This window comes from Paenibacillus sp. P5_B5 (assembly GCF_056400365.1).
In genome coordinates, this window is record NZ_JBFULK010000005.1 from 1 (window position 1) to 57,671 (window position 57,671).

General features: G+C 41.1%; 48 protein-coding genes and 2 riboswitches (1 of these 50 running past the window's edge). Of the genes, 38 read left to right on the plus strand and 10 right to left on the minus strand.

Translation table 11 applies throughout. The features are described 5' to 3' along the window. The first annotated feature begins 5 nt into the window (after positions 1-5). The 5 genes from AC1DOK_RS07855 (at position 6) to AC1DOK_RS07875 (ending at position 3,151) form a co-directional block, all read left to right on the plus strand. Positions 6-113: an IS3 family transposase gene (locus AC1DOK_RS07855; protein WP_477554110.1), complete on the plus strand. Its 108-nt coding sequence runs from the start codon at positions 6-8 to the stop codon at positions 111-113. Positions 114-320: 207 nt separating this feature from the next. After that, the gene (locus AC1DOK_RS07860) at positions 321-1,145 is read left to right on the plus strand and encodes a COG4315 family predicted lipoprotein (RefSeq protein WP_477553707.1); all 825 of its coding nucleotides are present in this window, start codon (positions 321-323) and stop codon (positions 1,143-1,145) included. Then, positions 1,142-1,654, plus strand: a complete 513-nt coding sequence (locus tag AC1DOK_RS07865) for a COG4315 family predicted lipoprotein (RefSeq protein ID WP_477553708.1) — start codon at positions 1,142-1,144, stop codon at positions 1,652-1,654. The genes AC1DOK_RS07860 and AC1DOK_RS07865 overlap by 4 nt, the downstream gene beginning before the upstream one ends. Before the next feature lie 169 nt (positions 1,655-1,823). Further along, entirely contained in the window at positions 1,824-2,390 is a 567-nt protein-coding gene (locus AC1DOK_RS07870; protein ID WP_477553709.1) for an RNA polymerase sigma factor, read from the plus strand. A gap of 2 nt (positions 2,391-2,392) precedes the next feature. Further along, the gene (locus AC1DOK_RS07875; protein ID WP_477553710.1) at positions 2,393-3,151 is read left to right on the plus strand and encodes an anti-sigma factor domain-containing protein; all 759 of its coding nucleotides are present in this window, start codon (positions 2,393-2,395) and stop codon (positions 3,149-3,151) included. A 154-nt stretch (positions 3,152-3,305) separates the two neighbouring features. Here AC1DOK_RS07875 and AC1DOK_RS07880 read toward each other — a convergent pair whose 3' ends face one another. Next, positions 3,306-3,776 (minus strand): DinB family protein, encoded by a 471-nt coding sequence (locus AC1DOK_RS07880; RefSeq protein ID WP_477553711.1) that lies wholly within the window; start codon positions 3,774-3,776, stop codon positions 3,306-3,308. Between the two features lie 459 nt (positions 3,777-4,235). On the opposite strand from AC1DOK_RS07880, the gene AC1DOK_RS07885 reads away from it, so the two are divergent. From AC1DOK_RS07885 to AC1DOK_RS07905, 5 genes are all read left to right on the plus strand, one after another. Beyond that, the gene (locus AC1DOK_RS07885; protein ID WP_477553712.1) at positions 4,236-5,972 is read left to right on the plus strand and encodes a sensor histidine kinase; all 1,737 of its coding nucleotides are present in this window, start codon (positions 4,236-4,238) and stop codon (positions 5,970-5,972) included. 16 nt (positions 5,973-5,988) lie between these two features. After that, complete coding sequence (locus tag AC1DOK_RS07890; RefSeq protein WP_477553713.1) at positions 5,989-7,599, plus strand: response regulator; 1,611 nt, start codon at positions 5,989-5,991, stop codon at positions 7,597-7,599. 194 nt (positions 7,600-7,793) lie between these two features. Continuing rightward, positions 7,794-8,699: an ABC transporter permease gene (locus AC1DOK_RS07895; RefSeq protein ID WP_477554111.1), complete on the plus strand. Its 906-nt coding sequence runs from the start codon at positions 7,794-7,796 to the stop codon at positions 8,697-8,699. A gap of 18 nt (positions 8,700-8,717) precedes the next feature. Continuing rightward, on the plus strand, positions 8,718-9,602 hold the full coding sequence (locus AC1DOK_RS07900) for a carbohydrate ABC transporter permease (protein WP_477553714.1): 885 nt from the start codon (positions 8,718-8,720) through the stop codon (positions 9,600-9,602). 60 nt (positions 9,603-9,662) lie between these two features. Next, the gene (locus AC1DOK_RS07905; RefSeq protein WP_477553715.1) at positions 9,663-11,162 is read left to right on the plus strand and encodes an ABC transporter substrate-binding protein; all 1,500 of its coding nucleotides are present in this window, start codon (positions 9,663-9,665) and stop codon (positions 11,160-11,162) included. A gap of 107 nt (positions 11,163-11,269) precedes the next feature. Here the strand turns inward: AC1DOK_RS07905 and AC1DOK_RS07910 are convergent, their stop codons facing one another. After that, complete coding sequence (locus AC1DOK_RS07910; protein WP_477553716.1) at positions 11,270-11,632, minus strand: HsmA family protein; 363 nt, start codon at positions 11,630-11,632, stop codon at positions 11,270-11,272. A gap of 425 nt (positions 11,633-12,057) precedes the next feature. Here AC1DOK_RS07910 and AC1DOK_RS07915 point away from each other — a divergent pair, with 425 nt between their 5' ends. From AC1DOK_RS07915 to AC1DOK_RS07995, 17 genes are all read left to right on the plus strand, one after another. Beyond that, complete coding sequence (locus tag AC1DOK_RS07915; RefSeq protein ID WP_477553717.1) at positions 12,058-13,317, plus strand: ABC transporter substrate-binding protein; 1,260 nt, start codon at positions 12,058-12,060, stop codon at positions 13,315-13,317. A 110-nt stretch (positions 13,318-13,427) separates the two neighbouring features. Beyond that, entirely contained in the window at positions 13,428-14,369 is a 942-nt protein-coding gene (locus AC1DOK_RS07920; protein WP_477553718.1) for a carbohydrate ABC transporter permease, read from the plus strand. Next, a complete protein-coding gene (locus tag AC1DOK_RS07925; RefSeq protein ID WP_477553719.1) occupies positions 14,366-15,187 on the plus strand; it encodes a carbohydrate ABC transporter permease in 822 nt (273 codons plus the stop codon). Before AC1DOK_RS07920 ends, AC1DOK_RS07925 begins: the two co-directional genes overlap by 4 nt. Before the next feature lie 27 nt (positions 15,188-15,214). Further along, positions 15,215-18,295 carry a glycoside hydrolase family 2 TIM barrel-domain containing protein gene (locus tag AC1DOK_RS07930; RefSeq protein ID WP_477553720.1) on the plus strand — a complete coding sequence of 1,027 codons (3,081 nt, stop codon included), beginning with the start codon at positions 15,215-15,217 and terminating at the stop codon, positions 18,293-18,295. Positions 18,296-18,306: 11 nt separating this feature from the next. After that, on the plus strand, positions 18,307-20,001 hold the full coding sequence (locus tag AC1DOK_RS07935; RefSeq protein WP_477553721.1) for an amylo-alpha-1,6-glucosidase: 1,695 nt from the start codon (positions 18,307-18,309) through the stop codon (positions 19,999-20,001). A 5-nt stretch (positions 20,002-20,006) separates the two neighbouring features. Next, entirely contained in the window at positions 20,007-20,903 is an 897-nt protein-coding gene (locus AC1DOK_RS07940; protein ID WP_477553722.1) for a DMT family transporter, read from the plus strand. Further along, a complete protein-coding gene (locus tag AC1DOK_RS07945; RefSeq protein ID WP_477553723.1) occupies positions 20,890-21,882 on the plus strand; it encodes a LacI family DNA-binding transcriptional regulator in 993 nt (330 codons plus the stop codon). The genes AC1DOK_RS07940 and AC1DOK_RS07945 overlap by 14 nt, the downstream gene beginning before the upstream one ends. A 190-nt stretch (positions 21,883-22,072) precedes the next feature. Next, positions 22,073-24,625 (plus strand): GH39 family glycosyl hydrolase, encoded by a 2,553-nt coding sequence (locus tag AC1DOK_RS07950; protein ID WP_477553724.1) that lies wholly within the window; start codon positions 22,073-22,075, stop codon positions 24,623-24,625. Between the two features lie 230 nt (positions 24,626-24,855). Next, a complete protein-coding gene (locus AC1DOK_RS07955) occupies positions 24,856-26,199 on the plus strand; it encodes a glycoside-pentoside-hexuronide (GPH):cation symporter (RefSeq protein ID WP_477553725.1) in 1,344 nt (447 codons plus the stop codon). A gap of 37 nt (positions 26,200-26,236) precedes the next feature. Then, positions 26,237-27,937: a glycoside hydrolase family 3 protein gene (locus AC1DOK_RS07960; protein WP_477553726.1), complete on the plus strand. Its 1,701-nt coding sequence runs from the start codon at positions 26,237-26,239 to the stop codon at positions 27,935-27,937. Positions 27,938-27,963: 26 nt separating this feature from the next. Continuing rightward, entirely contained in the window at positions 27,964-28,824 is an 861-nt protein-coding gene (locus AC1DOK_RS07965) for a phosphatase PAP2 family protein (RefSeq protein WP_477553727.1), read from the plus strand. Further along, positions 28,821-29,927: an alpha/beta hydrolase gene (locus tag AC1DOK_RS07970; protein ID WP_477553728.1), complete on the plus strand. Its 1,107-nt coding sequence runs from the start codon at positions 28,821-28,823 to the stop codon at positions 29,925-29,927. The genes AC1DOK_RS07965 and AC1DOK_RS07970 overlap by 4 nt, the downstream gene beginning before the upstream one ends. Before the next feature lie 235 nt (positions 29,928-30,162). Further along, positions 30,163-31,308, plus strand: a complete 1,146-nt coding sequence (locus AC1DOK_RS07975; protein ID WP_477553729.1) for a response regulator — start codon at positions 30,163-30,165, stop codon at positions 31,306-31,308. Between the two features lie 31 nt (positions 31,309-31,339). Further along, positions 31,340-32,020, plus strand: coding sequence for a class D sortase (locus AC1DOK_RS07980; RefSeq protein ID WP_477553730.1), 681 nt, complete (start codon positions 31,340-31,342; stop codon positions 32,018-32,020). A 92-nt stretch (positions 32,021-32,112) separates the two neighbouring features. Next, positions 32,113-32,198: riboswitch (cyclic di-GMP riboswitch) on the plus strand. 12 nt (positions 32,199-32,210) lie between these two features. Then, entirely contained in the window at positions 32,211-33,011 is an 801-nt protein-coding gene (locus AC1DOK_RS07985) for a transglutaminase-like domain-containing protein (protein ID WP_477553731.1), read from the plus strand. 318 nt (positions 33,012-33,329) lie between these two features. After that, the gene (locus tag AC1DOK_RS07990; protein ID WP_477553732.1) at positions 33,330-37,820 is read left to right on the plus strand and encodes a collagen binding domain-containing protein; all 4,491 of its coding nucleotides are present in this window, start codon (positions 33,330-33,332) and stop codon (positions 37,818-37,820) included. Between the two features lie 135 nt (positions 37,821-37,955). Then, positions 37,956-38,861: an aldo/keto reductase gene (locus tag AC1DOK_RS07995; protein ID WP_477553733.1), complete on the plus strand. Its 906-nt coding sequence runs from the start codon at positions 37,956-37,958 to the stop codon at positions 38,859-38,861. Between the two features lie 77 nt (positions 38,862-38,938). Here the strand turns inward: AC1DOK_RS07995 and AC1DOK_RS08000 are convergent, their stop codons facing one another. From AC1DOK_RS08000 to AC1DOK_RS08020, 5 genes are all read right to left on the minus strand, one after another. Next, on the minus strand, positions 38,939-39,337 hold the full coding sequence (locus AC1DOK_RS08000; RefSeq protein ID WP_477553734.1) for a DUF2871 domain-containing protein: 399 nt from the start codon (positions 39,335-39,337) through the stop codon (positions 38,939-38,941). Beyond that, complete coding sequence (locus tag AC1DOK_RS08005) at positions 39,334-41,547, minus strand: MMPL family transporter (RefSeq protein ID WP_477553735.1); 2,214 nt, start codon at positions 41,545-41,547, stop codon at positions 39,334-39,336. The genes AC1DOK_RS08000 and AC1DOK_RS08005 overlap by 4 nt, the downstream gene beginning before the upstream one ends. A 77-nt stretch (positions 41,548-41,624) precedes the next feature. Continuing rightward, a complete protein-coding gene (locus AC1DOK_RS08010; protein WP_477553736.1) occupies positions 41,625-42,998 on the minus strand; it encodes a sensor histidine kinase in 1,374 nt (457 codons plus the stop codon). Continuing rightward, a complete protein-coding gene (locus AC1DOK_RS08015) occupies positions 42,995-43,675 on the minus strand; it encodes a response regulator (RefSeq protein WP_477553737.1) in 681 nt (226 codons plus the stop codon). The genes AC1DOK_RS08010 and AC1DOK_RS08015 overlap by 4 nt, the downstream gene beginning before the upstream one ends. 142 nt (positions 43,676-43,817) lie before the next feature. Beyond that, positions 43,818-45,575 (minus strand): methyl-accepting chemotaxis protein, encoded by a 1,758-nt coding sequence (locus AC1DOK_RS08020; RefSeq protein ID WP_477553738.1) that lies wholly within the window; start codon positions 45,573-45,575, stop codon positions 43,818-43,820. Positions 45,576-45,828: 253 nt separating this feature from the next. After that, positions 45,829-45,962, plus strand: a riboswitch (cyclic di-AMP (ydaO/yuaA leader). Between the two features lie 3 nt (positions 45,963-45,965). On the opposite strand from AC1DOK_RS08020, the gene AC1DOK_RS08025 reads away from it, so the two are divergent. The 3 genes from AC1DOK_RS08025 to rfbC all read left to right on the plus strand — a co-directional run bounded on the left by AC1DOK_RS08025 (position 45,966) and on the right by rfbC (position 47,979). Then, positions 45,966-46,715, plus strand: a complete 750-nt coding sequence (locus tag AC1DOK_RS08025) for a CAP domain-containing protein (protein ID WP_477553739.1) — start codon at positions 45,966-45,968, stop codon at positions 46,713-46,715. Between the two features lie 177 nt (positions 46,716-46,892). Then, entirely contained in the window at positions 46,893-47,321 is a 429-nt protein-coding gene (locus AC1DOK_RS08030) for a GNAT family N-acetyltransferase (protein WP_477553740.1), read from the plus strand. Positions 47,322-47,427: 106 nt separating this feature from the next. After that, the gene (gene rfbC / locus AC1DOK_RS08035; RefSeq protein ID WP_477553741.1) at positions 47,428-47,979 is read left to right on the plus strand and encodes a dTDP-4-dehydrorhamnose 3,5-epimerase; all 552 of its coding nucleotides are present in this window, start codon (positions 47,428-47,430) and stop codon (positions 47,977-47,979) included. Here rfbC and AC1DOK_RS08040 read toward each other — a convergent pair. Continuing rightward, complete coding sequence (locus tag AC1DOK_RS08040; protein ID WP_477553742.1) at positions 47,966-48,520, minus strand: nitroreductase family protein; 555 nt, start codon at positions 48,518-48,520, stop codon at positions 47,966-47,968. The genes rfbC and AC1DOK_RS08040 overlap by 14 nt on opposite strands. 214 nt (positions 48,521-48,734) lie before the next feature. Between AC1DOK_RS08040 and AC1DOK_RS08045 the strand changes: the two genes are divergently transcribed. The 6 genes from AC1DOK_RS08045 (at position 48,735) to AC1DOK_RS08070 (ending at position 53,521) form a co-directional block, all read left to right on the plus strand. Then, positions 48,735-49,064, plus strand: a complete 330-nt coding sequence (locus tag AC1DOK_RS08045) for a PadR family transcriptional regulator (RefSeq protein WP_477553743.1) — start codon at positions 48,735-48,737, stop codon at positions 49,062-49,064. Next, complete coding sequence (locus tag AC1DOK_RS08050; protein ID WP_477553744.1) at positions 49,057-49,647, plus strand: DUF1700 domain-containing protein; 591 nt, start codon at positions 49,057-49,059, stop codon at positions 49,645-49,647. Before AC1DOK_RS08045 ends, AC1DOK_RS08050 begins: the two co-directional genes overlap by 8 nt. Then, on the plus strand, positions 49,644-50,552 hold the full coding sequence (locus tag AC1DOK_RS08055; protein WP_477553745.1) for a DUF4097 family beta strand repeat-containing protein: 909 nt from the start codon (positions 49,644-49,646) through the stop codon (positions 50,550-50,552). Before AC1DOK_RS08050 ends, AC1DOK_RS08055 begins: the two co-directional genes overlap by 4 nt. Before the next feature lie 176 nt (positions 50,553-50,728). Then, a complete protein-coding gene (locus tag AC1DOK_RS08060) occupies positions 50,729-51,676 on the plus strand; it encodes an L-lactate dehydrogenase (protein ID WP_477553746.1) in 948 nt (315 codons plus the stop codon). 59 nt (positions 51,677-51,735) lie between these two features. Continuing rightward, positions 51,736-52,689 carry a helix-turn-helix transcriptional regulator gene (locus AC1DOK_RS08065; RefSeq protein ID WP_477553747.1) on the plus strand — a complete coding sequence of 318 codons (954 nt, stop codon included), beginning with the start codon at positions 51,736-51,738 and terminating at the stop codon, positions 52,687-52,689. Between the two features lie 67 nt (positions 52,690-52,756). Further along, the gene (locus AC1DOK_RS08070) at positions 52,757-53,521 is read left to right on the plus strand and encodes an effector binding domain-containing protein (RefSeq protein WP_477553748.1); all 765 of its coding nucleotides are present in this window, start codon (positions 52,757-52,759) and stop codon (positions 53,519-53,521) included. A gap of 108 nt (positions 53,522-53,629) precedes the next feature. Here AC1DOK_RS08070 and AC1DOK_RS08075 read toward each other — a convergent pair whose 3' ends face one another. Together AC1DOK_RS08075 and AC1DOK_RS08080 are read right to left on the minus strand one after the other, a co-directional pair. After that, positions 53,630-54,415, minus strand: coding sequence for an alpha/beta hydrolase (locus tag AC1DOK_RS08075; protein ID WP_477553749.1), 786 nt, complete (start codon positions 54,413-54,415; stop codon positions 53,630-53,632). Positions 54,416-54,484: 69 nt separating this feature from the next. Continuing rightward, positions 54,485-55,270 (minus strand): alpha/beta hydrolase, encoded by a 786-nt coding sequence (locus tag AC1DOK_RS08080; protein WP_477553750.1) that lies wholly within the window; start codon positions 55,268-55,270, stop codon positions 54,485-54,487. A 432-nt stretch (positions 55,271-55,702) separates the two neighbouring features. Between AC1DOK_RS08080 and AC1DOK_RS08085 the strand changes: the two genes are divergently transcribed. After that, on the plus strand, positions 55,703-56,845 hold the full coding sequence (locus AC1DOK_RS08085) for an ROK family transcriptional regulator (protein ID WP_477553751.1): 1,143 nt from the start codon (positions 55,703-55,705) through the stop codon (positions 56,843-56,845). A 50-nt stretch (positions 56,846-56,895) separates the two neighbouring features. Further along, positions 56,896-57,671, plus strand: the 5' portion of a protein-coding gene (locus AC1DOK_RS08090; RefSeq protein WP_477553752.1) for a sugar phosphate isomerase/epimerase family protein. The gene runs 88 nt beyond the window's last position; the window shows 776 of its 864 coding nt (coding positions 1-776); it begins with the start codon at positions 56,896-56,898; the stop codon falls past the right edge of the window.

Here is a 57,671-nt window from a genome sequence, read left to right on the forward strand (position 1 = left end):
TTGAGATTCATCAAGCGGTAGAAGATTATATTTATTATTACAATTACCAGCGGTTCCAATCTAAACTGAAACAGCGCGCGCCGATCGAATACCGGTGCGCGCTGGCAGCATAGCTTTTTTCATCTGTCTACTTGACAGGGGTATGACCAGATTCGAACTCGTGAGAAGCTTTTTTTGTAAAGGGAAATAACGGATGATGTCGAACTTTGTTCTTAGTCTAATTTACTGAAAGGAATATTTTTTAAAAAATCTTCAAACCTCTTGATTCATTCCAACGTTATCTTGTAATAACATCATATTTTTATTGGAGGTTTTTGAGGATGAAAAAAATTAGAAAGTTGATTCTTACGCTTTCGATAGGTGCAATGCTGCTGGTGTCGGGGCTGGCTTTGGCTGCAGAAACCACGGAAAGTACGGGGGCTGTAAAAACGGACGCACAGACTTCGGCTGAGCTCGGTTTACTTGTGGGTGATGGTAATGGGGTTAATGCCGAATATTTAGCCAAGAGCACTACTCGTATTCAAGCGGCCATTATCTCGCTACGGCTGCAGGGTAAGCTTGACGAGGCAAGTGTACATACTGGTAAGGACAACTTCGTCGATGCGAATCAGGTAGGAGCAAGCGAACAAACTATTCTTGCTTATCTACATAGCAACCCCCAATACGGTTGGAGTGGCGAAGGGGCAAATCGTTTTAATCCACTTGCACCTGTCAGCTCACAGCAGTTATATAAGGTGCTACTTGAGAGCCAAGGCTATAAATCGGGTAAGGATTTCGTCTACAAAGATACGGAATCATTTGCTGCAGGCAAAGGGATGGACCAAATCTCCGGCGTTTCCACATTGACAAACGCTCATGTCTCCACAGCACTCGTTGAGTCCCTGTCCGGATCGACGTCAGAGGGACAGAAACTTTTTGATAAATTGCAGAAGGACGGAATCATTCCTGCTTCTGCTAAGTTGCCTGCTGGTGAGAGAATTGGCCTGCGTACGGACGCTAAGCTTGGAACTTTCCTGGTAGACGGTAAAGGTCGTACACTCTATTTATTCTCAAAAGATGCTCAGAATTTGGATGCATGTCAGGGGCAGTGTCTCGCGAATTGGTCTTTCCTAAGTGCGGATCAATTACAGATTCCGCTACAATGAATCCTGAGGATTTTAGTATTGTGACTCATGCAGGAGGGGCGAAACAGTGGATGTACAAAGGATGGCCTCTCTATACGTTCGTAAAAGATAAAAAAGCTGGCGACACTCTGGGTGAAGGCGTTATGGGCGTATGGTTTGTGGCCAAGTCGGATTATCGTGTTATGCTTGGTTCCAATTCAGAATTAGGTCAATATCTGACTGACGATCGTGGCCGTACATTATACTATTTCACTAAGGATAAGCCGCAAATGAGCTCTTGCGAAGGCGAGTGTCTCGCCATTTGGCCGGTATATGGGACAATAGACGGCAGTGTGCCATCAACTATGAAAGAGGCAGACTTCGGTACTATTACGCGTTCTGATGGCAGCAAGCAAGCGACCTACAAAGACTTTCCGCTTTATTACTTTGTAAATGATGCTAAGCATGGTGACACATTGGGCCAGAACGTGAAGGGTGTATGGTTCGTGGTTGATCCAGATAAATTCAGCGGTGTACCAGTGACTCAATAGACTGGCATGTAAGAGAAACAGTATTAACAGAAATGTAACTTCCCGCATCAGCAGGGGGACCGTAGAATCGGTTTCCTTGCTGATGTCTTCTTGTTTCTATTATAAAAAATACTATGCTATAAAACCAGGTTGAACTTTGAACCGGTGCGAATAAGGAGGCCTCGTCCGTATGCACCATCTATCTGACTACGAATTAATGCTGCTCGTGAAACAGAAGGAACAGGAAGCCCTGTCCATTTTGTACGATCGTTATGCGACCCTTATTTATTCCTTCGCCAGCAAGGCGCTTCGAGACGAACAAGGTGCAAGGGACATTGTCCAAGCTGTTTATGTCCGGCTGTGGACGACTGGTTCGGACTTTAATCCTGACAAGGGCAAGTTTACAAGTTGGCTTATTACAATCACTCGAAATCTGACGATGGACTTGTTGCGCCAGCAGCGCAGGCGTAGCAATGGGCTTATTGCTTATCTCCCCGAAGAACTGGAAAGGATCCCTGATCAAACAGCCTCACCTGAAGCACATTTGGAGAGAGACTCACTCAAGGAGCAAATTCGCAACGCCTATCGCTTTTTGTCCAAGCAACAGATCGAGCTTTTAGAAGATTTTTATTGGCAAGGATATAGCTTGAGAGAATTGGCCGAGCATTACAGGGAGCCTTTGGGTACTGTGAAGAACAGGCTGCATCAGACCTTAAAAATATTGCGCAGACATCTGATCACGGAAGGAGAGGGATGACAATGAACGAGAGAACACAATCTGTTTGCGATTTGTATCTGGATGTGTTATCCGGCTTAAGCACCGAGGAAGAGCGCATTGTCTTTGAGCGTCATCTGTCAGGCTGCGAGGCTTGCCAAGCGGAGATAGTTGAACTGCAACTCGTATGGGAGGGAATTTCTGCAGATATGGAACAAATCGAACCGCCAATAGATTTGAAACAGCAAGTCATGAAGGCGGCTTTTGCTGCTGAGGCCACGAAAACAGTTCAGCCCACTGCTGAGACGAACAGGCGCAGTGCAAAACTACGCTGGTTGCGAAAGGCTCCAGCCGTCGCGCTTATCGCAATGTTCGTCTTTGGCTCGGCATTGAACATCTGGTTGTACCGTGAACGCATAAGTATCTCAGCGTCCTCCGAAACACAACATATAGTGCCGTCGCAGATTAAGTTGGTCGTTCCACTGCAATCTCAATCCCATGATACCTCTAAGGCCTACGGCACCGCCTGCATCATCGACAACGGGAAGAGCAAGCAATTTGTGGTATATGTCTACGGAGCCACTCCAACGAGCGGTGATCAAGCATATCAGGTCTGGTTAATTAAGAATGGTATACGCTCCAGCGCGGGAACATTTCGGGTTACATCTGAAGGTGCCGGCGTTGGCATGCTGACTATGCCGATGGAATCAGATACTCTGATTTTCGACCAGATCGGGATTACGCTTGAACCAGACGATAAGGGAAATCAGCCTCGTGGACAAAAAATGTTTGGGTCGGTTTAAAAAAATACAAATAAGTGTTCATAGAAAATAAAGTATTAGACTGACCCCAGTAATAGAAACAACGGCAGCTATGGACGAGAAAATAAAGTCCTAGACTGCCGCTGTATCATTGAACTATCGTACCCGTTAGTTTAATCACAACTAGCATATAGTGTTATACCCTATCCTCCCGATATGCCTGCCTTACCCGCTCGATCTGGGCGAGGTGGTCACGGACATGCTGGACGCGCAATTCCAGCAGCTCTTTGAACGTGTACCGCGCTCCATCGGGGTATACCCCGACCCGCTCAAGCTGCTCGGGAGTCAGATTTTCCAGAAGCGGCAGTATGCTGGCCCGAAGCATTTGGAACAGGAGCAGATGCTGCTCGCGGTCCAACCGTTCATATCCCAGGTTATCCGCCCAAGCTTCCTGATCAAATGATAGCAGAAGCGGTTCTTCCTCCGCCAAGACTTTTCTCATCCGATGTGTCGACAGGATTTCGCTATCCGTCACATGGATCACAATCTGATGGATGCTCCATTTGTCCGGTGCAGGTTGGAAACGCAGCTCTTCCTCAGACAATCCTTCAACGACTTCTCGCAGCAGCGCATAGTCTTGGCCGTACTCCTCGATCAACTTATCCATCCAATCCTCTCCTTCATCATTATTCGTGTGACAGGGAGCATTCGATAATATTATTCTTCGTTATAGAACAAATACCTTCTTGGTTTTAACCATTAATAAGTCACCCTAAAGTGATTTCTTCGGAAAGTCCCTAAATGTTTATTCCACTATTGGGACTTTAGAGATTAAGCAAAACCGCCCGTTAGCGGTAAATCAAAACCAACTGCATACTGCTGAAACAGGATTCTTGTATGTGTTACGCTTCGCCCGGCAGCAACTGAAGATGAATTTCACAGGATGTTTGTAAAAAGAGATTTCTATCCGTTATGGTGAACGAATTAGGGGTCTTTTTTTCCTGCATCGTGTATGTATTTTCCATGTAGTTATTTTAGTATAATATGCGCAAAGTTATTTACCAATATTTAGGGAACATCGCTCGGTTGTATATTCAATGCTTGGTTACAAAGGGGACCCGTTAAAATGCGGCCAGTTAAACCATTTCTGAATTCATTGCGTTTTAAGATCTTTGGTGGCATTTCAATAATTATTATCCCGTTGATCGCTTTATTGATGATCTCAAGTTATTATTCCATAGACGTCGTACGAAATCAGGTGGCCCTTTCGAATAAGAATATGTTAAGTCTGTACATGGGACAAATTGACCGCAATTTGGCGGAAGTGGACAATTATTTGTTTGATTTGTCCGAGCGGAACACAGATCTGATGGATCTGGAGTATTCCGAGAAAGAGAATTACAACCTGTACACGAAAGCAAAGCTTCGTTTATATGATACGATTTCAAAAGATATTGGTCATTATAAAACGATGGACTTGTTTTTTATTTATTCTGTTGCAAACGAGGAACTGATCGTAACGCCTTCACAGGAGAGCAGCTTCGAAGAACGTATGGCGGTCCAAAACATCATCCGCGGGATCGTTCGCGAAAACAGCGGGAGATACGATAACACGACTTGGTATGTTAGCCGCGGAGAGAAGAAGTATTATGTTTTCCATATTGTCAAAGTCGGCAATGTTTACGTAGGAGCCTGGGTCAATGCCGACAAACTAATGATTCCGCTCAATCTTATCGATTTTGGCGAGTCGGGAGCGGCTCTGCTTGCTACGGATCGTCTTGCACCGATGAACCATGAAGACTTAGTTAGAAAGGAAAATATCCAATTGCAGTATGGACCGGAACCCTATTATCTTGCTGGAACTGAAACGAAATATTTAGTCATGGGCGAGCGTTCAACGAAGGGCAATTTTACCCTCAACACAATTATTCCGGACAGCTCGATTTTGGAAAAGCTCCCGTATATGAAGTGGATTGTTTCTATTATTTCCATTGGTGCTTGCTTGCTTCTGACGCTTTTCTTGATATTTATGAGAAAGGTGTTTCTGCAGCCAATAAATCGAATCGTATCTGCGATGAGAAAACTGAAGGGCGGGAACTGGGATGTACGTCTGCATCAAACGCCGTCCTCGACCGAGTTTGACATGATGAATGAGACATTCAACCGGATGATTGCAGAAATTCACGATTTAAAAATCAATGTTTATGAAGAAAAGCTGAACCATCAGCGAGCAGAGCTAAAGCATTTGCAGATGCAAATCAATCCACACTTTTTTCTGAATTCGCTCAATATCATCTACAATCTGGCTACGGTCAAAGATTATGCTGTCATTCAGGAAATGGCCAAATGTCTAGTCAACTATTTCCGATTTATGTACTGCAGCAGTTCAGATTTCGTCACTCTACAGGAAGAACTAACGCATACAAGGAACTACTTGCGGATTCAACAACTCCGATTTCCAAGAAATTTATCTTATCGAGTTGAGGCGCCGAACGCTCTGATGCAGTCGCCCATACCGCCTTTGATCATTCAAACTTTGGTGGAAAATTCGATCAAGCATGCGGTCAATTTAGATGAACTGACCGAAATTGATGTTTATGTCGAACTGGATTCGGACTCCACTCTTCAAGAACAAAAATTGCACATTATCGTTCAGGATACCGGTATGGGCTTTCCGAAAGAAGTGTTGGAGCAGTTGAGACAAGACGTTGATCTGGTGAGCCACGATGGCGAACATATCGGAATCTGGAATGTGAAACGAAGACTCAGACTACTATACAAGCAACAAGCAAGCATACAGTTTTCGAATGAGCCTGGAAAAGGCGCGACGGTTCAAATCCGTCTGCCCTTGAATCCTCAATAGGATAGGATGGTGTTGCATGTATTACGCGCTTATCGTTGATGATGAAAGCCATGCGGTGCGGGGAATTCAGGCGGGTGTAAGATGGGAAAAGCTAAATATTGCAACCGTTCATGTCGCCTACAATATCAGGCAGGCTAAAGAAATATTCGAATCGCATCCGGTGCATGTAATAGTTTGCGACATAGAAATGCCTCAAGGCACTGGCCTGGATCTTCTGGCATGGGTGAGGGAGCGTTATCCAAGAACGGAGACGATATTTCTGACATGCCATGCTGATTTTTCCTATGCCAAACAGGCTCTTCAGTTGGGCAGCTTCGATTATATGCTGAAGCCAGTCGACTATGAGGAATTAGAGAACGTCATGGGAAAAGCATTGGACAAAATCAGGAAAGATCAGGAATTATTGGCGTTTGAAGAGGTCTTCAGGCACTATAACAAGCTGTGGGAAGCGCATCAACCTATGGTGATAGAGCGGTTCTGGCAAGATTTGATTCACCAGGTCATCCCTTCGACGCCAGATCAAGTGAAAGCCTATTTGAAAAAACAAAATATTACGTTCCATGCATCAATGCGTTTCTTGCCCGTGCTGATCCAGGTGCAGTGTTGGCACAAGGAGCTTTCCTCACGCGAGGAGCGAATTATGGAATATGCTTTGCGAAATGCCGCGGAGGAGCAAATTGCCCATAACGTCCGCCAGGCGATGGTCGTATCGATTGGAACCCGCAAATTGTTGGCGGTCATTCCCGTAGAACTGCCTGATATGCCTCCCGCTATAGAAGAGCATTGCAAAGAGTATATTGTCGCTTGCAACCGTTTTTTTTACTGTGATCTTTGCTGTTATATCGGCGAAGTCGCTTTTCCGCATGAAATGTTAGGAATGGTTCACGAATTGCAGAAATTTGATGCGAACAATGTGACACTGATCAATGAGATGTTTGTCCTGAACAAGATGAAAATAGGCGGAGGGCCGATTCTGCTGCCGCAGATGAAGGAGTGGGCGGAGATGATGAAGCAAGGAACGAAGCATAAATTGCTCGCGGAAGTGATGCAGTATCTCGATTCCTTGCGGCATGTTAAAGGCGGGGTCAACGCCGAATGGCTCCATGTCTTTTATCAGGATTTCATGCAAATGATTTTTTTCGTTTTGCATGTGAAAGGATTGCAGGCACATCAGGTGTTCTCGAGAAGCCTGTTGACGGAAAAGCCGGAAGCCGCGCTTCGCTCGTTGAAGGCGCTTCAGGAATGGGTCGGATTTATCATTGAAGTAGCGATGAATCATATGCATTCTGCTTTGGAGAACAAGTCGATCGTCGAGAAAGTAAAGCAATATATCGCCGAAAACATTGGACTGCAGGCGTTAAGCCGGAAAGATATCGCTAATAATGTTTATCTGAATCCGGACTATTTGACAAGGCTGTTTAAAAAACAGACGGGGATGTCGATTTCCGATTATATGCAGCAGCAGCGGATTGAATACGCAAAGGAACAGCTGAGAACTACAGTGAAGTCTATCAGTGACATAGCTTTGACATCCGGCTACTCCAATCTATCGTATTTCTCCACCATCTTTAAGAGGGCAACATGTTTGAATCCGATCGAATTCCGAAAACAATCACAAAAACGATAATCAGCCTAGAGAAATCTCTTTCGCTCTGCGGGAACGGTTTCTTTTTTTTATAAACCGTGATCAGGAGAAAGTCGGATAAACAAAAGCAAAGAGTCGTATTTTTGGTTAGTACTGCTTTCATCTCTCCAGTATAATAAGTCCATTCTAACAGGAAAAGAGGTAACGGCGTGAAACAGACTGCCATTCAGAGCGCTATGAAGAAGCTAAAACGTTATCGAGCTTTATTTCTTATGCTCGTGCCTGCATTCGTTTATCTTATTATTAATAATTACTTGCCTATGTTCGGAGTATTTATCGCGTTCAAAAATATTAACTACACCAAAGGAATCTGGGGGAGCGATTGGATCGGGTTTAAAAACTTCGAATATTTGTTTACAACGTCAGATGCATTTGTTATTACCCGAAACACCTTGCTATATAACGGAGCTTTTATAATCATTAATATGGTTTTAGCGGTTGCGCTCGCTATTTTGCTAAATGAAGTAAAAAACCGCTTCATGGCACGATTTTATCAAAGTGTAGTGCTGTTGCCTTATCTCATTTCCATGGTTATTGTTGGATATTTGGTGCTTTCTTTTTTAAATACCGAAAATGGGTTTCTCAACCGTCAGGTGTTGCCGCTATTTGGAATCGAACCGATTACGTGGTATTCACAGCCGAAATATTGGCCTTTCATTCTGACATTTGTAAATATGTGGGTGAATGTCGGGTACTTTTGTGTTATCTACCTAGCAGCCATTATTGGAATTGATCATGAGTATTACGAAGCGGCAACGATTGACGGAGCAAGCAAATGGCAGCAAATTCGAAGGATTACGATACCATTGATCATGCCTGTCATTACGATCCTGATGCTTCTGGGTATCGGACGTATATTTTACGCTGACTTCGGTCTTTTCTATCAGGTGCCGCTCAATTCTGGACCGCTGCAGCCGACAACGGACGTTATCGATACTTACGTGTATCGTGGACTAATGACGCTGGGAGACATCGGCATGTCGTCCGCAGCAGGGTTATATCAGTCGCTTGTCGGATTTATATTGGTCATGATCTCTAACTTAATCGTTCGCAAAAGAAACCCTGATCAGGCTTTATTCTAGTAGAAAGGAGCAAGAGTCATGAAATCGAATCAAATGAATCCATTGATCGTCAACGGCATTTTGCTGATGATTACTTGTGTATGCGTTTTCCCTTTCCTTCTGTTGTTCATGGCATCAATTACAGATGAGAAGGTGATCGTACTTGAGGGCTATTCGCTTCTGCCAAGCAAACTAAGTTGGGAAGCCTACTCCTATTTGTTAGCGGACGCCACTTCATTGCTCCGGTCTTACAGTGTCACGGTGCTAGTTACGCTCGTCGGTACTGCAGTGGGATTGCTGATTTCCTGCCTGATCGCATATCCGTTGTCTAGAAGAGATTTGCCGCTTCGGAACGTATTATCTTTTATCGTATTTTTCACTCTGCTATTTAACGGCGGTCTTGTCTCCACTTATCTGATTTATACGGAAATTTTTCATATCAAAAACTCGATAGCGGCTCTTATCGTACCGGGGCTGTTAACCAATGGTTTTTATATATTGCTTATCCGTTCTTTCTTCAGCACCTCTATCCCGCCTCAGGTCATTGAATCTGCGTTTATTGACGGGGCTTCCGAATTTAAAACATTTTATCGGATCGTATTGCCGCTCTCATTACCGATTATGGCAACGATTGGTCTTATGCTCACCATATCCTACTGGAACGACTGGTTTAACGGATTAATTTATATAACGGATTCCAAGTTGTTCAGTATTCAAAATTTGTTGAACCGAATTTTAAGCGACATCCAATTTTTGCAGAGCACGAGCCTGGGGTCCAAACAATCCGCTGCTACGTCAAAAATCCCGCTCGAAACCGTTCGTATGGCGATGGCGGTTATCGGCATATTGCCGATCATTTGCGCTTACCCGTTCTTTCAGAAATATTTTGTCAAAGGTCTGACGCTTGGTGCAGTAAAAGGATAAGGCTACCTCCGAATCCTTCGATTCGGTTAAGCATATTCAAACAATCAAGGGGGAAATTCAATGTTTAAGAAATGGAAAATTGGTGTTGGCCTGCTAGCCTTTGTACTGGCTTTGTCCGCGATGCTAACCGCTTGCTCGAACGGGGAACAGCCAGCAGCCACAAATGCGGATAAGGAGAATTCCGAGCCGTATGAGTTGGCGATGTCGTTTATCACCTTTGGAAATTTACCTGACTTACCTCTTGTTCAAGATGAAATCAATAAGATTACAAAGGAAAAGATCAATGCAACGGTCAAATTGACTGCGGTAAACATATCCGCATGGAACCAGCAAATCAATCTGATACTGGCCGGCAGCGAGAAGCTGGACCTCGTCGTTTCATCCTCATTTTTTAACTACAATACCCAGGTTGCCAAGGGGCAACTGCTTCCTCTGGACGAACTGATCGACAAGTATGGTCAAGGAATCAAGCAAGCCGTATCGCAGGAATATCTGGATGGCACCAAAATCAGCGGTAAAATGTATGGAGTTCCGAGCATGAGAGATTTAGCGGCAGATTATGGTGTTGTTATGCGCAAAGATCTGGTTGATAAATATCATATTGACCTCAATCAAATCAAGACGTTTAGTGATTTGGAATCGGTGTTCAAGACGATTAAAGAAAACGAACCGGGAATCGTTCCTCTTGTCCAGCAGACTCAAGACCAAACCGTTGCAGAAGTTGTTTTGGGAGCCGATTACGATACTTTGGGAGACAGGTTTGGCGTACTGCCTGGTATGGACAATGACTTGAAAGTAACGAATATGTACGAAACCAAGGAATATATCGATACATTGGAAATGGTGAGAAAATGGTATCAGGCAGGTTATATTTTTAAGGATATTACGACTTCACAGGAGACCGGACAAACCTTGGTCAAATCTGACAAAGCATTCGGATATGTGGCCAATATGAAACCTGGCTTTGAAGTGCAAGAATCAAGAGCGACTGGAAAAGAACTGGTTGCGGTTAGATTGACCAAACCAATTACAGCGACAGGCGCGATCACTTCGTTTATGATGTCGATTTCCAAAAATAGCGGGAATCCGGATAAAGCGATGCAGTTCATGAATCTGATGTATTCTGATCCGTCGATCGTCAATCTGATCTCCAACGGTATCGAGGGCAAACATTATGTGAAGAAGGGCAATATGATTGCTATGCCTGACGGAGCAAAGGAAACGGGATACATGTTAAACCAGTGGGAGCTCGGCAACAACTTCCTAAATAATGTATGGGAAGGCGAAGATCCGAAAATTTGGGAGAAGATGCAGGAGTTCAATAAGTCTGCGATCCGATCGAAGGCTTTGGGCTTTACGTTTGATGCTAACCCTGTGAAAACAGAAATTGCCGCCGTCACAAATGTAAGTAACCAGTTCAGGGTAGGACTCGAGACAGGTACATTAGATCCAGCTGAGAACTTGCCGGAATTTAATAGCAAGTTGAAAGCAGCGGGCTTGGATAAGATTATTGCGGAGAAACAGAAACAACTGGATGCTTGGGCGAAAGCAAGCAAATGATAACGGCATGTACGCAAAAATAGCTGATAAAGCAGCCAGATAAAATAAGAAAAGGCTTCTCCTTGTGGGAAGCCTTTTCTACGTGTGTATATCGTTTAATACAGGCTCTACAGCATACTCATGGCTACACCAATAAAATAAGGAATAAGCCATAGAATCCATACGATTAAGCTGAATCGATGGAAGTTATGCTGTGCTTTCGCACTTCCTTTCCATTTGACAAAGAATGCCCAGACCGCGTGGATGAGCATAAGAAGGAGTGCAACACCGCCTGTTATTGCATGCATGATATTCCCGCCATCCGTAGCAAGAGAACTCATGATTGTTGTTCCTGTTGTATCACAAATCAATCCGAACAGGAAAAATATAAGATGCTTATTCTGAAGGGTACCAGAACGTTTCTCCCCCCATACACCAATCGTATAGAATACAAGCGCTAAATTGATAAAAATAATCGCAGCTGCTAGCATGTTGGTTCACCTCGTGTTGTTTTTGTTAGTAGTTTTCCTCTGCTGATGTATTCTATCAACTCAATATGAATGGAATATGAACAGAACATTACGTTTGTAACAATGGTAAGGACTGAATTGTGTTAATCGTTTGAAATTGGATCCATCTGCAATTATTACTTTAGTAAAATTATTATATTTTACTAACTAAAATAACGGTTACAATTTGACGTATTATTAATCTGATCCAAAAAAACAAGCTTATTATAGTTAAAGTAAGTATTTTTACGTAGAAAACAGGTAAAAGGTTTGGTAAAATTTATTGACTTTTTAGTATAGTAAAAATATAATAAAATTGTAAATTGGATTATATTCACATCTGAGTCAGGCATGAATGTTGTACAGTTTCTATGATTGGCAATCAAATAAGAACTAGGGGTGCTTTCATGCAAAAGACGAAAGGAAAGTCAGGAATCATTCTCGTTATTCTCGCAATTTTATTCTTGTCAGCATGCGGAGGAGGAGAGAAGGAAGGTTCAGCATCGCAAGAAGGTAAAGAAACAAGTAAAGTAACAGATAAAGCGACGATCCGATTGGCTACCTGGGATTCAGATGATAATCTAACGCTTCAACAAAAACTAATTGATAAGTTTAATGAAAATCATCCAAATATTACCGTTAGCTTAGAAGCGTATGGAACTGATTATGACACGAAGATTGCTGCTGGGATGGGTGCCAAGGACGCACCTGATGTGATGTATATGTGGAATTATCCAACTTACAAGAATGCTCTGGAACAGCTCGATAGTTACATTGAGAAAGAAGGAGCCGGATTCAAAGACAACTTCTATGAAACACTTTGGAATTATAATTCATCCGAAGGTAAAGTGCTTGGATTGCCAGTTGGCTATACAACACATGTGATTTATTATAACAAGGACTTGTTCGACAAGGCTGGGGTGCCTTATCCGAAGAGCGGTTGGACATGGGATGATCTGCAGGATGCAGCCAAGAAACTGAATAATCCGAGTGAGAGCGTTAGCGGATTTGCTTTCTCAGGAAAGCCCGATGCTTATGATTTTGAAATGTTTTTATGGGGAAATGAAACCGCATACATCGATGAAAAAGGCAACTTGCAGGGTAATGTAAACAGCGAGAAATCTATTGAAGTATTAACGATGTTCCAGAACATGTTGAAAGAAGGCTACGCGATTACGACCGAAGGTTCAGGCTCTACGGAGATGAAATCGGGCAAAGTGGCTATGTTCATCAACGGAGCTTGGTCAATCGGTGGTTTGAAGGAAGCGGGGATTAACTTCGGTGTTGTTGAACTGCCTGCTTTCCGTGGTGGAAAATCGGTCAGCATTGTGTCTTCATCTGGTATCTCGATGTCCAAGGATTCCAAAAATAAAGATGCTGCATGGGAGTTTATCAAATTCTGGACGAGTGAAGAAGCGAACAAGGCACGTATCAATTATGAGCTACCAGTGCTAAAAAGTGTGGTAGAGAGCGAGAAGCTTCAGCAGGATGAACTAAAGCGCGTATTCTATCACATGCTGGAACTAAGTGAGGGTTACACACCTGCTTCGTACAAGGTAGAGAACTGGAGTGAAATTACTGACAAGCTAGGGTTAGTATTCGAGCAAATTTTCAATCCTAGTACATTAACGGATCCGAAATCAACTTTGGATGAAGCTGTGAAATAAATTTTGTTGACACAAAGGGGTGTATACACCCCTTTTCTTTTTAGAGGTATTTCTTCTTGGTTGTATGAAAAGTCCACATTAGATTACGGGAAGTATTGGGAGGTTTCACCATGGAGTATGCTGTCAAGCGGCATAAAAAAAATCGTAGATGGGATAAATGGACACCGTTTTTATTCATTTCGCCGTGGATCGTCGGTATATTATTATTTACGATTGGACCGTTATTTTTTTCATTGATCATGAGTTTTTTTAATTGGCCAGTTACTTCTTCACCTAAGTTTGTTGGACTGGATAATTATATTAATATGTTCACGAAGGATCCTCAATTTTACAAGTCGTTGGCTATTACATTGAAATTTGCGGCCTTCTATGTACCCTTGAGTTTGATCACATCATTAATTCTGGCTATGTTAATTTCCCAGCCTATCAGAGGGGTCAAAATATTCCGAACCATATTTTATTTGCCTGCTGTCTTGTCCGGCGTTGCCGTATCGATTATTTGGGGCTGGATCTTCAACAGTAAATACGGCATCTTAAACTATGCCCTGTCCTTGCTCGGGTTTGAAGGACCGAAGTGGCTTATTGATCCAAACAGTGCCATCCTCACAATAGTTATTGCTAGCGCTTGGGGAGTTGGTACGATGATGCTTATATTCTATACGAATATCAAGAGCATTCCACCAGATCTGTATGAATCAGCAGCGATGGACGGGGCGGGTCCTATAAGGCAATTTACAAGCATCACACTGCCGCTTATTACTTCAACCTTATTTTTCAATTTAATTACATCAACGATATCTGCGCTGCAGCAATTAACACTAGTCTTGTTGCTAACGAGTGGCGGACCGCTGAAGTCTACGTATTTCTATGGATTATTCGTATACAACAATGCGTTCAAGCATCATAAGCTGGGATACGCAAGTGCGAACGCTTGGTTCATGTTCATCATCATACTGCTATTGACTGCGCTTATCTTCAAATCTTCTTCTGCGTGGGTGTTTTACGAGAATGAAGTACAGAGTGAGCGGAAACGTGGAGGTAAGAAGAGATGAAATCATTTCAATGGCACAAAATAATTATCTACCTCTTACTATTTGCATTTTCGATCTATTTCCTTTTCCCATTTATCTGGATCGTTCTTACTGCTTTGAAGACCGAAGCGGAGGTCCATCAATTTCCGCCGAACTTCTTCCCCGATAAGATGCAGTTTGTGAATTTCATAAATGCATGGAAAGCTCAGCCTTTTGGTCTGTATCTTAAGAATTCTGTCATGATTACCGTAATGACGACGTTTGGGCAAATAATATCTTGTTCGATGATCGCTTACGGTTTCGCTAGATACAACTTTAGGTTTAAGAATGGGCTGTTTATCTTGCTGCTAGCTACGATGATGATTCCTTGGGACGTGACAATGATCCCGTTATATATGCAGTTTAACTTGTTTGGATGGATAAATACGTTAAAGCCGCTCATTGTGCCATCCTTTTTTGGATCCGCCTACTTTATATTCTTGCTGCGGCAGTTTCTGATGAATGTACCGAAGGAATTGGAGCATGCAGCTAAGATTGACGGTGCTAATGATTTTCAAACCTACTGGAAAATATTTGTGCCAATTATGAAAGCTCCGTTGACGCTTATTGCCGTGCTGAACATGTTATCGGTATGGAACGATTATTTGGGACCTTTAATCTTTCTACAGGATCGGACCAAGTATACGTTGGCGCTTGGCCTTGCATCGTTTAAAGGTGTTCACGAGTTGCAGATCCTTCCGATTATGGCGATTACCATTCTCATGGTGATTCCACCAGTAATTGTGTTTTTGTATGCTCAAAAATATATAGTTGAAGGAATTAGTGGAGCAATAAAATAACTTCTTAGATAGTGGAGGATACGTACTATGGAACGAACACGTAAAAGATGGGAAGATATCCAGTTGTCCCATATCAATCGTAAAGCTGCAGTTGCTAGCTTTAGTCGGTACAAGTCGAAAGAGCAGGCTATGCTCATGGATGAACGCCACAGTATAGGTTATCAGAGCCTTGATGGATTGTGGAGATTTCATTATGTTGAAGCACCGGAACTGTCGCCGGACGGTTTTTGGCATACAGGCTTTGATGTAAGCGGATGGGATGAGATTTCCGTTCCGTCTTGCTGGCAGATGAAGGGTTACGGAAAAATGAGCTATACCGATCTGTACTATCAATTCCCTATTAACCCGCCTTACGTTCCGACAGACAATCCGACAGGGATATATCGAAGAACATTCCAACTCGATGAAGTGATTTCAGGCAACCGTATGATATTAAAATTTAACGGAGTCGATAGTGCTTTTGATGTGTGGGTTAATGGAAAGCATGTCGGTTACAGCAAGGTAAGTCGTCTTCCTTCCGAATTCGACATTACCAATTATGTGCTATCAGGTGAGAATCAGCTTACAGTTCGCGTCTATCAATGGTCCGATGGCACGTATCTGGAAGATCAGGATATGTGGTGGCTTAGCGGTATATTTCGCAGTGTAGAAATGTACCAAATCCCGCAAAGCGCAATCGAAGATTGTTATGTTGTGACGGATTTCGATCAGATGTATCAAGACAGTGAACTGCAGGTGAGGTTAAAGCTAGCCAATTATACGGAGGCGGATCAAGATGTAGTTGTGACCTGTGAATTGCTGGACGATCAGGGCATGACAACGAATCATTTTCGTCAGACGGTCACGATTGCAGCACAATCGCAATTCGGTGTGGAGCTAACAGAGATGATCCGCTCGCCAAAGCAATGGACAGCGGAAACTCCTAATCTCTATCAACTACTCATTACTTTGTATGATGGAGAACAAGTTGTTGAAGTTATCCCTGTTCGTATTGGATTCCGCAAGATCGAAATCATAAATGGAAACATAACCGTTAACGGAAGAGTGATTATGCTTAATGGTGTCAATCGTCATGATCATGATCCTGTGGAAGGGCGTACCGTTACTGAAGAAAATATGCTGAAAGACATTCTGCTGATGAAGCAGCACAATATAAATGCCGTTCGCACTGCACATTATCCGAACAACGAAGTGTTCTATGATTTGTGCGATCAATATGGCTTATACGTTATTGGCGAGGCTGATCTGGAATGCCATGGATTTGAGTTGACCGGAAACTATGACTGGATTACCAATAATCAGTTGTGGGAGCAATCGTTCGTCGATCGGGCAGAACGTATGGTGCTGCGCGATCGGAACCATGCTTCTATTATCATGTGGTCACTCGGCAACGAGTCAAGCTTCGGCTGTAACTTTGCGGCGATGTATCGTGCATGCAAGCGGCTTGATGATACGCGACTCGTTCATTACGAAGGGGACAGACAAGCCGTTGTTAGTGACGTCTATTCCACCATGTACACGAGACTTGAGGCATTGAAGGTGGTCGGACAGAATGACGAGGGTAAAAAGCCTCATATCCTCTGCGAATACGGACACGCGATGGGCAATGGACCTGGCGGTTTGAAGGAGTATCAGGATGTGTTCCGACAATATAAACGGCTGCAGGGCGGCTTTATCTGGGAATGGTGCGATCATGGCATTGTGCAGAAGGATGACGAAGGCAATACCTATTATGCCTACGGCGGAGATTTCGGTGAGGAACCGACCAATGGTAACTTCTGCATTGATGGCTTAGTATATCCCGATCGGACGCCATCTCCAGGATTGCTGGAATACAAAAAAGTAATCGAGCCTATAAAGAGCTATGCGCTAGACTTAGCGAATGGCTTAATTGAAATCGAGAACCTCTATGATTTTCTTGATCTGCACCATCTGAATATGGAATGGAAAGTGGTATACGATGATCAAGTGATTGCACAAGGGAACAAGGATCTTTGTGGTATCCAGCCAGGAGAGAAAAGACAGGTACAACTGTCCTATACAATCGATGAGATCAGACCAAATACGGACTACTATTTAATTGTAGAGCATGTATTAAAGGAAGATGCACCGTACGCTCAGAGGGGCTTTATCGTAGCCTATGAGCAATTTAAGCTTCCGTATTATCGGACAGAATTGTCACCACGCCTAGGTACAGACAAGTTGAACATTGTGAGAGACCAGATCTACACGACCATCTCTAATGAACAGGTTGAAGTCGTATTCCATCATGTATTCGGGTATTTGCACAGTCATCGAAGCAGTGGGATTACTTTGATTGAACGTGGACCGCGAATGACGATGTGGCGTGCACCGATTGATAATGATATGTACAAGTTAGAAGATTGGAAGAAGAAATATTTTCTGCATTTATCTAGTGAGCAGTTAACAGGCTTTGAAGTAACTGACCATGAAGCTTATGTGGAAGTGAATATTAACACTTATTTTAGCGCTTTGAACCAAGGATTTGGCTTTGATATCGATTACCGTTATACCATATATAATGATGGAACCGTTCGCCTGTGCTTGTCCGGTACTCCTGTCATACGCTGTAAAGAAGTTCCGTCGATGCTGCCGAGGCTCGGTATTGAGATGTTTGTTTGCAAGGCTTTTGAACAACTTACCTGGTATGGCAGAGGATTCGGTGAGAACTATGTCGACAGCAAAGAAGCGTCCATCATGGGCGTCTATAGTGCAAGCGTTGCGGACCTGCATACGCCGTATGTGTACCCACAGGAGAATGGGAACCGCACAGATGTGCAGTGGTTCAGTTTATCCAATCTAGAGAGTGCACTTATGATCAAGACCAAGCATGGCTGTGAAATGAGCGTTCACGATTATATGACAGAGGCACTGGAGCGGGCTAAGCACAGATATGCGATCGATTCGGCACCTTGTAACGTCGTTCATATCGATTACATGCAATCGGGACTAGGTAGCAATAGCTGTGGCCAAGAGCAGCTTCCTCAATACAAGCTGGGATTACAGCCATTTGAGCTCCATGTGGAGTGGTCCGCGATCGGTCACGGTACGGAAATAGCAGAAAGCAAGAAATGTTACGAGGAATAGGGGGAAAGCTTATGGTTTTGGACATTTCCAGTATACCGTTCAGCCGATACGGTTCGTTTTTTGCATTTTCCCTTGAGAAAGACACGAATCAATTGGTTTTGCGAGATTTACATGGTGGGGATGAAGCGCCAAGTACCATCTTTGTCTTGAAGCTTATGAAGGACGGAGAAGCTGTTCCCTATGATCTTGTTGTATCGGAAACGAGACTCCGCATCGTACACAGGTATAATCAAGCTGAATATGCCGAGCTGTGCATCAGTGATGAGTCTATTATTCACAGTCGATTAGCAGGTGTATCTTTACAGCTGACTGCTGTAAAATCACGCTATGATAGTTTGATGCCTTATGGTTCGAATCAATGGGAATACCATTTGTATTCTAAAGAGATCAAGCTGATGTTCACCCTGCTTCAAGGTGACGTTGATATCCGAGCTCCGTGGAAGGTTGTAGGGAACGAAGCGATTGAGATCGTAATGAACCCTAAAGATGAGGAGTGCAGGTTCGTTATTGAGAGCTATAAAACAATATGGCAGAAAAAGACGTATGAGGACTACGCGCAAGCATGCGAACGTGTCGACTTTCATTATGAACAGTGGCTGCAACATATGCCAACGGTTCTAGAGCAATATGAACCATCGCGCAAGTTAGCTGCTTACATTACATGGTCGTGCGTGATCCATCCTGAAGGCCAGCTCAAAGACTATGCTATGTACATGTCGAAGAATTGGATGTTCAACATATGGAGCTGGGACAACTGCTTCAATGCGATGATGCTCAGCAGCCATCATCCTGAGCTAGCTATGGCTCAGCTGGATATTTTCATAAAGCATCAGGATGAAAGCGGGATTTATGCAGATTTCATTAATGATAAATTTCTGTCCTTCAATTGCTGCAAACCGCCTATTCATGCATGGGCCTTCTCGCAAATGAGAAAACAAAACGAGTGGTTCAATGATCTAGCTATTGTTGCCCGTATGTACGACAGTTTGACGAGAGCGACGAACTATTGGCTTGAGCATCGTCGTGCTGATGCTTTCCGTCTGCCAGTCTATAATCATGGGAATGATTCAGGTTGGGACAACGCCTCTATCTTTCATGACGGCATCCCGGTAGAAGCTCCTGACCTGGCTGCTCACTTAATTCGTCAGCTGGATATATTGAGTGAAATGGCTGCGGAACTCCAGAGAGAAGACGAAGCGACGGCATGGAAGAAGGAGGCCGATAAACTGTACGAACTCTTGATGGAACGATTGGTTCAGGATGGCCGATTCGTAGCGAGGTACGCTCCAGAGGATCGGATCATTGAGCAACAAGACAGTTTGATCTTGATGATGCCGATCATTATCGGATACAGATTGCCTCGAGATATGGTTGAAACTCTAGTAAACACACTTGTCGATAGATTCGAAGCTACCTTTGGTCTATGCACAGAAAGTCATGCGAGCCCCTTGTATCGAGAAAACGGGTATTGGCTCGGCCCAATCTGGGCACCGGTCACCTATTTATTCATTGATGCTCTTCGCTTTAATGGTTATAATGAACTAGCAACTCGATTAGCTTGTAAATTTATGGATTTAACACTTGTCGGTGGCATGGCAGAGAATTTTGATCCTTTTAGCGGAGAAGGTTTGGTTGATCCAGCCTTCACTTGGACATCAAGTGTATTCCTGATGCTGGCTGAGCAATTTTCATTACCTCGGAGGTAACTTGAATGAGAAATTATGCTGGTGAAATCGGTCTGCTTCTAGTTGCCATCATCTGGGGGACCGGATTCGTCGCTAGTGCAGTCTCATTAGAATCACTAACTCCTTATCAAGTGATGGCTATTCGATTTTTTATTGCTGCATTGTTAATGTCAGTCATATTTATGAAGCATTTCCGATCATTGAAGAGATCCACTGTTGGAGCGGGCATCATTTTAGGCATATTTCTCTTTCTTGCCTTTACCCTGCAGACAGTAGGCTTGCAATACACGACACCGTCGAAGAATGCTTTCTTGACGGCTGTCAATGTTGTTATAGTCCCATTCATCGGGTTTGTATTATATAAGAGGAAGCTGGATAAGTATGGATTGATTGGTGCGTTGTTAGCTATAATCGGCGTTGGTATCTTATCTATCCAATTCAATTTTAGTCTGAATGTCGGCGATATGCTGACTATACTTTGCGCCGTATTCTTTGCATTTCATATCTTTTTCACAGGTGAATTCGTGAAGAAGCATCATCCAGTCGAATTAACGATTATCCAGATGATCATAGCATTCCTGTTATCTTTGCTTGTAGTTGTGTTCCGTGGGGAAGCAGCGCTTCCAGTCAACATGGACAACAAGGGGCTTATGGCTGCAGTTTATCTAGGCATCTTCAGTACAACGATAGCCTTCTTGCTGCAAACGATAGCGCAAAAATATACAAGCGAAACCAAAGCTGCTATTATTCTTTCAACAGAAGCATTGTTTGGTACCATTTTTTCCATTATTATACTAAGTGAAGTGGTTACGATACGTATGGTAGTAGGCAGCATCCTGATTCTTGCTGCGATCATAACGGCAGAGACGAAGCTGAGTTTTATCCCAAATAAGATGAGTAGGCGGTATTATGGCGACAATTAAAGATATTGCCGATAAAGCCAATGTTTCCATTGCAACTGTTTCCAGAGTGCTCAATTATGATGAAACATTGAACGTGACCGATGAAACAAGACAACGGATTTTTGAGGCTGCAGAGCAATTGTCTTATCAGAAATCAAACAAGAAGTGGCGGAAACGGAAGTTCAAGATCGGCCTTTATTATTCATACTCACTTGAAGAAGAATTGATCGATACCTACTATCTTTCGATTCGTGTTGCATTGGAGAAGAAGCTGAAGTCGGAAGGGCTGAAGGTGCACCGCATTCGAAGCAGTGATACGCTTGAAAATATGAAATCAATAGATGGGATCATATGTCTGGGAATCTTCTTTCCAGAAGATATCGAGAGGATCTCAAGCTTTCAAAAGCCAGTCCTTTTTATGGATTCATCAGCGAATGAGGATCTGTTCGACTCTGTTGTTACTGATTTTACGAAGGCGACAAAGAAGGCATTGAACTATCTGCTTGAGCTCGGTCATACGAAAATCGGCTTTATTGGCGGTGTAGATACGGATAAGAACGGTAATCAGTACTCTGATTCACGTCAGGAAGTATTCGAGAATTATTTGAAGAGCAAAAATTTATACTGCGAGGACTATATCAAAATAGGGGGCTATAATCCGAAGGACGGCTACTTGTTATTAAAGCAGTTGCTTAAGCTGGAGGATAAGCCAACGGCTGTATTCGTAGCGAATGATACGATTGCGATCGGCCTGTATAAAGCATGCTCTGAGCTTGGATACCGCATTCCAGAGGATTTAAGCATTATCGGCTTCAACGATATTTCTGCTGCCCAGTTCATGGTTCCGCCACTTACGACCATTCGCTTGAACACTGAATTCATGGGGGAGACTGCAGTTACACTTATGCAGCAGCGCCTGATGTCCGAACGGGAGATCTGTATGAAGATTACGATTCCGACGAAGCTAATTATTAGGGAGAGCACCAGAGAAATAAAGTGAATACCTATCTTGATATTGTGTAAGAACAGCCACTGTCGACATTAATGACAGTGGCTGCATTTTTATTATTGATTTGCCTTACCGATACTCAACCTCAAGATTATGACTAATATTACTTTTTGTTTCTATAATAGTAAGATTTTGGACATATTCGTTATTGCTTGTTACAATGAAGCTTGGAGGGATTCTGATGAAATCTAATTTTGAACTCATTACAACGAGTGATTATATCCCATTTCGTCTTCTTTTACATAGTCCGAATTATGTTCAAATGCATTGGCATGAAGATATGGAGATCCTTTTTGTGCTTAGAGGGAGCGTTGAGCTGTATCGCAAGCAAGAGAGATTTCTATTGAAAGAGTCCGATATTACGGTAATCAACTCGAAGGAAGTGCATTCCATAAGCGGAGATGAACAATGCTTGTTGCTTGTACTCCAGGTGTCTCAATCTTATATGGAGCAGCAATATGGCTCGTTTAAGGACCTTCATTACATCTGCAATTCCTCTCAATATGATCAGATGCATCAGACAGAGTTTGATCCGATCAGGCAAATGCTTGCTCTCATGATGTTTATTTATACGAAGCAGGAAAATGGATACGAATTGGAGATTAAGGGGCTGCTTTTTCGCTTGATTGCTCATCTCATTAAGCATTTTGTGAAAGAATCGGAAGCTGAGGATAGCTTGCCTGATATGAAATACATGAATCGTCTGATGGCGATTACGAAATATATTCAACAAAACTATGCTGAGCAGATTTCATTGACGAAAATAGCTGAGAAAGAGTATTTGTCGGTTCACTATCTTTCACGTTTTTTTCATAAGGTGCTGGGCATTACTTTTTCCAACTATCTGAATGGGGTCAGGCTGGAGCATGCGATGTTCGATCTTCTATATAGCGATGATACGATTACGCAACTTGCATTGAACAATGGATTTCCGAATCTCAAGTCCTTTAATAAAGTTTTTAATGAGGTCTATGGACAATCCGCCAAGCAATATCGTTCAAGTCATAAGAGACGTACTCATGTTCAATCTTTTCAGCAATCCACAGTGGTACCGAATTATCTTGAAATGAATCAGCAGGAAGCATTTAAAGAACTATTCAAATATCTACCGAAACCTAATGAAGATATATACTACCATTCACAAGACAAGATCATTCAAAAAAATGAGAGCGTTCAAATGAATGGTGGAAGATCATCGAAGCTTGTTCATACTTGGAAGCGATTAACCTCAATAGGCAAAGCCAAAGAAGGTTTGTACGCTAACTTGCAAAGGCAATTGACACAATTGCAAAAGGATATAGGCTTTACGCATATTCGATTTCACGGCATATTCGATGATGAAATGATGATCTACCAGGAAGATGAAGCTGGAAATCCATATTATCAGTTTGCTTATGTCGATCAATTGTTTGACTTTTTCCTGAGCATTGGATTGAAGCCATTTATAGAACTTGGATTTACGCCAGCAAAGCTTGCATCGAAAGATGCTACTGTATTCGTCAAGAAGAGCAATATCAGCGTCCCACGAGATTTAGATCGATGGGCCGATTTGGTTAAAGCTTTTGTTGAACACTGCATAGTCAGATATGGATATGATCATGTAGCTGAATGGTACTTTGAAGTGTGGAATGAACCTGACGTTGTTGCCTTCTGGGACGGAACCAAAGAGCAATATTTTGCACTCCATCATGCTACCTATAATGTAATCAAGCAGTATCCGCGGTTAAAGATTGGCGGTCCGAGCTTGTTGTCTCCAACTGTACTTCATGATCATTGGTTGCAGGATTATTTGCAGTATTGCAAGGAAAATAACTGTATTCCCGATTTCATTTCAATTCACAGCTACCCCTTTGATCAGATATTTCAGGATGAGCTGCAATCCCATGTTAACCATCATGAGAAATTTCAATGGAATGTAGAAGCACTGTCAAACTTATGGGTGATGTCGGAAGCAACTGATTATTTAGCACAGGTCATTGCAAAGACACATCAGATTATTGCAGATGCGAATATTGCGATCAAGGAGATTCATGTAACGGAATGGAACTCCAGCGGCAATCACCGGGACCTTATTCACGACACCTGTTATCAATCAGCTTATATCATCAAAAACATCGTCGATAATCTGGATGGAGTCGATAGTTTGTGTTATTGGACTTGTACGGATCTCATCGAGGAGTTCATCATATCTGACCATATGTTTCACGGAGGGCTAGGTCTGATTACCAATTCAGGTGTTCCCAAAGCTGCTTATCATGCCTATCGGCTTCTTGCTCAATTAGGTAATGAGTTGATCCAAAAGGGAGATAATTATTGCATTACAAGGTGTGGCCAAGAAATTCAGGTGCTGCTCTATCATTATGTACATACAGATCAGCTGTATCGTCATAATGAAGCTTCTCATATTAATCTGGTTGACCGATATCGTATCTTTGAGCATATGGACTCCCTCCAGCTGACATTGGAAATAACGTCCATGCCTACAGGCAAGTACCAGGTTCGTAAAATGACGCTGGGCCGTCAATGGGGAAGCTCATTTGACAGCTGGGTGGAAATGGGGCATCCTGAGTGTCTATTTCCTGAGGATTTGGCTTATTTGCAGGCTGTATCTCAGCCCAAACGTGAAGTATATGAGAAGTTCATTGACTCGCAATTTAATGTAAAGGCAGAGCTGTCCCCACATGAGGTTCAGCTTTACTGCATAAAACCCTTATTCCATTCTACTTCGAATTAGCATAGATTGGATTGTTAATAAGGTAATATTGACCTGTTGAACCGCTGATGATCGAATCAGTGGTCTTTTTTTGTCTTCTTGGTGGTAAATTTTAAACTGATTTCTGACCTCGTATTCATGTAAACGCTTCAAAGTGGTTAAATTGTTTAAGCAACTTAGATAAATAGGGGAAAGCCATAAATGATAGCGCTTACTATAATTTAAGTATATCCGATAAAGGAGGAATTAAAATGTCAGCTAAGCAAGTACCCTGGAAAGAGCGAATCAGTTATGCCTTGACTGATACAGCCTCTAACCTAGTATTTCAAGTCGTTACGACCTATTTGCTGTTCTACTATACGGATTCTGTGGGGCTTAGTGCTAGTGTAGTTGGAACGTTATTTTTGATTGCACGATTCGTTGATGCATGTGACAGTCCCATATTCGGGATCCTGATTGACAAAACCAACACAAGATGGGGGAAATCCAGGCCATGGTTTTTGTGGCTCGCAGTTCCGTTCTGTGTCGTAGCCGTTTTAACCTTTTCTGTTCCAGATATCAGTCCTACAGGGCAAATTGTGTATGCTTATGTGACGTATATTCTGCTCGGTATCTTATATGCAGGGATCAACTTGCCTATAACCTCGATTCTTCCAAGTCTTTCGAGCGACCCTCAGGAGCGGACGGTTATCGGTATTGTACGGATGCTGTTTGCTATGGTCGGAATGGTCTTGGTAACAACCATTACACTGCCAATGGTAGAGAAGCTTGGTGGCGGCAATGACGCCAAGGGTTTTTCGCTTACGATGACGATCTTTGCAGTAATTGCGTTCTTTTTGTTCATTAATGCCTTTTTCCAAGTGAAAGAACGGGTTGGATCACCGTCTGCCCAGAAATCTTTGGCTTTCCGTGAAGGCATCAAAGCAATTAAGGGCAATTGGCCGTGGGTTATCATGTTGTTCCTGAATTTCATCTTCTGGATTGCGAACATCATGAAGACGCAGACGACGATTTACTATTTTACTTACAAAATTCAAAAACCAGATCTCATACCAATTATGATGGGCTTGAATATGTTGTTAATTGTTACGTTGATTATGATTCCTTTCTTCACGAAAAAGATTGGCAAACGCAATACGATGTTGATGGGCTTAGGAATTTCCATTATCGGCCAACTGGTAATGTTCATGGGTGATCAGATGAGCAGTGTTGGATTGCTGATCGGCGGGAGCGTCATCGGAAGCTTGGGTGGAGGTTTTGCTGCTGGTTTGCTGTTTATTATGATCGTTGATACGGTCGATTACGGTGAATGGAAGTCAGGTGTTCGTGCACAAGGTCTATTAACCGCGTCTTCGGCCTTTGGAGTGAAATTCGGGATGGGGATCGGAGGAGCATTGTCCGCATGGTTGCTCGCCTTAGGCGGATATATACCAGGTGCGGAACAGTCAAGCTCAGCATTATTTGCAATTGATTTGAATTATATTTGGATACCAACTATATGCTACATTTTGGCATTTGTTGCCCTGTTATTCTATAAATTAGACAAACAAGAAAAACAAATGCTAGCTGATTTGGAAGAGCGCCATCGGATGTAGAAGAAATGAATTCAACCCTGAGAGGAGACAGTATACGATGCTGCATCAAGTCGATTTGTCCACAAAACCATTTAATTTGAAAGAGAAAGATATAGAATGGGTAAAAAGTACGCTGGAGACTATGACATTAGAGGAAAAAGTAGGTCAGTTGTTCTGTCCCGTTGGTATGGGCGACACGAATATGCTAATTGAAATGGTGAAAAAATATCAGCCTGGTGGATTAATGTATCGCCCAGGCCCTGCGAAGGAGATTCGCTCTGCACATGAGGCTATGCAGAATAGCAGTAAAGTGCCTATGCTTCTGGCCGCCAACTTGGAGAACGGCGGTGACGGGGTTGCCGCTGAAGGAACATACTTTGGGAAGCAGCTTCAGGTTGCAGCAACGAATGATCCTGAGATGGCCTATAAATTAGGAACTGTTGCGTGCCGTGAAGGCAAAGCAGTTGGTCTCAATTGGTCTTTCGGGCCAATCGTGGACATTAATATGAATTTCCGCAACCCGATCACAAATGTTCGTACGTTTGGCGATCGCCCTGAAACTGTACTTGAAATGGGCCGGGCGTATATGCGAGCCGCTCATGAGAATGGAATGGCCGTATCCATCAAGCATTTTCCGGGTGATGGGGTGGACGACCGGGACCAGCACTTGCTTACGAGTGTGAACTCGCTTTCGATGGAGAAGTGGGATGCGACCTTCGGCAAGGTCTATCAGGCATTGATTGACGAAGGAGCCAATACCGTTATGGTGGGGCATATTATGCAGCCTGCTTATCAGCGGCACTTTAATCCAGACCTGAAGGATGAAGACCTACTCCCAAGCTCACTATCACCAGAAATTCTGCAAGGACTATTGCGTAACAAGCTAAACTTCAACGGCGTCATTGTCAGCGATGCAACGCTTATGGCAGGATTTACAATTGCAGAGAGACGTGAAATTGCTGTGCCTAAGGCGATTGCGGCAGGCTGTGATATCTTCCTATTCAACCGTGGTCTTGATGAAGACCTTGAATACATGCTGCAAGGTATTCAGAACGGATTATTAACTGAAGAACGCGTGAACCAGGCGGTAACTCGAATTCTTGGCCTGAAAGCTTCTCTACGTTTGCATGAGCATATGGAAGCGGGAACTCTTGTGCCGGATGAAGCTGCGCTCAGCATTATCGGGTCGGAAGAGCATCAATCATGGGCTAGAGCGTGCGCTGACCAATCGGTTACCTTGGTTAAAGATACACAACAATTGCTGCCGATATCGCCAGAAACACATAAGCGTATCGTCTTATTCGTGCTAGGGGACGAAGAGGGTAGCTTCTCTGGAGGAGGATGCCACAAACCGTTCTTGGATAAATTGAGGGAATCTGGTTTTGATGTGCAGGTGAACGATCCGAAAAACTTTATGGCGATGTTTACATCAGTTCGTGAATTTGTGAGCAAATATGATCTGGCGATCTACTTCGCGAATTATGCGACAGCGAGCAACAAGACAGATCTGCGAATTAACTACACGCCTCCTTTCGGAGCAGAAATTCCATGGTTTATTAAGGAGCTGCCAACCCTGTTTATCTCTGTGGCCAATCCGTTCCATTTGCAGGATGTACCTCGGATTCAAACATTTATCAATGCTTATTCGGGCAACTCCTATTCAATTGATGCGATCGTAGAGAAGCTGCAAGGAAAGTCACCATTCACTGGTCTAAGCCCTGTTGATCCTTTTTGCGGATATTGGGAAGCTAAACTATAGCGCTTGATTGAAAGGAGTGAGTCAGTTTGCTAATAACTAAGAAAAGCTACGCAATTATGATGGCTGTTGCGGCGTTATTGTTACTAGTTTTTTCATTTACTGATTTACAAATATCCAAAGCTATCGCAACCAATCAGTCAGCGTTCGGTGAATTCTTCTATATATATGGGGAGATGGCTATAGTTATTATCATGTTTCTGGCAGGGAATGTGTTTCTCGCAGTCGCTGCCAAGGAAACCAGATGGGGGAAAAAGCTGTTCCTTTATGTATTAGGAGTCATCATGGTCATCTTGTCTATTGTTATGCATATCGTAATGCTGATGTTCCGTCTGGAACTCGAGAATTCAAAGACACTTTTTATCGTATTAAGCATGATTATCATGCTGTTAATAACGGTCATTATGCAAAGATATGCTTATGTTCGATTTTCAGCAGAGGACCGTAACTACTTGTTAAGGATGGCCTATACATCTATCATTTATATCATTGTTACTATGTTTGTAATTGAGGGGATTAAAGCAGGCTGGGGGCGTGTCAGATTTCGGGATTTATTACCCGATTACTCCAATTTCTCTCCTTGGTATCTGATACAAGGGGAGGGCGGAGCTTCGTTCCCTTCGGGACATAGTGCAAATTCGTTTGCAACCGTAGCGATCTCGCTGTTTGTATTACCACAATATAAGCGCTTGAAACAAGTTATCTTATATGGCGGATTTATATGGTGGCTTGTTACTGCATTCAGCCGAGTTTATTATTCAGCACACTACGCTTCCGATGTTACGGTCGGGTTAATGATTTCGTTAAGTTTATTGAGCTTGACCTATTATGTGTTTAATCGGAATTACCATTACAGTTTTGTACATCAGAGAGGAGCGAATATTAAATGACTAATCGAGAAGATTATGCCAAGCAGCTAAAATTAGTAGAGGAACGTACAATTATTCAGCAGTCCAATGGAATGGAATCAATGATTAAGCGAATTCCGGATTCTGATGCGGAAGGAGTTCTAGATCCTCGTGCACTGAGCGTGATGCAGCAGCAAGCGGAGGCGATGGCTGGCTTCGAGATGCCGGATTTATCCAAACTCAGTCCGTTTGAAGTCGCACTTATGATGCGCAAGCAGATGGGATGGGAGAATACAGACGTTACATGCACTGCCATTCAGGTAGATGCCAGAAACATATCAGGGCGTAATGGCGATATTCCTATCCGTATTTATACGCCAGAAGGGGCAAAAGCTGGTAAGCTGCTTCCTGTTGTCGTGTTCTTTCATGGAGGAGGCTTCTTCGGCGGAACGGTGGATGTCGTGGAGAATCCTTGTAAAGCGATTGCTGAGAAAGCACCAGCGGTCGTTGTATCAATCGATTACCGACTTGCTCCTGAGCATCCATATCCTGCGGGATTGCACGATTGCTTTGATGCGGTAAAATGGACCTATGAACATGCAAAGGAACTTGGTGCAGATAAGAGCAAGCTTGCAGTAGCAGGCGATAGCGCAGGCGGAAACTTATCGACGGTATGTGCGATGATGGACCGCGACCTCGGAACCGGCATGATTCAATTTCAGGCGCTCATCTATCCAACCGTCAATATGGCAGGAATTACAACGGATGACTTCGAATGGAAGCTGGAGGAATATACGATTAACGATCATCAGCCGTTTATTATGGCAGGTCTCCAGGGCATCAATCAACTTACCAGCTTGTTAGATGCGATCTATTTGCAAGGCCGTGAGAAGGCATCAGCTCCTTATTTATCCCCACTGCTTGTCGATTTGAAAGGAATGCCAGAGACTTTAATCATTACAGCGGAGTACGACTTTCTGCGATTGGAAAACGAGGCTTATGCCCGAAAACTGCAACGATCTGGAGTTCCAGTACGCATCATACGTTACAACGGGCTAGATCATGCGTTCATGGATAAGATCGGCTTGTATCCGCAAGCGGAAGAATGTATGGCTGAGATTGCCAAGTCCGTTGCAAAACTATAGAGGAACAGAATATCTCTACAAATCTCGAAGACGACCATGTCTTCGAGATTTTTTAGTGATATAGAATTTATAACATTCGTCTAATAAATTCTAAGTATCACCTTAAGAAACGCTCCGTCTTTTAAAGCCGGCGAAGCCGTTTCTTCTTGAGTAGGCAAATTTTGGACATTATCCATTTTGCTTGTTAAAATAAAGGAAGGAGAAAGAAAAGGCGGTTATTAAGAGGTGAGATGACTTGAAAGCGATAATAGTGGACGATGAGTGGCTTGCTTTGCAAAAAATGGAGAAAATGTTAGAAGAACATGCTGGAACAGGCATTAACCTTGAATTGATCGGCGCTTTTCAGGATCCTGATTCTGCGATAGAAGCAGCTCAGAGGGAAATGCTGCATTTGGCTTTTTTGGATATTGAGATGCCAGAGATTAATGGATTTGAATTAGCGGAGCGATTATTGCAAATTCAACCTCATCTGCAAATTATTTTTGTTACTGCTTATCAAGAATATGCGGTGAAAGCATTTGAAGTGAATGCGATTGACTATTTATTAAAGCCTGTACACCATGGCAGGTTGGCTAAGACACTTCAAAGAGTGATAGAATCGAATGACAAAACGGTTGCGAATACTAGTGAGACAACTCCAATCAATCAAGCCAAGCTCTGCTGTTTACAAAGTTTGCACTATCTCGACCAGAATGGGACTCAGCACTATTTTCCCTGGAAAACACTAAAAGCACCTGAGTTATTTGCATACCTGGCTTATTATCGTGATAAAACGGTGAATAAGCAATTGTTAATCGATTTGCTATGGCCAGAATATGATACAGAGAGAGCAACTACTCAATTACATACAGCAATCTATCAAATTCGGAAAATTATTAAAGCTGCCGGTTTAGATCTGGAGATCAAGTATAAGGACGAAGGCTACCGTTTGATATGGGGAGAGTTGAGGCTGGATGTTGAAGAATGGGAAACAAGTGTGCGCCATCAACAGACGGTGACTTCAGAGACGATTGATCAGCATAGATCCATTATGGCATTATATACTGGAGATTTTTTTGAAGAACATCGATATTTATGGGCGGAGCATGAACAGGAGCGGCTCGGTGTAATCTGGTTAAATCATGTGAAGCAAATAGCAGAATATTACGCTTCGCAGGAACAATATACGGAAGCTATATTACTGTATCAACAAATTAGGGAGAAGTTCCTTTATGTAGAAGATGGATATTTTGGGCTGATGAAAACTTATGAGACACTGAATCATCAAGGCGAAGTAAGGAAACAGTACCAGCTCATTTCGAACATTTTAAAAGAGGAATTTGATGGAGCGCCTAGTAAGGAACTAACTGATTGGTATCAAGAGTGGAACAGTAGAGTGTAATCTATAAATAGGAAATAGGGATCTAGATAATATGAAAATAAAAATTGTATCTGCACTGCTCATCTGTATAGGAATTACGATTTTATGCTACCCCAAATTTACTGAAGCGTATCAAGACTATCAGCAGCAAAAGCTGGTAAAAGAATGGCAGAGCAGCCTTCAAAATATTGATAACGGCGATGATTTCTCTGAGCAGAATGATAAAGCGGAGATTCCTGAGAGCACTTCAATCGATGTTGAATTATCTGATGAATTGCAAGCTGTAACAGATGATTCTGAAGCAAAGGAACAAGCAAAGCCGGACTTTAGCAGCTATAAGAACATGGAGGGCATTTTAACAATTGGTAAAATTGATTTGCTCTTGCCTATACTGCATGGTGCGACTGACAAGAATATGAAGACTACTGTTGCGAGTATCGAAAATACGGGTAAAGCCGGTGAAATTGGAAACTATGCAATAGCAGGACATCGTAATTTTACATATGGAAGGAATTTCAATAGACTCGATGAGATTGAAGAAGGAGATAAGATTAAAGTTGATAACGGAAATAGTCAGCTTGAGTACATCGTAACGGAAAAATTATATGTATTGCCTGAGGAAGTATGGGTTCTGGAGGGGAATGACAAAGATAAAGAGATCACATTAATCACTTGTCACCCTATGGTAGATCCTACTCATCGATTGATTATTAAGGGGAAAATTATCAAATAAATATTTTTTCGACTAATTTGACAATTAGGCTTACATAAATGGGACATGCTATGCTACTATATAGAAAAAACAAATAAATATCAGGTGCTTTCCACCGATAATGGCAAATCTAATGAAAATTAGAGACGCAAAGCTACAGGGCCTTCCTTATTTATTAAGATGGCAGCCAGCTACCGAAAGGGGAGTTTTTATGTTTAAACGTCCATTTGCAATTATTTTGCTTATTGTTTGTTTATTGTCTGCTCCAACTATTGCTTTAGCTAGTACTTCGAATTCCTATATAAATCTGGGAGAGTTAAGTGATGGAATCGTGATAGTTTCTTACCAATCTCCAAACGATGCGAAAGTAAAGGTCAAGATCAGCAAAGGAAATCAGCAATATGTATATAGCTTGACTTCAAACAACCGTTTTCCCTTGCAGCTAGGAGATGGTAAATATACGATATCCATCTTGGAGAACGTTACAGGAACCAAGTATAAGATGGTAGAAAACAAAGATGTCATTCTGAAAGCCTCAAGCAAAGATAAAGTATATTTGCAGCCGATTCAGATGATTTATTGGAATAAGGATATGAAAGCGATAGCCAAAGCTCGTGAATTGACGAAAGATCTAAAACAAGATAAAGACAAGGTTACCGCAATTTACAATTATATTATAAGCAACATTAGCTATGATTATAAGAAAGCGAATAATCTTCCTAACGAATATATCCCTTCTATAGACAAGACTTTGGAAGAAAAACAAGGAATATGTTATGATTACTCGGCTTTGTTCGCAGCTATGCTTCGAAGTGAAGGCATTCCAACTAAGCTGTTGATGGGGAGTAAGAATGATATCGAGCAATATCATGCCTGGAATGAGGTTTATCTCCAAGAAACGAATGAATGGGTAACAATCGATACAACATATGATTCTATTAAATCGTTGGGAAGCAAGAAACCAGTTATGATTAAAGATAAGCGCGATTATTCGATTGAAAAACAATATTGATTTGTGATATACTATGAAACCGTCTGATCTCCAGTTGACTGTAACCTTGTTTGTGGACAGTTAAAAAAAGTGCTAACTGAAAGTAGATGACCCCTGTATTCATCAGGAGTCATCTTTTTTTAATCCCAGTGATACAAAAACCCGAGAGATGGGCACTTTTTAAAAGTGTCTTTCTTTCGGGTTCAGTTCATGGATAGGAGTGGTTTTTTGTTGAATTGTAGGTTATTCAGAAAATATTCAGCATTAATTATTATAATTACTACAACAGAATCGACTTAGATTGACAAATTATTTTAATTAACTATTATAGGAGGACTTATGAAAAAGATTAGCATAGTTTCATTATTACTTATATTAATGGTTTTTAATGTTTTCCAACCATTGATTGCAAGAGCAGATGTGGATCAGACAAATGTGAATCCATCATTTACATTAACAAACGAACTGATTGAAGCAGATCCAAATGATGATTCTAAAGTTTCAGTTAAATATGATTGGAACTTGATTGCGGATAATAAAGACACAGAAACCAATTATTCGTTCAATCTTCCAACTGATTTAACAATTGAGAATGAACAAACAGTTGATTTGACGACTGGGGAAGAAAAAGTTGGATCCTATGTTGTGTCAACAGATGGTGTAATAACAGTAACCATTTTACCGAACCAAACTAATGACTCCTCAGGTAAAATAGAAATCCCTGCTGTAAAGAAAGTACAAGATGGTACAGTTGTTCCTTTACAGGAGAATAGCAATGAAATAAAAGAGAATATTTTAACGAAGGCTGAATTAAAGTTTGAAAACATTAACGGTGATCCCATAAATAGTGTTGATACGGAATCTATTATTACTGTGAATTATGATTGGGCACTTAAAAATGGCCATGGATATAAAGCTGGGGCAACGTTTAAATTTATCCTTCCAGAAGAATTTGAGGTTTATGAAGAAGTTAAAGATGAGAAAATGCTTTTTAAAGGTGATTTAGTAGGAACATTTTCAGTTGATATGAACAAATTAGTGACCATTGTGTTTACTGATTTTATCGAGAATCACTCCAATATTAGTGGTAATATTGAAGTTTTATCAAAGATTAGTAAAAAAGCTGTCTTAACAGAAGGAAATAAGGTTATTGTAACTCCAATTGAAGGCGGTATTAAGCAGGAGATTCCAATCGATTTTAAGCCGATTGGGAATTCTATCGATAAGGAAGGAAAGCCGAATAGACAGTACAACACACAGAATATAGAGTGGACTGTTGATTTTAACAAAGATTTGAAAGAGATCAAGAACGCAGTGATTACTGATAGCATGACAAAGGGACAGGAATTAGATCTAGCATCAGTTAAAGTGTTTAAGCTGATTACATTGGTAGATGGAAGCACATTACCAGGTGAGGAACTTAAGTCTGGGGATTTTAAAATTCCTGGAGAATACACGAATTCATCGAATGACACAGAGCTGAAGTTGAGTTTTGGAGATATTAGCTCAGCCTACCGGATCATTTATAAAACCAATCTGCCAGCAGATTCAGAAGAAACTTTATTTGAGAATAAGGTTACTCTATCAGGTGGCAATGTTTCAGAACTAACAGCTAGTGCGTCGGTAAACGTCACAAGAGGAAAAGCACTAGAGAAAACATCAAGAGGTTATGATCAGGCAACGCAAACAATTACTTGGGAGATCAAATACAACTATAACCAAAAACCAATCAAACAAGCAGAAGCTCTGTTGAAAGATCAATTTGATAACACTCAGAAGCTTGTAGCAGATTCTTTTAAAGTTTACAAAATAACGATTAATGAACAAAGTGGAAATGAAGAAAAAGAGGAGAAATTTGAAAATTATTCGGTTACTTCCAAAAAAATCGATGATACAAAAAACGGTTTTGATTTTCAATTCAATCAAGACATTGATTCCGCTTATAAAATAGTCTATAAAACTAAAGCAAGCAGTCGAGTATTTGATAATGCAACAATTACTAACGAAGTAACTGCTAATGGCAAGATCGAAACAGGAACAGGAAATATCTATCAACAAATTTTGAACAAATGGCATATAGACAACAGTACAGACTACAAAGCGAAAACAACAGAATGGACAATTAGTTTCAATAATGATAGTCACAAGATGAAATCGGTTAAGCTAACAGATACTTTTGCAAATAAAGGATTAACCTTGATTGTGGATGATACATTTAGAATCTGGGGTGAAGGCAAGGATTTAAAAGAAGGTACTGATTACACCTTAAAAGTAAATGCTGATGGTTTTGAAATTGAGTTTACGAATGAAATATCAACACCTCATGTAATTACGTACAAAACTAGTTTTGTTTACGAAGATAGAGCTGATTCTTCTAAAAATTATTTAGAAAATGGAGTTAAGCTTGTTTGGACCGATGAATCTGGCGCTACTAAAGAAAAAGAATCCTCTGCACAATTCAAACCAGATAACTATACACAAGCTAATGGATTTAAAAATGGTAAGTACAATGCGATAGATAAGACAATTAATTGGGAAATCGGGATTAATTACAATCTTAGAACACTTGCTAATGCTTCCGTTGAGGATAACATTATTGGTGATCAAACACTAAAGAAAGGAACGTTAAAAGTATATAAATTGGAACTATCCGGTTCAAATAATGGTACTGTAACGAAAGAAGAAGCAGATCCACAAGATTATGAAATTGTGTGGAATCAAGATGATAAAGGTTTTAAAGTGAATTTCTTGAAAGAAATTAACTCACCTTATTTAATATCATACTCGACCAGTCTTGAAGGTCAGATCACTAAAGGAACTTATTCCAACACAGCAACTTTGTATGATAATTCATCGAAAATCACTGATCTTCCTGCTAGTGTATCTGTTGCAAACGGAGGCACGCACGTCAAGAAATTTGGAGAACAAGCAGGCAAGGTGATGAACTGGAAGGTTGACATCAACTTTGGTCAATCCACATTATCGGATGTGAAACTGGTTGATACACCTTCTACGAATCAGATGCTGCTTGAGAACTCCTTTGCTTTATATGATACTTCTGTAACAGAGAAAGGTGAGGTATCCAAAGGCAAAAAATTAACTGAAGATGATTATACACTTACATTTATAAATCAAAATGATAAGGTCATCGGATTTGAACTCACCTTCAAAAAATCAATAGATAGACCATATATTTTGGAATATCAGTCGCTAATCCTTGATAAAGTCGGAGCCAAAGTTACTAATGAAATTACCTATTCCGGTGAAAATTCCAAAATAGAAAATACCAAGGATGTTATCACGCATACGATTAAAAAGACCAGTGGTATGGGAGAAGGGACAGGAGAAGTTGGGGCTCTTGAAGTGACTAAAGTAGATGCCGATAATTCTCAAGGATTGCTTGAAGGAGCCGTCTTTACTTTAATCGATAAAGATAGTGGTGCAGTCATTAAAACATTAATGACAGGTTCTGATGGGAAAGTAAAGTTTGCTAACTTGCTCTATGGGGAATATTTGTTAAGAGAGGATAAAGCACCTGAAGGATATGTAGTAGGTATTAATGATACTCAAATCGTAAATATTAAAAGTAATCTTGAAAAAGTAGATATCAAAAATGCAAAAATTCATCAAGCAGTTGAGTTATTAAAAGTAGATTCCAAGACTAACGCGTTATTGCCAGGTGCGGAATTTGAGCTTCAGAAAGAAAAACCAGATGGCACATGGGAAAAAATAAGTACTCATAAGACAACTGAGGTAATGAACCCAATCGTTGTTAATAACTTAGAGCCTGGGAATTATCAATTTGTTGAAACGAAAGCACCTGAACATTACTTGATCAATACTAAACCAGTAGCATTTGAAATTAAAGCAAACCAAACTAAAGTAGTAAAAGTAGAAATGAAAAACGAAAGAGGAACTGGTTCACTGACGATCACCAAAGTGGATGCAGCAGATTCAAACATCCGTTTAGCTGATGCAGAATTTGAACTATACAACAGTGAGAAGACATTAATAGCTACCAAGAAGACGGATGAAAAAGGAATAGCTACATTTATTGATTTGCCTTATGATCAGTATACTCTTAAAGAAATTACGACTCCAAAAGGCTACACCGTTGCAGGTAATACTGAAAATATTGTAGTATTGGATGCGGTGCAAAAGAACGTGGAGATAGCAAATAATAAAATTATCCGAGCGTTCAAATTGGTCAAGGTTGACGAACATAATGCGAAAATTTTACTCCAAAATGCTATGTTTAAACTGATGTATAGACCTGTTGAAACCGTTCCGTTTATTCTTGTTAATGATAAATTAACAACGGATAAGAATGGAGAAGTATTTGTAGACAATCTAACACCAGGTTTCTATCAACTGATTGAAACGCAAGCTCCTTTGGGTTATCTGCTGAACAGTAAGCCATTGGAATTTACAATTGATGAGCAGCAAATTGAAGTTAAAGATTTAGTGTTTAAGAACTCTCGAATCACAAGTAATGGCGGAGGCGGCGGAACTGATCCAAATCCACCAGTAAATCCAAGTCCGACACCGACACCGACACCGTCACCAAAACCAGTGGATCCGACTGATCCTACGAAACCAGTCGAGCCTACTGAACCTACAGAACCTACTGAACCTACTGATCCAGACTACGAGATTGATGGAGAAGGAGTACCGGCAGGAGGAACTAAACCTGAGACAGAAGTGCCAGGCAAAGTTCTACCGAAAACAGGAGAAGAAAGCCAACTGCTTCTACAACTGGCTGGCATAGGCTTCATTATTATGGGTGTTGCGTTGATGATTTTCAGAAAGAGACGCTCGCATAATAGCTAAAGATAAATATTAATTTTATTGAGACTGTACCCAAAGTAGATTATCTGCCTGGGGTACAGTTTTTTTCTACATCAGGCTCTTCGTATTGTATAATTCAAGGTATACAAGTTAAATGAGAAAGGAATTATTCTGTCTATGAAGCATAATCGATTAGGGTCATCTGATCTGATGGTAAGTGAAATTGGATTAGGGTGTATGTCACTTGGTACGGAGGAGAAGAAGGCAGTTTCTCTCATTCATGAAGCTTTGGATCATGGTGTAAACTTGCTGGATACCTCGGATCTATATGACAGTGGTCGCAATGAGGAGCTTGTTGGCAAAGCGATTAAAGGGCGGCGTGATCAAGTTGTACTAGCAACCAAAGTAGGTAATCGCCGAGTAGAGGGACAGGATGGTTGGATTTGGGATCCTTCCAAAACCTATATTAAATCTGCGGTTAAGGAAAGCTTGTGTAGACTCCAGACCGATTATATTGATTTGTATCAACTGCATGGTGGTACAATGGAAGACCCTATTGATGACACGATTGAGGCATTCGAAGAATTAAAGCAAGAGGGACTCATTCGATATTATGGTATCTCTTCGATTAGGCCGAGTGTGATTCGGGAATACGCTGCACGATCATCCATTGTAAGTGTTATGAATCAATACAGTATCCTAGATCGCCGTGCAGAAGAAGAGGTGCTGCCTCTATTAAATAATCAGGGGATTAGTGTGATCGCACGGGGACCGATTGCAAGTGGAGCTCTGGCAAGCAATCGATTGATCACTAAAGGCTACCTGAATTACAATCTAGAGGAGTTGCTAGAATTGCGAGAGCGACTTCAAACGCTGGGGAAAGAATCTCAAAGAAGTATGTCTCAGCTTGCAATTCGTTATTCGTTAAGTGAACCAACTGTAGCAACTGTTATTCCAGGTGCAAGCTCAAGTGAACAATTAAGGCATAATTTAGAAGCAGCGAGTACTACGAGATTATCTGCTGATGAAGTGGAACTGATTCGCAGCATTAGCAAAGCCAATCGTTATGAGCTTCATCGCTGAATTCGAATTAATAGTAACAAAGAAGAGCGCATAGCCAATAGGCTTGCGCTCTTTATTTAGGATTCTAAGCTTATAAATTATTCTTTAATCGATTTTCCTACCATAACCACAAGCCATATTAATGCGCCGCCTAGTATAGTGTGGCAAAGACCCGCAATATGAGGCAAGCCGGCAAAATCGGTTCCGTTAATTTGCATGATACCGCGAGCAGTTAGTGCGCCGACCGTACCAAGGACACCGATATGATAAACGACAAACCAACTTGAGAATCCTTTGTGCTTATGAATACCGAATTGCTTGGCTAGTATGAGCACGAGTAGGAAGACTATGAAACCAAGCACTAGAATGTGGGTGTGTGTAGCAACTAATATTGTTTTTCCTGTGAATTCATTGAGTTTCGTATATTCACGATAGAATATACCTGATAAGAGACCTAAAATGACATAAAATAAGGAAGAATAATATAGTTTTTTCATGATGACAGCTCCTTTGAAATTTGTTTAGTAGTAGTTTTATTGCCCAATAAGGTCATGATGGAAGGTAGCAATACGCCTCGCACGAGGAAAGTATCAATAATGATGCCCATCGCCATTGTGAGTCCGAAGAGAAATAATTCCTGCAATGGTTGTGTGATCAAGACACAGAACGTTGCTGCTAGAATTAGACCTGCAGAAGAAATAACTCCTCCAGTATGAGTGACACCTCGTTTAATGGCATCTTTCCATTCATAACTGCGAGCTTCTTCATTTATCCTAGAAACCAACATAATGTTATAATCTACTCCGAGTGCTACCATGAATACAAAGGTATATAACGGTAATCGATAACTAATGGCTTCATAACCAAGTACATAATGATAGATCATCCATCCAAGCCCTAGAGTAGCGGCATACGATAATAGGATCGTTAGGATCATTAATAAAGCGAGCTTAAATGAACGTGTTTGAAATACGAGCATGATTGTAATAAAGACTGTAATTAATGTGAACAACAGAATAGTATCCCGCGTGTTCATTTCCCGTACATCTAATTGTTCAGCTGTTTGCCCTGCATAATGGAGTGAATAATCAACTGCATTCAGATTAGTAGCGGCTAATGAGCTTTCTGCTGTATCTCGCAATGATTGAACTGTATTCAGTGCTGCTTGATCATATGGATTATCTCTTAATATGAGTTGAAATTTCAGTGATTTTTTACTCTCAGAGATAAAGTTTTGCGGGATCAAGGCTGGATTGCTTACCCATTCATCTGAAATAGAGGGCGAGATGGACATAATCCCTGGTTGCTTCTTCAATTCTTTGGTCAAGGCCGTTAATTGACTAACAGTTTCCTGATTAAGCTGAAATTCTTTATCGGATTGCAATAGAACAGTAACAGGTGCGAGATTTCCACTTGGATAATGTTGTTCTAATATCTCAAACCCTTTGCGTGAAGTGATATCCTCAGGAAAAGACTTCATTAAGTTAAACGAGAAATTTATCGAAAACAGATTAAGTGCAGCACTCATGAGAAGTATGATCAGAATACCTGATGTAATGATAGGCTTTCGAGTTACTAGCGACCCAATCTTGCTCCAGAATTTATGAGATGTCGCTTTCTTATCCTCCAACCTAGGTATGAATGGCCAGAACGCTTTGCGGCCAAGTAAGGTGAAAATACTAGGAACAAGTGTCAGTCCTGCAAGCAGAATGATGACGATTGCTACCGAGAATACAGGTGCAAAGTGGTTATAGGGCTTGAAGATTGCGGTTGCAAGTGTCAGCATAGCGATGAGCACGGTTCCCCCGCTAAAGGCAATTGGCTCTCCAAGATGTGTCATGGTCATACGCATTGCATGGTGCTTGGAGCCGATCTTCTGAAGCTCTTCACGATAGCGTGAAATAATGAAAAGACAGTAGTCTGTTAATACTGCGAATAGCATGACCATCATGATTGAAGTTGCTGCGCTATCCACGACGAACCATTCATTCTTAGCTCCGAATCCAAGCAGTCGGTCAACTACTTGATAAACCACGCCTGCGATAAGTAGTGGCATGATAGCAAGTAGTGGAGAACGGTAGATGAAGATAAGCATGACAAGAATTAAACCAACAGTTGCAAACATGAGAACGAAATCTGCATTTTTGAACAAGTTAATCGTGTCTGCGGATATTCCCGCTGGTCCTGTGATTTCAAATTGGAGATTATTCATGTTCAACTCTTCAAAATGCTCTTTAATTTGATTGAGAGTTTTATAATTTATGTCTGAACTTATGTCTTTCTGAAGTGCGACATTGATCAGCAATGATGTTCGATCTTCTGATAGCATACTGCTCTGTATGTTACTTGGAAGCTTATGAAATGGGAGGGCAGCAGCGATATTCTCGGGTTTCTGATCAGAAGCAAGCCACTCACTTAGAGCGATAATTTGGGCCTGATCCTCACTAGTAATTCCAGTTGGACGATGGAATACGAGTAATGCGGTTAATCCATCTTTTGATGGGTAATATTCATTTAACAGCTGTGATGCAATTGCGGAAGGAGTATTTTCGTGTATACTTCCTTCCTGACTATTTTGAGCATATTGTTTAGAGCCTGGTGCGATTGCACTTAATAGAACAATGATAACAAGCCATGCAGCAAGTGTGATTTTGGCTCCCTTAGGATTACTAGTCCATTCAGCTAATTTGCGGAAACCCCGCTTCATAGGTCATTCAACTCCCGTCTCTTCTTACATATACAAGTATGATAAGACCGGAATATGAACGCAGGATGAACAGTTGGTTACAAATGCGGTAATTGTATCGTAAAGGTCGTTCCAGACCCAACCTGACTTTGTACTTTGACTGCTCCTTGATGAAGTTGTATGATTTTATGCACAATTGATAAACCGAGTCCAGTTCCTGAATGTGAACGGTTCCGTGCTTTGTCAGCTTTGTAGAATCGATCAAAAATATGTGTGAGATCTTCCTCCGGTATACCAATTCCCTGATCATGGACGGTCACGAAAATATGATGCTCAATAAGAATTTCGATCTTAATGAGCGAGTTATTATTGGAGAATTTAATAGCATTCGATAATAAATTGACCCAGACGAGGTGAAGCAGCTGCTGATCAGCAAATACCTTTACTTCAGGTAAATCCATATCAATAGTGAGATTCTTTTCTGTCCAGAGCCACTCAGCTCCAATAACAACCCGCCGGATTTGCTCATCTAATCGATAAACGGACCGTTTAATGGCGCTGTTTTCTTTATCAAGAGAAGCAAGTGTTAAGAGTTGATTGCTTAAAGAAGACAAACGTCTGCTTTCTTCATCAATGATTCGTAAATAGCGTTCTTTATCTTTAGCATCTGTTTCCTCGTTTATTACTTCTTGTACGAAGCCTTGTATGGAGGTTAATGGAGATTGAATTTCATGAGATACATTAGCTACGAATTCTTGCCGCATTTCGTCGAGCTGCTTAAGTGATTGCGCCATTTGTGCAAAATGTCCAGCTAAGTTACCAATCTCATCCCGTCTATTTACATCGAGCTGAAGGTCATAATCACCATTAACTATATTTTTAGTTGCTTCGGTTAAGTTCTTAATAGGTTTAACGATAAACCGAGTGAAGATAATGATTAACACGATGCTAAATAGAAAGGTAAAGAATAGGAGTAACGCCATAATAATGCGGACTTCACCAATTTGCTGATTTAGATCAGGTTTAATAAACAGTGCATAATTCTTTCCCTGCACGTTAATTGGAATACCGACACTATTCCGTAAGCTATTCTCAAAATACCCCGTGATCGAGAGGCCACTGGTATCTCTTAGAGCACCGTAGTATATTTGACCATTCAAGACATTAATTACTTGATCCTCGGGAAGCTCGGTTTTTCCAAAGGCTCTTCCGTAAAAATCACCCTGTTTCCCATCTGTTAAATAAATTTGAAAACCCATACTAGCGATATGTGGAAAATATTCATCTTTACTAAGTTTGGGTGTTCGCTCATACAGGGTTTTAATTTCCTTTGAGATATGAATTAATTTCTCTTCGTAATATTTTTTTAAATTCGTTTGGTAATGAATACTGGTCGCTAGGAGTGCCATTGTACTGCTGATAAGAGCGATTAAGATAGCGATAAGGACTATTCGGACGTAGAGGGTTCTCATGCTTCTTGCACCTCAAGCTTATATCCGATTCCTCGAACTGTTGTGATGATAAAATCATTTGAATAATCGCTAAATCGCTCACGAAGTCGTTTGATATGAACATCAACGGTTCGATTGTCACCTTGGAAGTCTGCTCCCCAGATTAAATCTACTAGTTCCTCGCGGGTGAAAATACGCCCTGGAAAGCTAGCGAGCTGAGATAAAAGCTCAAACTCCTTGAGTGGTAGAACTTGAATGTTATCACCATGAATGACTTCATAGCTCTTACGATTAATAATGGTGTTATTTAATTTAATGACTTCAGATGAAACCATTCGGTAACGACGAAGTAGGGCTTTAATTCGAAAGAGTAGTTCCTTGGGTTCAAAGGGCTTGACCATATAATCATCTGTACCGGCTAGAAAGCCCGTTTCGATATCTTTGGCTTGTCCTTTGGCAGTGAGCATAATAACAGGAATATCATAGTGTGTGCGAATTTCTTCACATAGCTGCCAACCATTCTTGATCGGCATCATCACATCAACAACTGCTAGATGAATGTTCTCTTGTTCAAGTATTGCTGCAGCAGCACCGCCATCTTCAGCTTCATGTACCGTATAGCCTTCTCTTTTTAGTAGCAGGCCTACAAGCTCCCGAATATGTGGATCATCATCAGCGATGAGAATCTGTCTACTCATGTTATTCCCACCTATGGTTTAGACTTGGTTTCCCTTACAGATTATCTTTAAACATTATGATTTGCAAGTTCAATGTTAGAGACATGCTCGAATATGTGACTAAAATTATTCTTATTAATAGCACTTTGCTTATCAACTTCAATTATTTAATTTTGAATTGATGAGCTGTTTGCTGCAGAGTTTCAGCTAAATGGCTAATTGAGTCAGCAGATGCAACAATGTTCTCCATTGACGCAAGTTGTTCCTCCGTATAGCTTGATATGGATTCAGTCGTGTTAGCGGTGTTCTCAGACATTCGCTTCATTTCTTGCAAGGACGCTGCAACCTGCTGTGCTCCCGCGGATAGCTCCTGTGAAGCGGCGGATGCGTCTTGAATAAGAGTCACAGTATTCTTCGTCGCTTGATGAATCCGATTAAAGGCTTCTCCTGTTTTTATTACGGATTCAACTCCAATATTCACTTCTATTTCACTTCTATGCATTTCTGTTACAACAAATGTGATGTTGCCTTGAATACTGCTAATGAGCTCCGATACTTGCAGTGCAGAATGATTAGAGCGATCTGCAAGTTTCCGAACCTCGGAAGCAACTACAGCGAAGCCTTGACCCGCTTCCCCAGCTCGAGCCGATTCAATCGCAGCATTGAGTGATAATAATCTTGTCTGATTAGCGATTTCTGTAATGACTTGAACGATTGAACCAATCTGCTGTGAGCGATCATTAAGCTGCTCAATAACGATCGATAAATCACTGATCGTGGCATGTAGAGAAGTCATTTTCTCTGTAGTCTCAGCTATAAATAAACTACCTTGATCAGCTTCATTAGCCATACTTTCAGATACACCAAGTGTAATGGTAGATGTCTCTGAAATCCGCTGGATAGCTGCCGCCATCTCTTCCATTGCATTTGCATTCTCCTCAACACTTCTGGCTTGTGTGTGAGTGAGTAACGAAATTTGCTGGACGGAAGAAGAAATATGGTTGCTCGCTTCCGTTACTTCATGTGTTGATTGAGCTAAAGCCCCGAGCTTCTGTGATACTTGATCAGAGCTTGTGCTGATTTCTGTTACAAGCTTAAGAATGTTCTGACGCATGAGTGAGAACATTCTTCCGAGTTGTCCGAGCTCATCCTGATTCTTGATGAGTAGGAAGTCACCCGTAAGATCACCTTTTGCGATTTGCACCGTTTGTTCACTTACAATAGAGAGTGGCTTAGCTATATGCCTAGCGAATAAATAGGAAAATAGTAGACCTGCCAAGAAGCAACTCGCAAGTGTGATGAGAAGGGTCTTAAGGATATTGGTGAGTCCTTGGTTGTAATCCTGCATATAGGATCCAGCAGAGACAATCCAGCCCCAATTCTCGTAATACGCACTGTATACTACCTTGAGCGCCTCCTTTTCGGAATTCGGTAAAGGCCAGTTATATTTGGTTAATCCGCCACCGCTTTTCGCTTTAGCGATAACGTCTTGGATATAGTAGAAACCGTCACTTGTTTTTCTGTCCCATATGCTTTGACCTTCTAGCTTTGGATGTGCCAGCAGCATACCTTGATCATCAAGTACGTAATAGTACCCGTGCTCACCCAAATCAATATCTTTATTGATCGTTCTTATACCCCCCTGCTTAGAATCAAGTAAGGCTGTTTTCACTTTTTCTTGTGCTTCTTCTTTAGATAAAGTTCCATTCTTTACGGATTCATCAAATGAGGTAATCAGAGCAAGTGCCATGGCTACGTTATTTTGAATGTTTTTTTCAATAAGTGTGTTTGTTTCCTTGGATGACGATTGATAACTGATTGTTCCGATAATAATTATTGGAACGATTAACAGAATTAAACATGCAGTAAGGAGTTTGGTGCGAATCGTTATTGTAGGTTGTAATGATTTATCTTTGCTCATATAGTTCTCCTCCAGTTTATTCCAGTTTCTTCTTGCTATAGCAGTAACAATGCCATTTACACCCAGTATTTCGACAAATTCCTACAAAGACCTTTTGATAATGAATAATAATTTTCAGACATATGTTAATTTTGTGACTTAATAGAGTAATTATTTGATTATTTTAATAATCGCGTCAACTAGTTGAATACAACCATATCTACCATTAATTTGGGAATGAAAGAGTTGGTAGAGGATGTTACTATGGTTTAGTACCACAATCAAGTCGAAGCTCATTGAGCGCGGGGGAACCGTTGTTTTTGTGGGGTGAAACCATTTGATATGGTAGAGGATTGCTCTTTATCTCGAACCCGTCAGCTAACCTCGTAGGCTACCAAAGGAGAGTAAGATATGAAAAAGAGTTTTAAGAAAGTAGCAGTAACAAGTTCGCTAGCATTAGTTATGATGGTGTCGGCTGGAGCTGGAGCAGCATCCGCCGCTACAAATAATTCGTGTCAGTTGCCAGATAATGAGTCTGCTAATCAGATCATAAAGAAGATTAATAGTGATCTTCAGACGAAAATTAAAAATCCGGAATTCGGAAACATTCATATTGTATGGCCTCCGCAATGGAAGGATTCGGTTACAGGTAAGCCAGGTACCGGTACTAAGCCGGGCACAGGTACTAAACCAGGTACAGGTACTAAGCCGGACACAGGCACGAAGCCTGATACAGGCACTAAGCCAGGAACAGGTACTAAACCAGATACGGGCACTAAGCCGGATACAGGCACTTCTCAATTTACACAAGAGGTTGTTAAACTTGTTAATGATGAGCGGGCAAAAGTTGGTGCTAAGCCACTAACTATGGACACAGCTCTTTCAAATATGGCGCTAGATAAAGCAAAGGATATGTACACTAATAATTATTTTGATCATAATTCACCAAGATACGGTTCACCATTCGATATGATGAAGTCTTATAACATTTCTTATCGCACAGCGGGTGAGAACATTGCTAAAGGGCAGCGTTCTCCAGCGGATGTTATGAAAGCCTGGATGAACAGTGCGGGTCATAAGGAAAACATCCTAAACCCTAACTTTACGAAAATAGGTGTAGGATATTATCAAGGTGTATGGGTACAAGAGTTCATAGGTTAATTTCAATAGAGACTAACGTTAGGCATGAAATATGTCTTTCGTTAGTCTTTTTTTTGTGAATATATCAGCATATGTTTTGGCGGTTATCGATAAATTGATTAAATTTTTCGATTATCGTAGAATTACTATCTATATAAGATGTTAGATTATTATGCTGAATGATATGGGGGGGATTCAATGTTTCGGATCATAGAGGACAACGGTGAGAATATAGAAGCCAAAAAGCAAGTAAGAACTGGATTATCACAATTTAATCGAAACCATATTTCAGAGCGTCTGAGAGAGCAGCATCAAGAAGTGAACTTCTTCGTGCTTGACGAAGAGAGTGGTCAGGTATGTGGCGGAATGATAGGTCGTAATTTCTGGGATGTCTTAGCGATTGAAATTCTATGGCTAGATGAGAAACTGAGGAAGCGTGGCTATGGTGCTAAGCTGATTCAGATGGCAGAGGATAAAGCGAAGGAACTGAAATGCTCGATGATTAAATTGGACACTCTCAGCTTTCAAGCACTTGGTTTCTATCAAAAACAAGGGTTTGAAGTATATGGACAAATTGAGGGTGTTGCAGGCGAGCATACGCACTATTATCTAGTTAAAAAGTTATAAAATAACCGACTCCGTCTTGCATTAGTGGACGGAGTCGGTTCATTATGTATGTTCCGCTTACCCACCGCATATGGTGATATAAACGGGTAAAGCGGGTGTATTTAGTATGCAAATAATTCCAACAAAACAATTACGAGATGTATATATCATTGAACCTGCAAGCTATGAAGACCCACGTGGCTTCTTTATGGAGAGCTATAATTCACGAGAGTTTCAAGATGCAGGGATTAACATCGCATTCGTTCAGGACAACCATTCTTTATCCAAGGAAGCGGGTGTGCTAAGAGGTCTACATTATCAGCTCAAGCCCAAAGCACAGACTAAACTGGTGAGAGTCTTAACAGGCGCCATCTATGATGTAGCGGTAGATCTACGCAAAGACTCACCAACATTCGGTCATTGGACAGGTGTAGTTCTTAGTGAAGCGAATAAGAGACAATTGTTGATTCCCAAAGGATTTGCTCATGGCTTCTGTACACTTGTTCCCAATACACAAGTATTCTACAAGGTTGATGAATATTATTCACCGAATTGTGATAGGGGAATAGCTTGGAATGATGAGTTTATCGGGATTGATTGGCCAATCGCGAAGCCGATCCTATCCATTAAGGATCGAGATCTACCTATATTAGAGTTAGCAGAAATTAATTTTGTATGATCGTGAGCTTCTGCTCAGCAGGAATACGAGAGCTTGCTTGCGGAATCATTTCGGGATAGCCCATTTGGAGTAGTCCAACAACACGCTCGTTAGCTTCGATCTGAAGTGCTTCACGGAATTGTGCGGATTTCGTGTATCCACTTGTTTTCCATACCATACCGATACCTTGTTCCCATGCAGCGAGTTGGAAATTCTGAATAAGGCTAGCTGTAGCTGCATAATCTTCTTCTCTGCGTACAGGATTCTCGTCTTCTCTGACAACAACAACTAGATGAACAGGAACGTTATTAACCAAATTGTTATAGGTCTTCTCGCCAATTTTCTCCTTATTCTCCGCTGTGAAAGAATCGAGAACAGCGTTAGCTAATCGCTTCTTTCCTTCCCCTTGTACAAGAATGAATCTCCAAGGCTCTGAAAGCTTATGATTTGGGGCCCAGATAGCCACATTTAATAATTCTATAATCATATCGGTTGAGAAGGGAAGGTCTTTAAATTTGCTCACCGAACGTCTTTCTTTAATAATGCTTTGTATTGTTTTCAAAAGGAAAATCCTCCATTTCAATATGTGCTTAGATTAGTGATAATAATTCTCAATACATACTCAATAATATATGATTGTGTATGTTGGATGTCAAGTATTATGATTAAATCACTACCTTGCATTGTTCACTACTGTGTGATATATTTATTTTACAGTAGTGAGTATAGTTCAGTACTATGAATTCTAAACAACGTAAGATAAAGTGGAGGATGTCATGAATGTTATTGTACAATTTAAAAAAGGTGTATTGGAACTCTGTGTACTTGTTCTAATTAGCAAGAAGGATCAATATGGTTACGAACTTGCTCAGCAGCTCTCTAAATATATTGAAGTGGCTGAAGGAGCCTTATATCCGCTACTGCGTAGGCTAGTTAAGGAAGGCTATTGTACGACTTATTTACAAGAGTCTAATGAGGGACCACCACGTAAGTATTATAAGTTAACTGAGTTAGGCGAAGGGTATTTAAGCTTAATGGTTGCAGAATGGAAACAATTTGTGACTGGGATAAACAACTTGTTAGAGGATGGGGAGAGAGATGAATAAAGCGCAATATATGGGGATACTTGAACAGCAATTAGCAAGACTTCCCATCTCGGAGAGAAATGAATTATTGTATGAATATGAAGCTCATTTTACCTTTGGGTTACAAAATGGCAAGTCTGAGGCAGAAATTTCATATGAACTTGGCAATCCCTATGAAATAGTGAAAGAGGTCCTTCAAGATCGAAATGATTTACATGCTGCTAGCTTCGAACATGTAACTAGCTATCCTAGAGCTGCTCATGTTCAATCGTCTACAAGCGGCGTGAGAACAATATTACTTTCGATTGGACTAGGTTTTCTTACACTTGCGATTGTATTCCCAATAGGAGTTTCTTTATGGGCAGCCTGGTTTGCTTTTAGTGTCTCTTCGATTGCATTCTTCCTTAGCCCAATTGCTGCATTGCTAGATTATATTCTCTATAACGAGTTCGTCCCTGCAAAGTGGTATACAGCAATCGGGCTTGTCGGTGTAGGTCTAATATTTACAACAACCATTAAGCCTGTTTACAGCTGGTTATTACAGGCAACAGTAGGCTATTGGAATTGGATGCGATCACTTGTAAAGGAGAGTAATTACGAATGAGGAAAATATTATTAACGTTAGGTATCGTTTGTATGCTAATCGGAGTGATAGGAGTGGTTTCTACGAATTTCAACTTCGGTAGTAAAGGAACTGCATATGTGAAGGAATGGAAATTCACAAACGATGAATTGAAAAATCTTCATTTAGTGGGTAGCAGCTATTCGATAGAACTTGAGGTTGTCCCGAGCTCAGATGATCAGAACTCAATCAAGATAACAGGAAATGCATCCGATACAGTCATTCAGCAGATTGAAGAAGCAGCTATTACAGACCATACCTTAAATTTATCGTTACGAGAAGATACTCGGTTCTTTAGCTTTATGGATTTCACAGGATTCGAGAAACAGCAAATTGTGATCACGATGTCTAAGCAAGCTTCATTCGATTTAGTTACTACTGATATGAGTTCGTCGAGCATTAGTCTAACGAATTTAAAGACGAAAACCGCAAATATTGATAGCTCTTCGGGTAGCATCAAAATAACGAATCTGCAAGCAGATCAAGCAGAAGTATCAAGCTCTTCTGGTAGTATAAGAGTTGATGGTGCAACAGCTAGTCAATTAACGTTGAAATCGACTTCAGGTAGTATCAAAGGAGCAGATATTACAGGCAATACGAATGCTACTGCAAGTTCTGGCAGTATTAAAATAGATCAGTTAACAGGCGATAAGGTGAATGTGAAAACGAGCTCTGGATCGATTAACATTGATGATTTATTGACCAAAGCAGCAGATATTAAAGCATCTTCAGGTAGTGTTAATCTTGCCGTTTCTAAGGAATTTGGTGGTTTATATGATCTAAGCGCGTCTTCCGGCTCGATATCTGCCCCTGAATCCAAGGGATTAACGAATGACCTCATTAAGGTAAAAACTAGCTCAGGCAGTATTTCAATTCGTGAACAATAAAATTCACAAACAATAGAGCTCACAAGCAATACAAGAAAAGACTAATTCCTATTTAAAAGGATTGGTCTTTTTAAGTGATATAGAGTGAATGAAGAATAATAATGTGAGCTGTACGACACAATAAACTCCAAAATTACTTTGCATGACTATAATATTAAGAAATGGAGTAGATACATATGAAATCAAAGAAAATTAACCGAGTGGCGCTTATAGGCGCTGGATTTGTTGGATCGAGCTACGCATTTGCTTTACTTAATCAAGGAATTGTAAGTGAACTCGTCATTATCGACAAGAACGTGCGTAAAGCAGAAGGTGACGCAATGGATCTTAATCATGGCTTACCATTTGCTCCGCCTATGAATATTTGGGCAGGTGATTATTCGGATTGTAAGGATGCCGATGTTGTTGTCATTACAGCGGGTGCGAATCAAGCACCAGGTGAAACGAGACTTGATCTTATTGGTAAAAATTCGCGGATTTTCAAACAGATTGTAACATCCATTATGGAGTCTGGATTTAATGGTATTTTTATCGTTGCAACCAATCCAGTGGATGTATTGACCTATGCTACATGGAAATACGCAGGAGTTGCTCCTGAGAGAGTTATCGGTTCTGGAACTATTCTAGATACAGCGAGATTACGTTATACATTAGGTGACGCATTCCAAGTGGATTCTCATAATATACATGCCTATATCATGGGGGAACATGGCGATACTGAATTGCCAATTTGGAGTAATACTTATGTTGGGGCTCGTCCATTACTGGAATATGTAACTGATAAAGTTGGCCTTACACAAACAGATTTGGATAATTATTTTACGAATGTGCGGGATGCCGCTTACCATATCATTGATCGTAAGGGCGCAACCTATTATGGAATTGCAATGGGACTTGCACGTCTGACGAAAGCGATCGTTCGCAATGAAAATTCCATTCTAAGTGTATCGGCACTTTTGACAGGGCAATATGGATTAGAAGATGTATATATTGGTGTTCCTGCTGTTGTTAATCATGGCGGTATACGCGAAATCATGGAACTTACCTTAAGTGAGGATGAAATGAGCAAGCTCCATCATTCTGCCAAGGTACTTAAAGAAGCAATACAATCAATTCATCTGTAAAATCAAGTATAATGAGGAGGGAAGTGTGATAACGCACCGTATAGAAATGAGAGATGTCCATGAAACTCGATCGGTTACTGTCGATCGTTATATTACTAATAAATCGAAGAATGGTACAAGCGAAAGAACTCGCAGATTTATTTGAAGTGTCTGTTCGTACAATCTACCGAGATATTGAAGTGATTAACCAAGCGGGGATACCGATTACGACCTTTCAGGGAGCGGGCGGGGGCATTGGTCTTGTAGAAGGCTATCGGTTAGATCGCAATCTACTAACGAATAATGACTTAGCGGCGATCATGACAGCGCTACAGAGTATCTCCACCTCCTACAATAGCCATAATAATCAGATGCTTATGGAGAAAATAAGTAGCATTATTCCCAAGGCTCAGACAGAGCAGTTTCATAACCAAACGAAGCAATTTATCGTTGATTTCTCCTCGTGGGGCAATAATGGGCAGCTTGAAGATAAGCTGAATCAAATCAAACTAGCAATTGAGCAGCTTAGAATGATATCCTTCACCTATTGTGATGCTCAGGGAGAAGTTACAGAACGTAGCGTTGAACCTTATACACTCGTATTAAAACAGCATAAATGGTACCTCTATGGTTATTGCAAGGTTCGAAGTGGCTTTCGGTTGTTTAAGCTGTTTCGGATGAAGGATATTAGGGTTCAAGAGCATTCTTTTATCAGACAAGATATTTCGATTGAGTCTTTGCCTTGGAAACAAGGATGGCATGAAACAGTAACATCCACTCCAAATGTTCAGCTGATTCTCCGCTTTCGTCAAAAAGTTAAACATTTGGCTGAAGAATGGTTTGGAGTGGAGGAACTACATGAGGATGGCTATGGAAACTACGAAGTATCACTAGATTATCCTGAAGACAATTGGCTGTATGGCTTTATCCTTAGTTTTGGGCAAGATGTTGAAGTGTTACAGCCATTACATATTCGTCAAAGAATTAAAGAGATTGCTGCTAATATTTCACAAATCTATGATGGAGATCAATAAACATGACATAGGGTTGTCAGGTTCACTCTCTTATACTTGATCTATAACGATGTAGGAGGGTAATATGATGAGCCAGAATGTATGTCAGAGCTGTGGAATGCCACTTGAGCATGAAGAGCAGTATGGGAACGATAAGCAAAATAATAAGGTGCAGGATTATTGTAAGTACTGTTATGAGAAAGGTGAGTTTACAAATCCTAATTCCAGCTTAGAAGAAATGATCGAAATCTGTGTGCCATTTATGGTGCAGGATGGAATGGAAGAGCAGGCAGCGCGAACGATGATGACGAATTATTTACCGAATTTAAAGCGGTGGTCATCTCAGGAGAACAATAATAATAAGATAATTAAGCCATTTACAATCATAGAGAAACCTGAATTTCATTTAGTAGGAATTGCAACGAGGACCTCAAATGGGCAAGAAATGACGGAGAGTGGTGTCATTCCTAAACTGTGGGATCGTTTCTCAGAACAGTCGATCCTACAGCATATTCCGAATCAATCCGAGCCGAATACAATATATGGCTGTTATACCGATTATGAGAATGAGGCATTCGGACAGTATACATTGCTTCTAGGTACTAGTGTTAATGCTATAGACGTCCTACCTGAGGGAATGACAGTAATTAAGGTGCCAGCTGCCAAATATGCTGTGTTCACAACTAGAAGAGGACCTTTCTCAGAGGTAGTAGTAGAAGCTTGGCAGGCGATCTGGAGTATGGCAGCGAGTTCGGTTCTGGAGCGTATATACACGGGGGATTTTGAGTTGTATGATGAGCGTAGCTTAAATCCTGAAGAGGCTGAGGTCGATATTTATATTGCAATAAAATAAGAGCTCTGAATCATAACTGATTTTGATGTTGAGCCAAAATAAGGCTATAGAAAAGAGGTGGTATGCAGAAGTTTTTCTAGCGTACCGCCTCTTTATGTGTGATGACAATTAGGAACTTCTCTTAGGTATGGGAAGCCAAGCTACAATATCTTTAATTTTAGCATTGCTATACGTCCAGTCATGACCAGCCTTTGGAAGCTCGTTATAAGTAAGCTGGAAGCTGGTTTGTTCACATGCATGACGAAAAGTTAGATTATTCGTGTACAAGAAATCTGCTGTGCCACAGCATTGATAGAGTATTGGCTTAGGCATATCACTTTTATTAACTTCGTCGAGCAGATAAAGCAGGTCATTGTCAGTTCCTTTAATCTCTTGATCACCAAATATCAGTTCATATTGAGAATCCATCGTTTCACGCGCTATAGGAGCTGTAATATCTAGAACACCTGATATGCTTGCTGCTGCTGCAAATTGATCAGGATGGCGAAGTGCCCATTTCATAGCTCCATAACCCCCCATAGAGAAGCCTGCTACGAAATTATCCTCTCTAGCAGAGGATAGGGGAAAGAAAGAACGAGCGATTCTGGGTAGCTCTTCCGTTAAGAATGTCCAATATTTGTTGCCATAAGCCATATCGGTATAGAAGCTGAGATCAAACTGTGGCATCACGACAGCTAAATCACGCTCAGCCGCAAAGCTTTCAATTAAAGTATTTCTTGACCAAGACGAATGATCGCCTGCCATGCCATGAAGTAAGTAGAGAGTCGGGTATAGCTCCTTCTTACTATTGCTCGGATCATTTATATGTGCAGAGTTTTGTTGCGGTAGAAAAACTGTCATCGTGGACTTCATTTTTAATGTATCTGAATAAAAGCTGCATTGAATAAGTGCCATGTTGTCTACTCCTTTAATCGTAAATCTAGTTCAAGATAGCATTATGCCATTTATTTCGAAATAAGGTATTCATCCTTGATCGCCATTCAAGGGAAGCCAATCAAGAATATCTTTGATTTTGGCATCACTATAGGTCCAATCGTGACCAGCACCAGCTTGTTCTACATAAGTATGAGGTAAGCTTGTTTGCTCGCATGCTACGCGGAAAGCTTGATTGTTTTGGTACAAGAAATCTTCTGTCCCACAGCACTGATAGAGTAGTGGTCTCTGTGTGTCAATTCGGTTCACTTGCTCTAGTAAATGGATGAGATCATTGTCTGTACCCTTAATATCCTGTTCACCAAAAATTGTTGTAAAATGATGCCCATATCGATCACGTAACAATGGATCTGCGATATCTAATACACCAGCAATACTCGCTGCTGCAGCGAAATGATCGGGATGACGAAGCGCCCATTTAAAAGCACCGTAACCCCCCATTGAAAATCCTGCAACGAAATTATCCTCTCTTGCCGAGGACAACCGGAAGAAGGAGCGGGCAATTCGGGGTACTTCTTCTGTTAAGAAAGTCCAATATTTATTCCCGTATGCCATATCTGTATAGAAGCTACGGTCAACCTGTGGCATAACCACAGCCAAATCCTTGGCTATGGCATAACGCTCAATTAATGAATATCGTGACCATGCAGAATGATCATCTGACAAGCCATGTAGGAGATAGAGTGTTTTGTACAGCCCATCTGTTGAACTCTTCTGGCTATTGTTTTGAGACGAGTAGTGTTCAGGGAGGATAACGGTCAATGTTGTCATAAGCCCTAATACTTCCGAGTAAAAGGTACATTCTATAAGTGCCATATCAAGTTGCTCCTCTTTATCGTATTCTAAGTCCATCTTATCATGGCAAAAAATAGGAAGGCAATAGATCAAAAAAAAATTAATAAGGACACTGTACAAATTAATAAATGGATAATATAATAAATTCATATTATTCTAAAAAAGGGGAGTTAGAATGGATAATACGGAACCAATTAGGGGATCTACACTAGTTAACTATGGTTCTCATTCTGGCACCTCTGAAATTGTCAATGTTTATTACAAGTCGAGCATCGGATCAAATGATTTCAAATGAAACGTTAGTCTCAAATCGATGCGCTTGGATGAATTAGACAAAATCCAAAATAAAGCTCTTGAAGCCAGCAAATTATTAATCAAATAATTCGTAATTCATAGAATGATAGAACTGGGGATTGCTTTGTTAGAAAACTTTGCCCAGGAGAAAGGACAGCCATGACACATATTAGAGGCAACATGTTTCTGATGAAAGAAATCAATCGGGCAACCATTTTAAGCTTGCTTCATAGAGAAAAGGCGATGTCACGAGCAGAGATTGCGAAAGTAACGAAGCTAAGTGCGACAACTATTTCTTCATTAGTGGATGAATTAATAGCGGAAGGCTTCATTGTAGAATCGGGTGAGAAATCATCTCCAGGAGCTGGTCGAAAGGCGATTTCCCTCGAAATTAGTAAAGATAAGGGGTTTGTAATCGCGGTTGGACTTGGGAATCAGAACTTTTATTGCACACTTTCGAATTTTCATAGTGAAGTTGTTGCAGACCTGAGTATTCCTACTGTGAAAGGTAACAATCATGTTCTTCAAGCGATTATTGAGTGCATTAACGGGGTGATTGAGCGTGCAGACATTTCTGATTTTTCAAAGATCAGGGGTGTGGGGATTGCCTCACCTGGCATTATTAATGAAATTGGGGACACGATTACGTATTCACGCTATTTAGAATTAAGTGATTTTAATGTTGTGAAGCTGCTCCAAAATCGTTATAATTTGCCTATGTTTGTGATGAATGATACGAGTGCAGCTGCCTTTCAACAATATTACAAAGAGACAAATTCAGATGTGAAGAATGTGCTCTATGTATGGATTCATGAAGGCGTTGGGGCCCGGATCATTCTGAATGGTCAAGTATTATCTGGTTATAAAGGTAGAGCAGGAGAGGTAATCCTGCTGCATGATGAATTATTTAATACGACGAATGTACTGGTGAAAGCTCGTCAAAAGGCAATCAAATTAGGGGCTTCAAGGATTCCTGAGGATATAGAAGATGTACTTGAAGCCTATAATAATGATGAAGCTTGGCTTGAACCGACCATGAATCGTATTCTCATGTTCTTAAGCAGAGCAGTCGCGATCATGATGAATTTGATTGGTCCCGAACAACTTATTTTAGATGGTTGGTTTATCAAGTCAGATAAGTGCATGGGTAAAATTCATCAGTATTTAAGTCAGTTTACAGCTCAAGAATTGTATGAACCAGAGCTTGTCGTTAGAGCAAGTTCGGGTAAGAAGAATCATGTGAAGGGTGCGACGACAATGACCTTATATCAACTTTTTAAAGGAAAGGTATCGGTCGTCTAGCAACCTTAAATATGAAAACAACTATGAGGATAAGAGGGAGAGGAATCATCATGAAAATTGGGTTAAGCTCTTATAGTTTATTTAACGAGATCAAATCAGGGAATATGTCAATCTTAGATGTAGCTCAGTGGGTATCTAATCATGGTGGAACACACATGGAGGTCGTGCCTGTAGGCTTCAATATCCATCAAGATCCCGAACTGCCTGAGAAAATCCGTGAAGAAGCTAAGCGTGTTGGCATTGATCTATCCAACTATGCAATTGGTGCTAACTTTATCGTAGAGAACGAACAGAAACTAAGAGATGAAGTGGATCGGGTCAAGAGAGAAGTCGATATCGCAGGCAGACTAGGTGTGAAATTAATGCGACATGATGTTGCTTCTCGTCCAATTCCAGAAGCAACTCTAGCAAATTATATGCAAGACTTAGGTTTGTTAGTTGAAGTATGTCAGGAGATTGCTGACTATGCGGCTCAGTACGAGATCGTAACATCAATTGAGAATCATGGCTTCTATATTCAGGGAAGCGACCGAGTGCTTACTTTAGTAGAGAAGGTTAATCGCGACAATTTCCGAACAACACTAGATGTTGGTAATTTCTTATGCCTTGATGAGAATCCACTAGATGCGATTAAGAGAAGCCTGCCATATGCCTCTATCGTACATTTGAAGGATTTCTACTATCGACCTTCACATCAGAATCCAGGGGATGGCTTTTTCCGTACTGCGAATGGCAATTATTTAAGAGGTGCTATTGTCGGTCAAGGCGACATTGACATGTACGAAGTACTTCGTACGATTAAAGAGTTTGGTTATTCGGGGTATTT

Coding starts and splice junctions, on each gene's coding strand:
- AC1DOK_RS07860 (WP_477553707.1), top strand. CDS start 321: ATGAAAAAAATTAGAAAGTTGATTCTTACGCTTTCGATAGGTGCAATG.
- AC1DOK_RS07865 (WP_477553708.1), top strand. CDS start 1,142: ATGAATCCTGAGGATTTTAGTATTGTGACTCATGCAGGAGGGGCGAAA.
- AC1DOK_RS07870 (WP_477553709.1), top strand. CDS start 1,824: ATGCACCATCTATCTGACTACGAATTAATGCTGCTCGTGAAACAGAAG.
- AC1DOK_RS07875 (WP_477553710.1), top strand. CDS start 2,393: ATGAACGAGAGAACACAATCTGTTTGCGATTTGTATCTGGATGTGTTA.
- AC1DOK_RS07880 (WP_477553711.1), bottom strand. CDS start 3,776: ATGGATAAGTTGATCGAGGAGTACGGCCAAGACTATGCGCTGCTGCGA.
- AC1DOK_RS07885 (WP_477553712.1), top strand. CDS start 4,236: ATGCGGCCAGTTAAACCATTTCTGAATTCATTGCGTTTTAAGATCTTT.
- AC1DOK_RS07890 (WP_477553713.1), top strand. CDS start 5,989: ATGTATTACGCGCTTATCGTTGATGATGAAAGCCATGCGGTGCGGGGA.
- AC1DOK_RS07895 (WP_477554111.1), top strand. CDS start 7,794: ATGAAGAAGCTAAAACGTTATCGAGCTTTATTTCTTATGCTCGTGCCT.
- AC1DOK_RS07900 (WP_477553714.1), top strand. CDS start 8,718: ATGAAATCGAATCAAATGAATCCATTGATCGTCAACGGCATTTTGCTG.
- AC1DOK_RS07905 (WP_477553715.1), top strand. CDS start 9,663: ATGTTTAAGAAATGGAAAATTGGTGTTGGCCTGCTAGCCTTTGTACTG.
- AC1DOK_RS07910 (WP_477553716.1), bottom strand. CDS start 11,632: ATGCTAGCAGCTGCGATTATTTTTATCAATTTAGCGCTTGTATTCTAT.
- AC1DOK_RS07915 (WP_477553717.1), top strand. CDS start 12,058: ATGCAAAAGACGAAAGGAAAGTCAGGAATCATTCTCGTTATTCTCGCA.
- AC1DOK_RS07920 (WP_477553718.1), top strand. CDS start 13,428: ATGGAGTATGCTGTCAAGCGGCATAAAAAAAATCGTAGATGGGATAAA.
- AC1DOK_RS07925 (WP_477553719.1), top strand. CDS start 14,366: ATGAAATCATTTCAATGGCACAAAATAATTATCTACCTCTTACTATTT.
- AC1DOK_RS07930 (WP_477553720.1), top strand. CDS start 15,215: ATGGAACGAACACGTAAAAGATGGGAAGATATCCAGTTGTCCCATATC.
- AC1DOK_RS07935 (WP_477553721.1), top strand. CDS start 18,307: ATGGTTTTGGACATTTCCAGTATACCGTTCAGCCGATACGGTTCGTTT.
- AC1DOK_RS07940 (WP_477553722.1), top strand. CDS start 20,007: ATGAGAAATTATGCTGGTGAAATCGGTCTGCTTCTAGTTGCCATCATC.
- AC1DOK_RS07945 (WP_477553723.1), top strand. CDS start 20,890: ATGGCGACAATTAAAGATATTGCCGATAAAGCCAATGTTTCCATTGCA.
- AC1DOK_RS07950 (WP_477553724.1), top strand. CDS start 22,073: ATGAAATCTAATTTTGAACTCATTACAACGAGTGATTATATCCCATTT.
- AC1DOK_RS07955 (WP_477553725.1), top strand. CDS start 24,856: ATGTCAGCTAAGCAAGTACCCTGGAAAGAGCGAATCAGTTATGCCTTG.
- AC1DOK_RS07960 (WP_477553726.1), top strand. CDS start 26,237: ATGCTGCATCAAGTCGATTTGTCCACAAAACCATTTAATTTGAAAGAG.
- AC1DOK_RS07970 (WP_477553728.1), top strand. CDS start 28,821: ATGACTAATCGAGAAGATTATGCCAAGCAGCTAAAATTAGTAGAGGAA.
- AC1DOK_RS07980 (WP_477553730.1), top strand. CDS start 31,340: ATGAAAATAAAAATTGTATCTGCACTGCTCATCTGTATAGGAATTACG.
- AC1DOK_RS07985 (WP_477553731.1), top strand. CDS start 32,211: ATGTTTAAACGTCCATTTGCAATTATTTTGCTTATTGTTTGTTTATTG.
- AC1DOK_RS07990 (WP_477553732.1), top strand. CDS start 33,330: ATGAAAAAGATTAGCATAGTTTCATTATTACTTATATTAATGGTTTTT.
- AC1DOK_RS07995 (WP_477553733.1), top strand. CDS start 37,956: ATGAAGCATAATCGATTAGGGTCATCTGATCTGATGGTAAGTGAAATT.
- AC1DOK_RS08000 (WP_477553734.1), bottom strand. CDS start 39,337: ATGAAAAAACTATATTATTCTTCCTTATTTTATGTCATTTTAGGTCTC.
- AC1DOK_RS08005 (WP_477553735.1), bottom strand. CDS start 41,547: ATGAAGCGGGGTTTCCGCAAATTAGCTGAATGGACTAGTAATCCTAAG.
- AC1DOK_RS08010 (WP_477553736.1), bottom strand. CDS start 42,998: ATGAGAACCCTCTACGTCCGAATAGTCCTTATCGCTATCTTAATCGCT.
- AC1DOK_RS08015 (WP_477553737.1), bottom strand. CDS start 43,675: ATGAGTAGACAGATTCTCATCGCTGATGATGATCCACATATTCGGGAG.
- AC1DOK_RS08020 (WP_477553738.1), bottom strand. CDS start 45,575: ATGAGCAAAGATAAATCATTACAACCTACAATAACGATTCGCACCAAA.
- AC1DOK_RS08025 (WP_477553739.1), top strand. CDS start 45,966: ATGAAAAAGAGTTTTAAGAAAGTAGCAGTAACAAGTTCGCTAGCATTA.
- AC1DOK_RS08030 (WP_477553740.1), top strand. CDS start 46,893: ATGTTTCGGATCATAGAGGACAACGGTGAGAATATAGAAGCCAAAAAG.
- rfbC (WP_477553741.1), top strand. CDS start 47,428: ATGCAAATAATTCCAACAAAACAATTACGAGATGTATATATCATTGAA.
- AC1DOK_RS08045 (WP_477553743.1), top strand. CDS start 48,735: ATGAATGTTATTGTACAATTTAAAAAAGGTGTATTGGAACTCTGTGTA.
- AC1DOK_RS08050 (WP_477553744.1), top strand. CDS start 49,057: ATGAATAAAGCGCAATATATGGGGATACTTGAACAGCAATTAGCAAGA.
- AC1DOK_RS08055 (WP_477553745.1), top strand. CDS start 49,644: ATGAGGAAAATATTATTAACGTTAGGTATCGTTTGTATGCTAATCGGA.
- AC1DOK_RS08060 (WP_477553746.1), top strand. CDS start 50,729: ATGAAATCAAAGAAAATTAACCGAGTGGCGCTTATAGGCGCTGGATTT.
- AC1DOK_RS08065 (WP_477553747.1), top strand. CDS start 51,736: ATGAAACTCGATCGGTTACTGTCGATCGTTATATTACTAATAAATCGA.
- AC1DOK_RS08070 (WP_477553748.1), top strand. CDS start 52,757: ATGAGCCAGAATGTATGTCAGAGCTGTGGAATGCCACTTGAGCATGAA.
- AC1DOK_RS08075 (WP_477553749.1), bottom strand. CDS start 54,415: ATGGCACTTATTCAATGCAGCTTTTATTCAGATACATTAAAAATGAAG.
- AC1DOK_RS08080 (WP_477553750.1), bottom strand. CDS start 55,270: ATGGCACTTATAGAATGTACCTTTTACTCGGAAGTATTAGGGCTTATG.
- AC1DOK_RS08085 (WP_477553751.1), top strand. CDS start 55,703: ATGACACATATTAGAGGCAACATGTTTCTGATGAAAGAAATCAATCGG.